Here is a 57,671-nt window from a genome sequence, read left to right as displayed (position 1 = left end):
TATCTCTTCCCCGTCTTCTAAAATTATTACCATTGGCTCTTTTGCCTGCATCTGTTTTAAATAGTAAAAGTTTTCAGCGTGTGTTTGTTCCGGTGGAGACTGCTTTCTTCTCGCAGTCGTCACAAGAGGATGATTAAGTAATGGTTGTTCAGCCTGTATTTGAGTTGCTATCCTTGACGGAGTTTCTGTTTTCTTTTCGCTCATCTTGGATTTTATTTCTTGTAAACTCGGTCTTATTAACTTTCTGTTAGCCATAATCTCTCCTGAAAAATCATTTTAGATTGTTATCTATTACTATAAAGTAAAAATCATATTAAATCAACATTTTTTAAAAAAACTTATTGTTCGTCGTTGTTAGATTCCTGTTCAAGCAGTTTTTTTGACTCCTGTTCAAACTCTTTTAATTGTTCTTTTGTGTACAAAGTGCTTTGTTTTTCTTCAAGTTCATAAAGGTAATCGTCGTCTTCAAAGTTAATACAGCACATTAATCTTCCGCACACTCCGGAAATTTTCCCGGGATTTAAAATTAAATGCTGATTTTTGGCCTGTTTAATGGATACAGGATAGAAATTATGCAAAAATGTTGTGCAGCACAATTCTCTCCCGCAAATACCCAATCCCCCCACCATTTTTGCTTCGTCTCTTACTCCTATTTGCCTCATCTCAATTCTCAGCCTGAACCTGTGGGCAAGGTCTCTTACTAATTTTCTGAAATCCACCCTGCCGTCTGCTGTGAAATAGAAAATTGCCTTTGATTTATCTAAAGTAAAATCAACCTTTATCAATTTCATGTCCATTTCACGAGCCTTAATTCTCTCTTTACAGAATTCATAAGCCTCATCTTCAAGTGCTTTTAATTCTTCCTTTGTTTTTATATCCTCTTCGGTGGCTTTTCTTACGACAGGTTTTAATTCTTCTTCAATCTGAGATTGGTCAGCCTCTCTGTTGGGAATTATTATCTCCCCTAATTCAAGCCCCCTGTCGGTTTCTATTACCACTTTATCCCCTTTGTTGAACTTTATTCCATTTGGGCTATATATAAAAAATTTCCCTGTTTTTTTTACTTTTATACCAACTATTTCAGGCATGATTTCTCCTATTAAAACGAATATGGTGCTCAAGGGGGGATTCGAACCCCCACGGGTTTGACCCCACACGGACCTGAACCGTGCGCGTCTGCCAATTCCGCCACTTGAGCGTTGATAAGTAACGCTTTATATGATAAAGTTAGTTCGGAGTAAAGTCAAGATGCAGTTAATTAAAAGGGAAATCCTTAATTTTCTAAAAAAACAGAAAAATCCCATAGGAATAAAAAGAATTAGAAAACACCTGAACCTTCCACGGGGGGAGATGTCTTACCTGAGAGATGTTTTGAAATCACTTATCAGGGAAGGGGTAATTGTTAAAACTGAGAACAACTGTTATCGTTTAAGCAATGAGTATCAAACAACTTCTCAAAAGCAGGTTTGTCATGAGTACGAAAAATTGTACGAAGGTAAGATTTACGCAGGTAGAAAAGGAAACCTTATATTCAAAATAAGGGGAAGTAAAAAAGTATTAAGGGTTATACCTCCTAAAAACCTTTCCACAATATTAATGGATAGTGATAAGGTGATGCTTTTAAAACTGAAAAATAGAGACGCAGGTATTGTCGCAACAGTGACTGATAGGGCATTTTATAGAAGGTTGGGAAGAGTTAAAAACGGCAGGGTAAAAATCAGGTTTAAAAGGATTTATGTTAAAGGAAGGGTTAAATCACCTGTCATTGAATATATAACTGGCAAAAAAGCAGAAGTAATAAGAGAGTTTTCAGACAATGCAAAAGGGGCATACGATTTAAATATGTATCTTCACTCAATAAAACAATTTTTCCCACCAGAAGTAATGGAAGAGGCAAGGCATCTCACTCTTGAAGACAGCTTTTTTTCAAAGAGGCTTGATTTGAGAAATGACCTTGTTTTTACAATTGACGGAGAGGATGCGAAGGATTTTGACGACGCTGTTTCTTTAAAAGAGACAAAAAAAGGCTATGTTTTAGGGGTGCATATTGCAGATGTTTCTCATTTTGTTGAAAAGGGGAGTTGCCTTGATTCTGAAGCAATGATAAGGGGTGTTACCACCTATATGCCTGGAAAAGTTGTCCCAATGCTTCCTGAGAAGCTTTCAAATGACTTGTGTAGTTTAAAGCCTTATGAGGATAGATTTACTCTTTCCTGCATAATTACACTTGATAAAAAGGGAAATGTAATTTCATACTATCTCACAAAATCTGTTATAAAAAGTAAAGCAAGGCTGACCTATGAAAAATTAAACGAGTATTTTCACGGCAAATCAGAGTTTCCTTACCCTGAGGTTAAGGGGTTAAAAGAAACTATAGACAAAATGCATATTTTGTCAAAAAAACTCAGGCAGAAAAGGTTGAGAAAGGGGGCTCTTTTCCTTAATGTTGAAAAGCCTTATGTTAAGGTTTCAAAAAAGGGTGAGCTGGTTGACTTAAAGCCTCAGGTGCAGCAGGATGCAGAAAAGCTTATTGAAGAGTTTATGCTTCTTGCAAATGAATGTGTGGCAAATTTTTTAATAAAAAGAAACCTTCCAGGAATTTTCAGAATACACCCTGCCCCTGATGACGAAAAGCTTGCAGACTTATTTGTTTTGTTTGAAAGTGCAGGCTACAAAACTTACGACAAAACTTTGCCTGAACTTATAAATTCTATTAATGACAGGAATCTTCACTATATTACATTGCGTTATCTTACAAGGGCTGAATACTCTGCAAGACCTGGGCTTCATTTCGGGTTGAATAAGCTTGAATATCTGCATTTCACTTCCCCTATTAGAAGGTATCCAGACCTTGTTGTCCACAGAATTGTTAAAGCTGCTATTGAAAAAACAGGGCTTCCCTATAAAAAGAGTGAATTAGAATGGATAGCAAAACTTGTTTCCACTCTGGAGAGAGATGCATTCTTTGCGGAACTTGACACAGCAGAGTACTTTATTTTGAAAGATATTGAGAAGAAGGGAGTGAGGGAGTGTGATGCAATAGTCTCAGGTTTTTCTGAACATACCTTGTTTGCAGAACTTGATGGATTCTATGTTGATGGAATGATTCCCCTGTCAGATTTAAAGGGATACTATACCCTTGACCCGACCGGGCACTTTCTCATAAATGAAAACGGGAAAAAGATTACAATAGGAATGAAATTAAAGGTTAAGATTGTTGAAATTGACCCAATTTTGAGAAAATTAAAACTAAATGTATTAAAACCCGTCTTATAAATAGAGACTTTATTTTAGGAGGATATATGAAGAAGGTTTTAGGAATTATTGTTATTAACCTTTTTGCAGTGCTTTTCCTCTTTGCAAAAGGCCCTCAGATTCAATTTGAGAAAAAACTAATTGATGTGGGAAAAGTGCCTATTCATACAAAGGTTACAGGCGAGTTTAAATTCAAGAATGTAGGAGATGAAAAGCTTATAATTTACATGGTAAAACCAGGGTGAGGCTGCACAACATCCACTTTGGATAAAGTGGAATATGAACCTGGAGAATCAGGAGTTATTAAAGCTTTTTATAATACTGGAACCCACACAGGAATGTGGGCAAAAAGGATTAGAGTAAAATCAAATTCTATTAAAGATAATGATATTAATCTTGTGCTAAGGGGCAATACATACGCAGAGCTTGAATTAAGAAATAATACCCTGTTCTTCTATGACTTAGTTCCAGGGAAAACAAAAACTTTTTCAGTGCAAGTAATTAACAATATGAATAAACCCCTTAAAGTAAAAGGGTGGGAGATAACCTATCCCTTTAACGGGAATCTTTTTTTTGATTTAAAGGTAAAAGCGGTAAAAGGGAGTGGTAACAAGGATTTTTTAAAATTCTCTTTAACCCCTAAAAAAGCGGTTTATCAGTTTAAGAATTCTTCTCTCACTGTTAAAGTTAAAACAAATTCAAAGCAGGTGCCTACACTTTCATTTTATATGAGGGTAAAAATAAAAAAGGTTATTAATATTACTCCTACTGCACTTTTTATGTATACAAATGTAAACGGAAAGACTGCTCCTGCAACCATTGAGATTACCACCGAGCTTGAAAATGGATTGAAAATAAAATCTGTAAAGTGCAAGGATTGCCCTCTTGATTTTAAGGTAATTGACATTTCAAAGAAGGACAAACAAATACTTGTAAAGCCTAATTATAAAAGAGGCAAAAAGGGGAAAATTTTTTCAGGGATAATAAGAATACTTGTGGATGTTAACGGAGTAAAAGAGTATTCAATTCCTGTGAGAGGTAGATTGTACTAATAAAAGAAAAATAAAAGCACAAAAAAAGCGGGGAAAAATCCCCGCTTTTTTATTGTTTCATTGATTCTTATGCGAATAAGTCTTTAATGTCTGTGTATTCCCATTTAAAATCTTTATCTTCTCTTCCAAAGTGTCCATATGCTGCGGTTTTCTTATAAATAGGCCTTCTCAAGTCAAACCTTTCAATAATCCCCTTTGGTGACAAATCAATGTTTTTAAGTATTATTTCTGCAAGTTCGCTGTCAGGCCTTTTACCTGTTCCATATGTATTAACCATAAGGGAAACAGGTTGATCAACTCCTATTGCATAAGCAATCTGAACTTCACACTTTTCTGCAACACCTGATGCAACTATATTTTTTGCAAGGTATCTTGCCATGTAAGAGCCAGACCTATCAACTTTAGATGGGTCTTTGCCTGAGAATGCACCACCGCCGTGAGCCCCAAACCCACCATAAGTGTCAACAATTATCTTTCTTCCTGTTAACCCGCAGTCACCCTGTGGACCACCTATAACAAACCTTCCAGTAGGATTAATAAGGTATTTAGTATCTGAGTCAATCATGTTTTCAGGAAGTACAGGAAAGATTACATTTTCAAGTATATCCTGCCTTAATTCATTGTTTTTTACAGTGTCAGCATGCTGAGTAGATATGACTACGGTGTCTATCCTTTTAGGCTTGCCGTTTTCATATTCAACAGTAACCTGGGATTTTCCATCAGGCCTTAAATACTTTAAAATCTTCTTCTTCCTTACTTCCGCCAACCTCATGGTTAATTTGTGGGCAAGGGTTATAGGTAAAGGCATTAAGGTTTCAGTTTCATTTATTGCAAACCCAAACATCATTCCCTGGTCTCCTGCGCCACCGGTGTCAACGCCCATTGCTATATCGGGAGACTGGGAATCAATTGTTGAAATTACTCCGCATGTATCACAATCAAAACCATATTTTGCTCTTGTATAACCTATTTCTCTAACAGTTTCTCTTGCTATTTTAGGGAAATCAACATAAGTATTTGTGGTGATTTCTCCAGCAATCATAATCAAGCCTGTTGTTACAAGTGTTTCACAGGCAACCCTTCCATTTGGGTCATTTTTCATAATTTCATCTAAAATGGCATCTGATATCTGATCGGCTATTTTATCAGGATGGCCCTCTGTTACTGATTCAGATGTAAAAAGATATTTGGTCATTTGCTCCTCCAGAAAAAAAGTAAAAAAGTCAAGAAAATTATAGCATACTTTCCATTTTTACTGAAAATATTTAAATTTCAATTTTAGATTGTGCTAAAATAAATTGAATAAGTCGGGAAGGATTATATGAGTTTGTAATTACTTTCAATTCCCGACTCCATGCTTGTGTGTGCGGTTTTAGAGTTTTAAAATTAACATAGATATTTCTGGTGCGATTGGTAATGCTTGAATCTGGTAGAAATTGCTTTTGAAATATTTTCTTTGAAAGGAGAGGGGTTATGGCAAGACCTAAGATTGCATTAATCGGTGCAGGCCACATTGGTGGTACAATGGCACACATTATTGCGCGTAAGGAGTTGGGAGATGTTGTTTTAGTTGATATCGTTGAGGGAATGCCTCAAGGAAAGGCTCTCGATATCTATGAAGCAACTCCTATTTTTGGTAAAGATTGTAAATCTATAGGAACAAATGACTATAAGGATATTGAAGGGGCAAACATTGTAATTGTTACTGCAGGTGTTCCAAGAAAGCCTGGTATGAGCAGAGACGATCTTCTTGGTATCAACAAAAAGATTATGGAATCAGTTGCTCCAAACATTAAAAAGTATGCTCCAGATGCTTTTGTAATTGTTCTTTCTAACCCGCTTGACATTATGGTTCACCTTATGAAAAAGATTACCGGGTTTCCTAAAAACAGGGTTGTTGGAATGGCAGGTATCCTTGATACAGCAAGGATGAGAAGCTTTATTGCAATGGAGACAGGATTGTCTGTTGAAGATATACATGCAATCGTTTTAGGTGGTCACGGAGATTCAATGGTACCTCTTCCAAGGTACTCAAACATAAACGGTATTCCTTTAACTCACTTCTTATCAAAAGAAAAAATTGACGCTATTATTGAGAGAACAAGAAAGGGTGGTGGAGAAATCGTTGGCCTTCTTAAAACTGGTTCTGCTTTCTATGCTCCTGCTGAGGCTGCTATCCAGATGGCTGAAGCAATTTTGAAGGATAAAAAGAGAGTATTGCCCTGCGCTGCTTACCTTGAAGGCGAATACGGTGTAAACGGATTCTTTATCGGTGTTCCAGTTGTGTTAGGTGGAAATGGTGTTGAAAAGGTAATTGAGCTTGATTTAACCGATGATGAAAGGGAAATGTTCAACAAGTCTGTTGAGCATGTTAAAAAACTTATTGCAGAACTTGAAAACATTAAATAAAGTCGGGGGAGTGATATGACAGAAGTTGCTGTAGATAGAAGCTTTTTCAACAGAAGGCTTCACTCTTTTCTGGGGATTTTCCCTATAGGTTTGTTCATTCTTGAACACTTTTTTACAAACTCCTTTGCAGTGCACGGAGCGGCTGTTTACAACGGAAAGATAGAGTTTTTTAAAGAGTTGCCGTACCTTCTGGCAATTGAAACAATTTTTATCTTTCTACCCTTGCTTTTTCACGGTATTTACGGTCTTTACATTGTTTATACAGGAGAGCCTAACAACCTCCAGTACGGTTATGCAAGAAACTGGATGTACCTTATCCAGAGGGTAACAGGTGTTATTCTGCTTTTCTTTATTGGCTGGCATGTATATGTTACAAGAATTTCTGCATTGCTTTATGGTACAGAGGTTTCCTATCAATACATGGCGAAAATGTTTCAAAGCCCTGTTGTTTTCTGGTGGATGGTAATAGGAGTGATTTCAGCTGCATTCCACTTTGCAAACGGAATATGGTCATTCTGCATTGTTTGGGGAATTACAACAGGCCCAAAAGCACAGAAGAGAATGGGCTGGATTACTTTAGGGCTATTTGTTGTTCTTGCTTTTGTGGGCATTAGAGCATTGCTCGCTTTTCATATTTAGTGAAGGAGGTTAGTGGTGAGTGATAAAAGAGTAGTCGTTGTCGGCGGCGGGCTTGCCGGATTAATGACAACTATAAGACTTTGCGAAGAGGGAATCCCCGTTGACCTTATCTCAATTGTCCCTGTAAAAAGGTCACACTCTGTTTGTGCACAGGGCGGAATTAACGCAGCACTTGATTTACACGGAAAGGGTGATTCTCCTTATGAACATTACGATGACACTGTTTACGGAGCAGACTTTTTAGTTAACCAGCTCCCTGTTAAGAGAATGTGTGAAAAAGCGCCTGAAATTATATACATGTTTGACAGAATGGGTGTTATGTTCAACAGAACAATGGAAGGCAACCTTGATGTTAGGGCATTTGGTGGCGCAAAATTTAAGAGAACTGTTTTTGCCGGTGCAACCACAGGACAGCAGTTACTTTATGCGCTTGATGAACAGGTTAGAAGGTTTACTGCGGAAGGAATGGTTAAACAGTGGATTGGCTATGACTTCCAGAGGTTGATTGTTGACGACAACGGTGTTGTACACGGCTGCATTGCTATGAATATGAATACAATGAAGCCTGAGGTTTTCCCTGCCGCAGCAGTTGTTGTCGCTACTGGTGGTCCGGGATACATTTTTGGTAAATCTACAAACTCATTTATTAACACTGGTTCCGTTGCCTGCACATGCTATGAGCAGGGTGCAAAGTATGCAAACGGTGAATTCATCCAGATTCACCCTACTGCAATTCCAGGTTCTGACAAAAACAGGCTTATGAGTGAATCTGCAAGGGGTGAAGGTGGAAGAGTTTTTACAATTAAGGACGGAAAGAGATGGTACTTCCTTGAAGAGATGTACCCAGCTTATGGAAACCTTGTTCCAAGAGACATTGCAACAAGGGCAATCTTTGATGTTTGCGTAAACCAGAAGTTGGGTATTGACGGCAAAAACATGGTTTACCTTGACCTTTCTTTCATGGATTCAGATTACCTTGACAGGAAATTAGGCGGTATTCTTGAAATCTATGAAAAATTCGTTGGTGATGACCCGAGAAAGGTTCCAATGAAGGTATTCCCGTCAGTTCACTACTCAATGGGTGGCCTGTGGGTTGATGACGATACAGATATGACAAGCCTTCCAGGCTTATTCGCAGCAGGAGAGGTTAACTATCAGTACCACGGTGCAAACAGGCTTGGTGCAAACTCCCTTCTCTCATGCGTTTACGATGGTTTTGTTGTGGGAGCAGCAATGCCAAAGTACCTTAAAGGGTATGAGAAACCTGGAGACTTTGAAAAACTTGCTGATAAAGAGTTGCATGAAGTTGAAAAGCTCTACGAAAAGATTTATGCAATGGATGGAAGTGAAAACGCCAAGAAGCTTCACGATGAATTAGGCGTAATGATGACAGAGAGAATGACTGTTGTAAGGTATAACGACAAATTGGAAGAACTCCTTGGGATGCTTGATGAGTTGAAAGATAGATGGAACCACATAGGCATTGCTGACAAATCAAGAGTGCTCAATCAGGAAGCAATCTTTGTTAAAGACTTGCAGAAGATGATTACACTTGCAAAGGTTATGACAAAGGGTGCATTGCTTAGAAATGAAAGCCGTGGTGCTCATTACAAACCTGAATTCCCAAATAGAGATGATGAAAACTTCCTGAAACACACAATAGCAACCTATACCCCGGATGGACCGGAAATTTCATACGAGCCTGTTAAGATTGCGGACATTCCTCCAAGACCGAGAAACTACGCGGTTGACAAAGAGGAAACTAAAAAGATGGCTCAAAAAAAGGACAAGGGGGGTAACTAATGGCTGACACAGTAAGACTTAGAATAAAGAGACAGCTCTCCCCGGATTCAAGCCCTTTCTGGGAAGAGTTTGAAGTTCCTATGACTCATGGCATGAATGTTATTGCATGCCTTGTTGAAATTCAAAAGAACCCTGTTACAAAAGATGGTAAAAAGACCACTCCTGTTGCATGGGAATGCTCCTGCCTTGAAGAGGTTTGCGGCGCATGCACCATGATTATCAACGGAAGGGTAAGGCAGGCTTGCTCTGCACTTGTTAAAGATTTAGAGCAGCCAATTGTTCTTGAACCAATGACAAAGTTCCCTGTTGTAAGAGACCTTGTTGTTGACAGGCAGAAGATGTTTGACAACCTTATGAAGGTTAAGGCATGGGTTCCAATTGACGGTACTCACAATATGGGGCCTGGTCCAAAGATTCCAGAGCCTGAAAGGGCAATTCACTATGAACTTTCAAAGTGCATGACATGTGGATGCTGTCTTGAAGTTTGCCCACAGTTTAATGAAAAGTCAGATTTTATGGGTGCACAGATTATCTCTCAGGTAAGGCTGTTTAACTTCCACCCATCTGGTGCTTCTTTGAAGGAAGACAGACTCCATGTTTTAATGGGTAAAGGTGGAATTCACGAATGCGGTAATGCACAAAACTGCGTTGAGGTTTGCCCGAAAGAGATTCCTTTAACCCACTCAATTGGCGAGGTTGGAAGACAGGTTACATTGCAGGCATTAAAAGATTGGTTTATGAAATAAATCAGGAGAATGCAAAACTCTGGGGGCTTAAAGCCCCCTTTTTTATTTTGATAAAATTGACGCAAGGGCTATTACATTGCTTTTTATATTTGAGTTTTCGCCGTTTCTTATGCCTATACATGAAGGGCATCCGTGAGAGCACTTGCAGGATTTTACAAGAGACTTAACCCCGTCAAAGATACTCTCCCTTAATTTATAAATCTGGGGAGAAAGTCCAATACCCCCAGGGTATGCGTCATAGAGAAAAAGCGAGTACTGGAAGTTTTCCTTTGTGTCGTCAGTTTGAGTGGAAGTTCCTAAATCCCTTGTGTCGCACATAAGGAATATTGAAGAAATATTCTTCATTGAATACAAAAACCCGTTTAATGTTTCTGTAAAGTCAGATTTTGAAATCCCCATCTGCTCCCTTATTGAATCGTCAATTGTAAGCCAGAATGAGGTTGTATGCATTTCAACATCAGGGATATTTATCTTTCCGTATCCAATATTTTCATTTGTGTAAAATTTTATCTTTTTAAATCCCGTAATTGTTGTTAAGACATGAATCTCCCCTAAATTGTTGTGGAAGAAGGTGGCTTTTTCCTGATTGTCAACCTGAAGAATGTTTACAACCGTATGGTCAATTGCATCTGTGTAGTATTCTGCCATAACCTCTCTTACATAGGCTTTTCTATTTTCATAATCAAGCTTTTCAACCTGGTATAGCCTTCCCTGAACAAGGTATATTGCCTGCGGGTAAATTGTTGTGTGTGCTGCAATGTAATCCACTTCTGCAATTACCTTATTCCTCTTTTCTGTTATGTCTATTACAACAAAGTTGTCGTTTGTAACACTTCTTAAAGAAAATGTTGCAGCAGGGTAACTGTCTGAAATCCAGTGCCATTTTTTTCCGAATTTGTTTACCAACTCAACCTCTTCCATCTTTGTTAGCAAATCCTCTATCTCTGTTTCCCCGAATCTTTCCCCTTCTTTAAAGGGGAGTTCGTAAATTGCACAACACAGATGGTTGAAAAGAATATCAGGGTTGTCCGGGTTTATCCTTGCGTGTTCCGGTGATGATTTGAAAAGGTAATCAGGGTTTGACATTATAAACTGGTCAACTGCAAAGTTTGAACCAATTAAAACTGCAAGTGAATCGTCTTTTTTTCTTCCTGCCCTTCCTGCCTGTTGCAAGGTGGAAGATATTGTTCCGGGGTATCCAGCAATAATGCATCCCTGCAACTCCCCTATGTCTATCCCCAATTCAAGTGCGTTTGTTGAAACAATAAGGCTTATGTCTTTGTTCTTCATTTTCCTTTCTATCTCTCTCCTTAAATTAGGAAGATAGCCCCCCCTGTAAGCGGATATCTTGTGTTTTTTTGTTGGCTTTGTTCTGTCTTTTAAATACTTTGTTATAACCTCAACTGCAAGCCTTGTTCTTGCAAAGGTTATTGTTGGGATGTCTCTTTCAAGAAACTCCTTCCCCATTAAAACTGTTATGTCAACATAACTCTTTCTAATCCCCAACTCTCTGTTTACAATTGGTGGATTTATAAAAAAGAAGTGTTTTCTTGATGAGGGAGCACCGTTTTCGTCAATTAACTCAAACTTTTCTTCAACAAGGTTTTCTGCTAATTCAAGTGGGTTTGCTATTGTTGCTGAGCAGCAAATAAATTGTGGCTTTGCCTGGTAAAATTCGCATATTCTTTTCAGCCTTCTTAAAACATTTGCAAAGTGAGAGCCAAAAACCCCTGTGTAAATGTGTACTTCGTCTATCACTATAAATTTCAGGTTTTCTATCACCCTTCTCCACATTGGATGATGGGGAAGTATTGCCTGATGAAGCATATCAGGGTTTGTAATAATTATTTGAGCGTTTTTTCTAATCCCTTCCCTCACATCTGAGGGGGTGTCTCCGTCGTAAACCTCGCAGCGTAATGGTATATTTGACTTTTCTGCAAGTTCTATTACAGACTTTGACTGGTCTCTTGAAAGTGCTTTTGTTGGAAAAAAGTAAAAGCATTTTGTTGATGGATTTTTCTCTATTTCATTAAGGATAGGCAGGTTATAGCAGAGAGATTTCCCTGATGCTGTTGGAGTTGTTATTACAATGTTTTTCCCCTTTTCAATTAGGGAGAAAGCCTTTTTTTGGTGAGAATAAAGTTTTTCAATCCCTGATTTCTTTAGCCCCTCTTTTAGTTTTTCTGACAGAGTTTCAGGAATTTCCCTGTAATCCCCCTCTTTTTTTTCAAATATATGATAGTGGGTAAGGTATTTGTGGCTTTTTAGTAACTCTATTAAACTTTCAGTGTTTTTCATACAAATGAATTATACTCTAAAATGGATTTTAAAAACAGTGGTGATAAAATAGATTGGAAAGGGAGTAAAAATGGGAATTGAAATTGAAAGAAAGTTTAAGGTGAAAGACACTTCATTTTTAAAAGGATTAAAGGGAATTTCTATAAAGCAGGGCTATCTTTACATTGGAGATAAATCAGTTTCAAGGGTAAGGATAATTGAAAACAAAAAGGCTTATTTAACCGTAAAAGGAAGAACGGGAGACATTTCAAGGCTTGAATTTGAGTATGAAATCCCTTTAAAAGACGGAATTGAGTTGCTTGAAAATGTTTGCTTAAAGCCTTTGATTGAAAAGGTAAGGTATAAATTGCCAGTAGGTAATCATGTCTGGGAGATAGATGTTTTTGAAGGGGAGAATAAGGGATTGATAATTGCAGAGATTGAACTTGAAAGTGAAGATGAGGAATTTGAAAAGCCTGATTGGGCTGGAGAGGATGTAAGTAATGATGAAAGGTATTACAATTATTCTCTTGTTAAATTTCCGTATTCGGTGTGGGATAAAAAAGGTTAAGGGAGTTTAAGTAATGAAGTATCTGGTGATATTTATAGGCGGTGGATTTGGTGCGATGATGAGAGATATTGTTTCAAGGTTTGTTTATTCATTATTTTTTCCAACATTTCCTTATGGAACAATGGCAGTTAACCTTTTAGGAAGCTTATTGTTTGGTTTTTTGTGGCAATTAACTGAGAGAATGATAGTTTCAAGGGAGATAAAGGCTTTGGTTTTTACAGGATTTTTAGGTGCTTTTACAACATTTTCCACATTCTCTTTTGAGACTGTCAACTTAATTAGAGAGGGTGAGATAAAGTTTGCTGTTTTAAATATTGTTGCAAGTGTATTTTTGGGTCTTGTGTGTATTTTTTTAGGCATATTTCTTGCTAAACAAATTGTGAGAGGTTAGCTATGTTACCGGAAAAGGGATTATTGTTAAGGATTTTTGTAGGGGAAGATGACAGGTGCAAAAACGGACGCCCACTTTACGAAGAGATTGTGATGAAGGCAAGGGAATTAAACCTTGCAGGAACAACAGTTTTAAAGGGGGCAATGGGATTCGGAAAAACAAGCAGAATTCACACTTCAAAATTTCTTGTGTTGTCGGAAGATTTGCCTGTGGTAATTGAAATTGTGGATACTGAAGAAAAAATCAATCAATTGCTTCCCTTTCTGGAGGAAGTGCTCCAGGGGGGTATGATAACCCTGGAGAATGTAACAATTTTAAAGTATCAGGGGGGTAAGAAAGAATAGGGAGGCTTTTATGCGTAAGCCTTTTATTGCTTTAATTTTTTTGCTTTCATTTTGTTTGGTTTTTGGGCAAACTGCATCAGGGTTATATAACAAGGTACAGGCTGATTCCACAAAACACATTGAGAAAGGTAAAAAATATCTTAAAAACAACAATCTCAAAAAGGCAGAAAAGGAATTTAAAGATGCAATTAAAGCCTGGAAGCACGCTTATGCAGCCTATGCTTACCTCGGTATAGTTTATTATCAAAAGAGGGATTTTAATAAATCAAAAGAGTATTTTGAAAAAAGCATTTTTGAGTTTCAAAAGTTTAAAGAGAATTATCTAAAGATGAAAAGAGATTATATTAAAAATTTTGAATTGAGGGCAAAAGAATTGGGGATTGTTTTAGATAAGCATAATCTTAACTACGGTGCAGGAGATGCGCTTGAATACTATCAATACTCAGAGCAGATGAGGGCGTTAAGGGGGCGTTCCATATCCTATTCAGTTAATCCAACAGTTTTTGAAGCATATAAAAACGATTATGTGAACAAGTACAAAAATTTGCAAAAAGAGTATGAGAAAGATAAAAATATGCAGTACGATGCATTTTTCAGGTTTAAGTACGGAAATACATTAATGGCTTTAAAGGATTTTAGAGGTGCTATTGAGCAGTACTCTGCTGCAATAAATCAGGATCCTAATTTAAAAGATGCTTATACAAATCTGTCAGTTGCCTATTTTATGCTTGGAGATTGTAATAATGCTAAAAAGTATTATGAATTGGCAAAGAAAAAGAAAGCATTTGTAAGAGGTAATTATGTTAATGCTCTCAAAAAAAGGTGTGGTATTAAATAAGAAGGAAAGGTATCCATAATTTTTAGGAGGAGATATGAAAAGATTTTTTGTAATGTTATGTCTGGTATTAACTTTTGGATTTGCTTACGGGCAAACAGCAACAAGCCTTTACAATAAGGTAATGGGCCCATCAACAAAGCATATTGAAAAAGGGAAAAAGTATCTTAAAAAAAATAAGATTTCTAAAGCGGAAAAGGAATTCAAAGATGCTATTAAGTCATGGAAGCACGCCTATGCAGCTTATGCTTACCTTGGTATAATCTACTATCAAAAGAGAGATTTCAATAAATCCAAAGAATATTTTGAGAAAAGTATAAAAGAATTTGCTGCATTTAAAGAAAACTTTTTGAAAATGAAGCTTGACTACATGAAAGAATTTCAGAGAAAGGCAAAAGAGTTGCAGATTGAACTTGATAAACACGATATGCAGTACCAAGGTATAAATGCAACTGCATATGAAACAAAAAAGGTTGAGTACGAAAATAAGTATAAAAATATGAAAAAAGAGTATGAAAAAGATAAAAACATGCAGTACGATGCCTTTTTCAGGTTTAAGTATGGAAATACATTAATGGCTTTAAAAGATTTTAAAGGTGCTATTGAGCAGTATTCTGCTGCAATTAATCAGGACCCAAACTTAAAAGATGCTTATACAAACCTTTCTGTTGCATATTTTGTAACAGGTGATTGTGCAAATGCGGTAAAGTATTACAAGATTGCAAAAGAGAAGAAGGCTAAAATCAACAAAAACTTTGAGAGAGACCTAAAAAAGAGATGCAGGGTTAACTAATACTTGTATTTAGAACTTAAAAATGTTAAAAAGGGGGTATGGCCCCCTTTTTTTTGATGGGAGAGAAAAATGGCAAGAACAAAGATTGAGGTAAAAGGCTTTGAGGCAAGGTTTTACGACTATTTAATGAATTTAATAACCTTAGGTTACTATCCTTATTTTATAAACTCAGCAATTAAATCTTTGCCTGTAAAAGATAATTTTTTAATTCTTGATGCAGGTGCTGGTACAGGGAGAAATGCATCCCTAATTTCTAAACAGGCTGAAGATATAAAAATTGTTTGCATGGATATAGGGAAGGAGTTTCTAAAACAACTTGCTAAAAAGTCTGAAAAAAATAAAAGCCTTTTGCCTGTTAAGGCAAGTTTAAAATCTTTCCTTCCTTTTAGAGCTAACTCATTTGATATGACTTTTATGTGTTTTGTTCTTCATGGTTTTGAGCATGAAGAAAGGCTTTTTGTTCTCAAAGAGTTTTACCGTATTTTAAAGCCTGGTGGGTATTTTTGTCTTATCGATTATAACGATGAAATTAACTTAAAAAAGGCTTCTATTATTACAAAAATAGGTTTTTACCTTGAATGTGATTTGGCCTCAGAGTTTATTACTCACAACTGGGAAAAAGAGTTAAGTAAAATTGGTTTTAAAAATTTTAATTACAAATTTTATTTTGGTAAAAAAGTAAGATTAACAATATGTCAGAAGGAGGATTAATATGGAATTTATTCAGACTGACAGAGCTCCAAAGGCTATTGGGCCCTATTCTCAGGCTGTCAAAGCAAATGGTTTTGTTTTTTGTTCAGGCCAGATTTCAATTAACCCTGAAAGTGGGGAAATAGTAGGAGAAAATGTAAAAGAACAAACAGAGCAGGTATTGAAAAACCTCTTTAATGTTTTAGAGGCAGCTGGGACAAGTTACAAAAATGTTGTTAAAACAACTGTTTTTCTTGCCGATATGTCAACATTTGGTGAGATGAACGAGGTTTATGAAAAAATGTTTAATGGTCATAAGCCGGCAAGGGCAGCAGTTGCAGTTAAAACGCTTCCTAAAAATGTTCTTGTGGAAATTGAAGCAATAGCAACTGAATAAATCTATTCCTTTTTTAATTTAAAGTTGTTAGAATATAAAAAAAGTTTTTAGAGGAAAAAGTGTATAAAAAGAAAAAGTTAACACTATTCCAATTTTTATTAATTACCTTTTTGATAACCGTATTAATTTTTACCACTTTGTTTTTGGTTATATGGTACAAAAATGAAAAAATAGAGATAAATAATCAAATTGTAGAATTTAAAAAAATCTATATAAATGCAAAAAAAACTTCCCTAAAATCTATTGTTGAGCAGTTCTATAATAACATTCGGTCAACTTATGATAATCAAATTAATAATTTAGAAGAACACATTAAGAAAGTTTTATTCAACGCTTCGAGGCAAAAGAGGTTAAATAATTTGATTGACTTTCTTGATGCAAACAATAACCAACCTTCTCTTATTAATGTGTGTATCGTTGATAAAAAGAGAGGAAGAGTTGTTTATTCAAGCGATAAAAAGTGCTCTTTAAATGATTTGAAAGAAAAAAATTTTAATAAATTTGGTATGTTAAAGAGTATTCCTATATTAAATAAAACTTATCAATTCTATGCTTTTGTATATAAAAATGATATGAAAAAATATTTAAAAGATACCCTACTTACTTCTTTAAGAAAGATTAAATTTGAAGATTCTGGTTATCTCTTTATAGTTGATAATGATGGTAAGGTTTTGCTTTCTGCCAATAAAATTATGGATAAATACCTTGAAGAAGTATCCCCAAAAAATGGGGCTATTGTTAGAAAAAAGTTTTTTGATATTGCTAAAAAAGAGGGTAAAGGTTTTGTAGAGTATAATTGGTTTAAACCAGATTTAAAAACTGAATCAAGAAAAGTTTCATATATAGTTTATGATAAAAAATTAAAATGGATTGTTGGCGCTGGGGTCTATTTTGACGATATAAATAAAGATTTTATACCTCTTTATTTCAGGTACAAAAGAAAACTCTATAAAGAATTCTGGGAAGTTTTCTTTATCTGGTTGCTTTCAGTGCTTTTCCAGATATGGTTGGTGTTTCTTTTGCTTGGAGAAAAGTTTAATAATGATTTGAGGATAATCAATTCTATTTTCGAAAAGTTTTATAATTCTGGAATTAGTGAAATTGAGAATTTCCAGTGTAATTCTTTATCATTTAAGGAAACCTGTGAATTTGCTGGAAAAGTCAAAAACAACCTTCTTGCATTAAAAAAATCTGAAGAAAAGTTGCTATCTACAAATGAGGAATTAAAAGCGACAACTGAGATGTTAGAGAAGATAACAAAAAATGTTAACAATGGAATAATAGTTAGTGATGAATATTTTAATTTTGAATTTATAAATCCTGCTGCTGAAAAAATTCTTGGTATAGAAAAAGAAAATTTATCTATTAATTTTCTGGAAGTTTTATCAAAAGAAGATAAAAAAATGTTTCTCAATTTGATAACTTCTAAGGCGGGTAATTTTAAAAAGGAAATTACTGTAAAAAATAATTTAAAGAGAATTGAGGTTTATATCAGCCCGTTAAAATTTAAGAATAAAAATGGATATCTCTTAACCCTGATTGACATCACCGAAAGATATAAGTTGCTTAAAGAGTTAAGTGTATTAAATGAAAGATATAGAAAAGCTGAAGAGATGGCACTTGTTGGTAACTGGGTGTATTACCCGGATAAAAGACAATTTTGGGCAACAGAAATGGCTCATAGAATATATGGGATTGAGAAAAGACAAAATCGATTTGTAAATATTGAGGAAATAGAGAAAAAAATATATAAGCAGGATGTTTATGAAGCAAGGAAAACAGTTTTAATACCTATCAAAAATAGAGAAGCCTATGAGGCATATTTTAGAGTGGTTACGGGAGATGTTGATACTTTAAGATATGTTGTTTCCAAAGGGAATCCTGTTGTTGGAGAGAATGGGAAAGTTGAAAGAGTGGAAGGAGTAATAAAGGATATTACAGATTTAAAGAAGGTTGAGATTGAACTGAATAAGCAAATTGATATTTTAGAAAAAACTCAAAAATTTGCTCAAATTGGCTATTGGGAATATGATTTTGCTAAAAAGGAATTTAATCTTGTTTCAAGTTTTTTTACAAAAGTTTTAAGTAGAGATAAAGTTGATTTAAATGACTTTTTACGGGATGTTTATATTGAAGATAGGGAATTTGTTAAAAGTGTGATTGAAAAGGAATTTTTGAAAGATGAAAAATTGATTTATACTTTCAGGTTTGTTCACCCTCAATTAAAATTATTAAGATATATTTTTGTAGAAAGCTATCTATCCAGGGATGAACTTGGCAATATAAAAAGGGTTGGCTTTATTCAGGATATTACAAGGCTTAAAGAGCTTGAAAAAAAGGTTGAGATTGAAAGGGAAAGGCTTATAGAAACTCTTGATAGGCTTTCTGAAGGGGTGGCGATTACAGATGAAAATTTTAATGTTGTTTTTGCAAATAAATCTTTAATAAACATATTTGCGGAAGAAGATCTGGATAAAAAAAATATTTTAGATTTCTTAAAAAAGTCTTCTATAAAAGATTTGCCTGAAAATATATCTACTGAAAAAATAACTGATATTTTTAACGGTGAGAGAAAATTTTATTATAAACCTTACAATTCTGAAATTATTCTAACCATAGAGGCAGAAAAGTTGTTTGACGAGGAAAAATTAAGCGGTTATTTGTTTGTTGTTAACGACATTACCCATAGTGAAAAGTATATGGACGAGGTTGTTAAAAACCAGAATATGAGATTATTAAATAAAATTGCTGCATCTTTAGCTCATGATTTTAACAATCTATTAGGAAGTATTTTAGGGAAAATATCTATACTTGAGAAACAGTTTGAGGGACAGGATATTGAAAAAGAGTTGAAAAAGATAATGAGGAATATGAAAATAGCAAAGGCACTGGCTACTCAATTTTTAACCTTTTCAAAGACTGGTAAACCTCTTTTTTCTAATTTGAGCAAGGGTTTTTTGAAGCAAACCATTGACGATCTTGCCAATTTTGTTTTTTCAGGTTCTTCTATTAAGGTTAATAAAAATATTGAAGATAATTTGTGGGCAATTAAGGGTGATCCTACCCAAATTGCTCAGGTTATTTTGAATTTGTTCAGTAACGCAAGGGATGTTCTAAATGAAAAGGGTGTTGTCAATGTTGAAGTCAAAAATGTAATTGCAGAGGGAAAACCTGACAATTGTAATAAAGGGGAATATGTTTTAATAAAGGTTGAGGACAATGGCCCTGGAATTCCAAAGGAAAAGCTGGACAAAATTTTTCAATTTTTTGTAGGCTATAAAGACCAGGGGTTTGGCCTTGGGCTTGCGATAGTTAGAAATATAGTCAAGGCTCATGGTGGATGTATAGAGGTTAAATCTGAAGTTGGGAAAGGCACCGCATTTTATGTTTATTTCCCGGCAAACAGAGATTTTGTCGTGAATGGACAGGAAGAAACAAAACCAGCTCAAGAAGAAGTAAGGGAAGGTGAAGATTTAGACCTTGGGAAAATTAAAATCGCAGTGCTTGAAGACGAAGAGCCTATGCAGGAAACGATTTATGACTTAATGGATTTCTTAGGTCTTAATGGCCAAATATTTGCTAAAGGAGAGGATTTAGTTGAAGGATTAAAAAAAGAGTTGAAGAAAGGAAAACCATACAATGTTGCTATACTTGATTTAACTGTTAAAGGTGGTAAAGGAGGTAAGGAGATTATAAATGAGATAAAATCTATTTATCCAGAAATCAAGGCAATTGTATCAAGCGGGTTTTCAAAGGGAGTGGTTTTTGCAGAGTATGAAAAATACGGTTTTGACGAAGTTCTTAGCAAACCTTATACTGTTGAAGAGTTCAAAAAGGCAATTATTAAGTGCATGAAAAAATAAAAAGGGGCGATTAAACGCCCCTTAACTTATAGAAAACCCTTAAAATTAAAGGTTGCCTTTCCACAAACCGTGGAGATTGCAGTGTTCCCTTGCTGAAACCTCTTTTGCCTCTCCAATCATAAAGAATGCTTCTGGTTTATCCCCTGGTTTTAGATATGCCCTGTGGGTTACTCCGTCTGCAATTAATTCAATCCATTCAATATAGTGCTTTTCTTCCATTGGGTGGAGGGTTGAACCAACATAAACTTTATATCCCCCGTCAATCTTTTCAATTACAGGTACATGCTTTTCAGTTGCACTATCTGCGGTTTTTTCTTCTAAAAGTTTCATATCCTGGCCGCAGCAAACAAGTGTTCCTCCGCCAACTTTTAATACTTCAACAATATTTCCACATACTTCACATTTGTAAACATTTCCTCTATTCATTTGAACCTCCTATTAAAGTTCTTCAGCGTGTTCAGCAAGATACTCTGCCACGCCTTCCGGGGTTGGTTTCATTCCCGGTTTCCCCGGTTTCCAGTTAGCAGGGCATGCTTCTCCATGCTCATCAACAAACTGAATTGCGTCAAGGGTTCTTAACACTTCATCAATATTTCTTCCAAAATCAAGGAAGTTAACAGTTGAATGTTTTACAATACCATCTTTACCTATTATAAAAAGACCTCTTAAAGCAACGCTATCATTAAAGAGGACATCGTAATCCCTTGATATCTGTTTTGACACATCTGCAATCAATGGATACTGAATATTTCCAATTCCACCTTTTTCTACAGGGGTGTTTTTCCAAGCAAGGTGGGTAAACTGTGAATCAATAGATACTCCTATTACTTCTGCATTTCTCTTTTTAAATTCATCTAATTTGTGGTCAAAAGCAATAATTTCTGTTGGACATACAAATGTAAAATCAAGAGGATAGAAGAATAACACAATGTATTTTCCTTCGTAATCCTTTAATGAAATCTCTTTGAATGAATTATCTGGCATAACTGCCGTAGCCTTAAAATCAGGTGCCTGTTTTCCTACTAAACCCATTATAAAACCTCCGTTAAATATTATTTATTCGTTTGGTGCGTAGTAACACCTTTTAGGGGAAATTACCTTTCCCTCGTTTTTCAACTCTTTAATAGCCTTTGAAACCTCTTTACTGTCAACATTAAGCATCTTTGCAACATCTCCCGGCCTAACCGGTTTGCCAGCATCTTTCATTGCCTTTAAAACAGCGTCTTTTAATTCTGCCATTTTGTCCTCCTGTTAATAATTTATTTTACTTAAAAATTTTTTTTATTACGAATTATATTTTACTAAAAAATAAAGTTTATGCAAGGGAAAATTTTACATTTTTTTAAAAATTTCATTCACCTAAAAATATAAGAATAATTAAATGAAAAGACAACTAAAAATTTGACTGTTATCCTTTTTTTAAAATAAAATTAAAATATAAAGATAAATTCGTGGGGAGGAGATATGGGTGTTCACTCTGGGGCAGTTTTTATTACCTTTGTAATTTACCTTATTGCATTGCTTGTAATCGGTTACATTGGGGATAAAAAATTTTCAAAGTCTTACGAGGATTTTGTTACTGCCGGAAAATCCCTTGGTGCAATTGTTACCGCATTGTCAGCAGCTGCATCATCAGAAAGTGCCTGGGTAATGCTTGGTTTATCTGGGTTAGGCTATAAAATGGGGTTTGCTGCGTACTGGGCGGCAATAGGTTGTGTTTTAGGTTTTGCAGCCAACTGGCTTTTCATAATTGCACCGGTTAGAAGACTGTCTGGAAAGCTTAACTCATTAACCCTTGCAGATATGATTGAAGATGCACTGGAGGATAGAAAGAAATTATTAAGGATAATAGGAAGTTTGATAATTGTTTTTTTTATGGGAGCCTATGTTGTTTCTCAATTTGTTGGTGCAGGGAAAACATTTCAGGGAATGGAGATTATTCCCCCAAATATTGTGAATTCTCTCCAGCATTCTGTTGGAAATCTTTTTACCGTTTCGGAGTACACTTTAGGGGTTTTAATAGGTGCTTTGATAATAGGTGCTTATATTTTAATGGGCGGCTATGCGGCCGTTTGCTGGACAGATGCACTTCAAGGGTTTTTAATGGTTTTTATTCTTGTAATTCTTCCTATATACGCAGTTTTTCAGGCTGGCGGAGTTACCCATATAATAGAGGCATTGAAATCAGCCAATATTGATACATTCTGGACATTAAAGGGTGCAACATTGTGGGGAAGTATAGGTTTTATTTTAGGCCAGCTTGGAATTGGGTTAGGCTATCAAGGTATGCCCCATGTTGTTGTCAGGTATATAACGGTTAAAGACGAAGACGAGGGTAAGAGGGCAGGTTTGATAGGCACACTGTGGAGTTTCTTTGTCCTCTTTGGTTCTGTTACCCTTGGAATTGCATCAAGGGCAATTTTCCCTCAATTAACGGACCCAGAGCAGGCTTTGCCTAAATTTACCGCATACTATCTTCACCCGGTGCTTGCAGGAATTGTTCTTTCAGCAATAACTGCGGCAATAATGTCAACAGCAGATTCCCAATTAATGTATGCAGCAACCTCTCTGGTAAATGATTTGTGGCTTAAACTTACAAAAAAAGAAGTTGATAGAAAAAAACTTGTCTTAATTACAAGGAGTGTAATAGTTATTATGACTTTAATTGCCCTTGTTATTGCATTAAACGATGTAAAGGTAATTTATTCATTTGTGTTATATGCATGGGGTGCACTTGGAGCGGCTTTTTCTCCTCTTGTAATTCTTCTTCTTTACGATAAAAGGTTTAACAAATGGGGTGCTCTTGCAAATCTTATTGTAGGGCCAATTGTTATAATTGTCTGGAAAAACATTCCAGCTTTAAGCAACACTTTGTATGAATTGATACCAGGTTTCTTACTTTCCCTAATTGCAGGTATAATTGTTTCAAGGTTAACAGGGAAAGAAGAAAGGGAGTTAGCTGTCTAAATGACTGAAAGTTTAAGAGAACAGTATGAAAAAATTGAAGAAAAGGTACTTTCTCCCTTTGCAATGCTTTCAAAAAACAGTAAAGGTAGAGATAAAGAAGAAGAACCATGTTCAATAAGAACATGCTTTCAGAGGGATAGAGACAGGATTATTCACTCTAAATCTTTTAGAAGGCTTAAACACAAAACTCAGGTGTTTTTAGCCCCTGTGGGAGACCATTACAGGACGAGGTTAACGCACACATTGGAGGTTTCCCAGATAGCAAGGACAATAGCGAGGGCTTTAAGGTTAAACGAGGATTTAACAGAGGCAATTGCTTTAGGGCACGATTTAGGGCATACCCCCTTTGGCCATGCGGGAGAGAGTGTTCTTGACAGGCTTGTTGAAGGGGGGTTCAAACATTATCATCAAAGCGTAAGGGTTGTTAAATACCTTGAGAAAAAAGGGGAAGGTTTAAACCTTACCTTTGAGGTTGTTGACGGAATAGGCAAGCATTCAAAGGGGAGGAGTGGAGATTTAGAGGGGAAAAGCCTTGATATTGCAACCTATGAGGCAAAAATAGTGAGAATTTCAGACATGGTGGCCTATTTAAACCACGACTTTGACGATGCAGTGAGGGCAGAGGTTGTAAAAGAAAATGATTTGCCTGAAATTGTTAGAAAGAGAATAGGCAAAACAACGAGAGAGAGGATAAATACCCTTGTAAACGACATTGTTTTCTTTACTCTTGAAAAAAAATACAAAGAAGTAGGAATGTCTCCTGAAATTAAAGAGGCTTTTTTAATTTTCAAGGATTATATGTACGACAATATTTATTCCAATCAAAAGGTGAAAAAAGAGTTTATTAAGTCGGAAAGGGTGCTTGAATTTCTCTTTGAGTTCTATATGAAGCATCCAGAACAAATTCCAAAGTTTTATTTTAAGAGGAATGATCCCAATGACAGAATAGTTGCAGATTTTATCTCTGGAATGACAGATACCTTTGCAATAAACACCTTTGAAAAACTTTTTATCCCCCAGAGGTGGATTTTTTAACCAATTATTGTCTTTTATAAACGTTTTAATTTAATGAATAGTTGTTCATTATTCATTATTTTTATAGTAAGATTATGTTGATTGTGTAAAAGACTTGTGCGCTTTTAGATTAAGTGATTTTACTTTATTACAAAATAAACAGGGAGGGATAAGTGAATAAGATTATCTGGACTAAAACAGACGAAGCACCCTATCTTGCAACATTTGCATTGTTGCCGGTTGTAAGGGGCTTTTTGAAAAAGGGCGGAATTGAGGTTGATTTAAAAGACATTTCATTGGCAGGAAGAATCCTTGCAACATTTCCAGATTACCTTGAAGAGGGGCAGAGGGTTCCTGATGATTTGAAAGAATTAGGAGAATTGGTAGAAAAAAAAGGAACTAAGATAATTAAATTGCCAAACATTAGTGCTTCAGTTGTTCAGTTAAAAGCAGCAATTGAAGAGTTGCAGAAAAAGGGTTACAAGGTCCCAGATTACCCTGAAGAGCCACAAACTGAAGAGGAAAAGAAAATTCACGAAAGGTATCAGGTTTGCCTTGGCAGTGCTGTTAACCCTGTATTGAGGCAGGGTAACTCAGATAGAAGGGCTCCAAAGGCTTTAAAAGAGTATGTTAAAAAGAATCCAAAGGCTGCAGGGCTTCCATTAAGGGATTGGGAAAAGGATTCTAAAGCCCATGTTGCACATATGGAAAAAGGGGATTTCTTTGAGCATGAGCAATCATTTACAGCTGAAAGGGATATGACAGTTAGGATTGAATTTGTTGACAAAAATGGTAATGTCAAGGTTTTGAAGGATAATCTGAAAGTTGATGAAGGTGAAATTTTAAGCAGTACTTATATAAGTGTTAAAGAGTTGAAAAAGTACTTTGAAAAAGAGATAAAAGACGCAAAAGATAAAGATTTACTTTTATCCTTGCACCTTAAAGCAACCATGATGAAGGTTTCTGACCCACCAATTTTTGGCCACGCAGTGACAACATTCTTTAAAGATGTTTTTGAAAAGTATGAAAAAGAGTTTAAAGAGATAGGTGTTAATCCAAACAACGGTCTTGTTGACCTTTACAAAAAGATTGAAAAACTGCCTGCTGAAAAACAGGAAGAGATAAAGAAGGCAATTGAAGAGTCATACAAAAACAATCCAGACCTTGCAATGGTTGATTCAGACAAGGGAATTACAAACCTTCACGCACCAAACCTTGTAATTGTTGACGCGTCAATGCCTGTTGTTATCAGGGAAGGCGGCAAGATGTGGGATAAAAATGGTGAATTAAAGCAGACAAAGGCTTTAATCCCTGATAGATGCTATGCAACAATGTACAAAGAGATTGTTGAAGACTGCAAGAAAAACGGAAAATTTGACAGAACAACAATAGGTACTGTTCAGAATATTGGTTTAATGGCGAAAAAGGCTGAAGAGTACGGTTCACACGACAAAACCTTTGTCCTTGAAGATGATGGTATTGTTAGAATTGTTGACGAAAACGGAAAAGTTTATACAGAGCATAAGGTTGAAAAACACGATATCTGGAGAGCTTACAGTGCAAAGGACATTGCAATAAAAGACTGGGTTGGCCTTGCTGTACACAGGGCAAAGGTAACAGGTTTTACCACAATTTTCTGGCTTGATAATGAAAGGGCTCACGACAGAGAAGTTATCAAAAAGGTTGAAAAGTACCTCAAAGACTATGACACAGAAGGCCTTGACATTAAAATTTTAAAACCTGAAGAGGCAATGAAGGAAACATTGAAGAGATTCAGGGCAGGCAAAGACACAATTTCAGTAACAGGGAATGTTTTAAGGGATTACCTGACAGATCTTTTCCCGATAATTGAAATTGGAACAAGTGCAAAGGTTCTTTCAATTGTTCCACTCCTTGCAGGTGGCGGATTATTTGAAACAGGTGCAGGCGGCTCTGCTCCAAAGCACATTCAGCAGTTTATTGAGCAGGGACACTTAAGATGGGATTCGACTGCGGAGTTTAACGCAGTTGGTGCAACTTTAGAGTTTATGGAGCAGAAAGAAGGACATAAAAAGGCTGGCGTAATGGGCAGGGCTGTTGAGAAGGCTGTCTCAACATTGCTTGAGAACGAGCAGTGGCCAGGGAGAAAAGTTGGCCAGTTAGACAACAGAGGTTCACAGGCTTACTTTACTTTATACTGGGCTGAAGCACTGGCAGAGCAGAACGAAGATAATGAATTAAAAGAGGCTTTCAAACCTATTGCTGAAAAATTAAGAGAAAATATTGACACAATAATTAAAGAAATTTCCGAGTCTGAAGGAAAGCCTGCAGATATTGACGGATATTACTTCCCTGATGAAGAAAAGGTAACAAAGGCTATGCTTCCAAGCAAAACCTTTGTTTCAATCCTTGAAGAGTACTTAGGGGAAAAGGTATTTAACTAATTTAGAATTAGAAAAAAATCAAGGGGGCTTAATGCCCCCTTTTTAATTAAATGCCTCTATTGCCTTTTTTATCATCCAGTACGCAATAAAAATTCCTATCACAAAAACAATGAGGAAAAAGATAAAAGGTGAGTATTGGCTTACAACCTTTAAGTCAGAGGGAGTAAAGTAAGATTTTAAATAACCCTGTCTTACTATATCCCTTACAAAAGACATAAACAATACAGTGAGAATACCAAAAATTGCAGAGTATTTAAGATTCTTTTTCCATGCAAAAACAAGCGCAAGGATAATAAGTATAAGGGCGATAACAAATACTGCGCTTGCAATTCCGCTTCCTCCCATAAACCCCCTTCTTATATTTGAAGGGATTGTAAGAAACTGCCATAACCCAAAGATTATGTTAATGAGAGTAAAGTAAAAGAAAACCTTTAATCCTAAATCCTTGCCGTATTCGGCAACTTCACCTTCTTTATCCTTTTTAAACTGGGAAATTAAAGCCACATACAAACCACCAATTGCAATTGCCCCGAATATATCGTGGAAGTATTTAGCAAGGAACACCTTATCTGACGAGGCAAGAATTGTTCCTCCCATATTCTTAAACCACTCTGAAAACTTTTCAGGAAGGAGCATTAAAAGCATATTGTTGGTAAAAAAGTAAGCAATAACAATAAAAAGGAGAAAGGAAAACAAAATTATCCATTTGCCGGTATTCCCCAGTTTGTCAAAACTAAAGTCATAGTAATATGCAAGGTAATAGGCAATTATAAGAATTACAATAATTGAAATCCAGAATACAGCCATTAAAACTGAAGATGTGTAAAGGAATTGGCCGTATAAAACCTGCGCAAATAACAAAGGGGCAACTCCAAAGTTAACCGCAAAAGCAATTACAAGGGGAAGGAATACAGCAATTCTGTGGGCAAGCTTTTTTTCTTTTCCCCCGCCTTTAAAATGAAGGTAAGTGGCAATTCCAGCTGAGCCTAATACAGCATTCATAAAGAGAAAATGGATAGGGGTTGTTAAAAGCAGAAGCATTTGAAAGTATATCCATGAAACCTGAATTGTATCCGGGTTTGGAATAAGGTTATTAATCATTTTTCACCCCCTGCAATTTTGAAAAGGTATTCGGTTAATGTGTCTTTTTCCTGAGGTGTGCCCTCAAAAGGTGGCATTTCTTCATTTAGTTTATCAAGCATATCAAGGGCTTTTCTTATCTTTGCTTTGTCCCAGCCAGCAATTAAATCTTCAAAATCTGATGGTTCATGGCATGATGAGCAATTGTCTTCAAATATTGTTTTTCCATCAAGTGCTTTTTTTACAGGTTCTTTAACCTCTTTGCCTAATAAATCACCTGCTATAAAAGCTGCAAGAGCCTTTGCTTCCTCTTCATTTCCTGCAAAAGGTGGCATAAAGTATCTTACCTTGTGTATCTTTTCAATGTATTTTGTAAGGGCGGTGTAACTCATAGAAGCTGCTTTTTCTTTTATGTCATTATTGAATCCACCTATTGTATGGCACGCATAACACTGGTGGATAAAAAGTTCTTTTCCCACCTGTCTTTTGTTTTCATTTGTTATCTCTCTTGCACTAACCCATTTTGCGTGTTTTAGAAAACCATCTTTTTTCAAGGTTTCAAGTTGACTCTCTAAAATCATATTTGAATACATAACCTTATTTATAACATAAGGCCTTCTTGCCGCTTCCCTTGTCCATTCAAAAGAGCCAATTACAAAGAATCCTGTAAGGAAAATAATGAATGCTATATATGCTTTATTAAATGAAGGTTTAAAGAAAACAATCAAGCCTAAAACAAACCCTATAATCCCGCTTGTAATGATAACCTTTGTTGTTCTAACAATCTCAGGTGATTTCCCTAATACAAGCGCTTTTGCTTCAGAAGGAAGGACAGACACATACCACAAAGCAAATGGTATCATCAAAATAATGGAAATTGTTACCCACAATGCTGAGTATTTTACAAATTTTTCCTTTGCCTCATTATTTTTATAAAATGATAGAACAAACAAACCAAACACCCCTGCCATAAGGAAAGACATAAAAGTCCTGAAGCCTACTGATGGAATAAAGGAAGGGTTGAAAAAGCCATTCCAGAAATTGTGTGTTTTAAGCCATGTGCCTGGTGTTAACATAAAGTCAATAATTCCTGTAATTAAGAATAAACTCATCCATGCAGATATAAAGTAAATCCAGCCAATTTTCAGGTGAGTTTTTCTATCCATCTTTCCAAAAGTGTAATAGTAAACAAAGGCTGCGATAATCTCAAGTACAAAGAAAACCCATTCAGCAGCCCATCCAAATACAAAGTTGTGGATAAGCAGGGAAATTCCCCCGGGGTTAACAAGTGCTGTAATAAACCATATACCAACACCTGTAATTGAACCGAAAACCATTGTTAAAAGGATAAAAAACTTTGCAAACCTCTTTGTAATTTCAAGTAATTCATTGCTTTCCTCATTGTATGCTTTTTTTTCTAAAGCAATAAGGTAAGCACCTCCCCCAACCGCAAAGTGGGACACAAAAACATGCACAATAGCGATAAATGCTATTAAGGTGCCCCCGCCTATTGAAGGCAAAAACCATACAGGATAATTCATACACACCCTCCTTAAACTTTGTCCCTTTTTTGATTAAATTATACCTTTTTTAAGGGAGGTTAAAACAAAATTTTAAGAATAACAAAAAAAAATTAAAGAATTTGAGTTTTCAGAACATCATTTTTAGTTTTAGAAATATAGCAGGCAAAATTAGTCCCCAAAACAATGTTCCATAAATAATACACAAAATGTGCCCCCATGACCATTTATAATACTGCTGTGTTGGGTTTCTTTTTTCTGTTATCTCGTTTATATATTTTTGAACCGGGACAAAAGCCAGATATGAAGGGACAAAAGGCATCAAAACTCCTGCCCAGAAATTTTTTGCTCTGTTTATAAGACCTGATCCAATAGACAAAGTTACAAAGTAATTTCCTTGTTTTTTAGGTGAAAAAGTAGGCTGTTTTATAGCAATTGCTTCTTCGTCATTGTAAATCATCCTGAATAAACTGTGGCAAAACAGTACTCCGAAAACACCTCTCCAGAAAGGGCGGATATTTAAGCCTTTCCTTTTTTTTAAGTATTGCCAGTTTTTATAAATCCAGTATGCCTCATAGAGGTGAAAAGAGAATATAGAAAGAAAAATTAATCTTCCTACTGGGATATAGAGATACATTGGGGAAGAATATGGAAATTCTGTTTTTTGTTCGGGTAATTCGATCTTTTCCTCAAACATCAATCCTCCTTTATACCTATCTTATTTGATACTTAGATGCTTATTGCAATTTACTTGTGATTTTCATATTTTAGCATTTTCCTTTTTTTGTTCAATATCCTTATTATTAATTAAAACAGGAAGTCAGGAATTTTCATCTGGTTTTAGGGTGGGTATTTTACCGGATAACTTGCTATAATCAAAGGGAAATAAATTTTAGGGGGAGATATGAAGAAATTAACTATATTTTTTATTGTTGTGTTGCTTTCCTTATCAGTTTTTTCTGCAACGGTTGATAAAGCGCTTGAATTTATGCTGCCAGCAGGATACACGGTAAATCCTGATATTTATATTTCAAAGGATTCAACTTTTACAACAGAAAATGGGGTTGTTAAGCCTGTTGAGGTTTCTCAAATTGTTTTACCGGAAGCAACAAACCCCTATACAAAGATTGTAAGTTTTTATTTGACGGTTAATTCCTTTAAAAAGGGTAAGATAGAGGTTAAGGGAAGTGATAACTTGAAAATTTATGTGGATGGTAAAGAGAAAAAAAATAAAAGTGAATTAGCCCTTACAACCGGGAAGCACAGGTTTGTTATATCATTTTTTGCAAAAGGAGATGAGAAAAAGTCAATATCAATTGAATTAAAAGATATTGACGGAATAGTTTCCCTTGATTACAAAAAATATGTTGACCACAACGATTACACAGATTTCTGGTATCCATATTACTTTACGACAGATAAAAGCGGGAAATTTGTTGCTGTTGTAATTTCAAAGAGGGATAAAAAAGGCAAGAGAAAGGTTGAAACGGCACTCTTTTTAAACAATGATTTTTCACATTACCTGTCTTTTGAAAACTGCAAAAGTCCCGTGTTTTCTCATTCTGGAGATTTTCTTTTACTTTTAAAAAAGAAGACTATTTTAAAGGTTGATTTAAACACCCTTGAAACCAAAGAGATTTTCAAATCAGAAAAATCAATATCAAAACTCTCCCTTTCCCCTGATGATAAAATTATCTATTTTCTAATCTCTGATACTTTTAAAAGCAAAAAGAGAAACTTTGAAATATTAGAGCATCTATACGAAAAAACCCCATTTTACAAAACTGAAAATGCAATTTTTTCTGTAAGTATTGATGGGAAAACATTGAGAAAGGTTGTTGACCCTAATTACATTGATTCTTTTGCAGTTGATGGTAAAAAGATTGTTTACTTTGTTTCAAAACATATTGATAAGTATCCATGGGCTAAAACTGTTGTTTTTGAAAAGGATTTAACCTATTTGAAAGAGAGAAAGATAGGGGAGTATAACATAGGCTCTGAAAACCCTGTTGGTTCAACAATTATTGATGGAGACTATGTTTACTTTACAGCACAGAAGGAAGAGTACAACGAAAAAATCCCTGCGAATTACTATGATAACTGTCTTTATTCTCTAAACCTTAAAACAGGTGAGATTAAACCATTAACAAAAAATGAAAAATTTACAACAGGGATTGACATTATATACGCTTATCAAACCTCTAATACATTGCAGAAGACAGGAGATTCAATTGCAATGATTACAACTGAAGAGGGAAGAGGGGAAATTTACCTTTACAATTTAAAAAATGGAAATTTAAAAAAGATTGAAAGGCCTGAAAACCTTTTAACCACAGGTTTTAAAATTACCTCAAACGGAATTTATTACCTTGCAAGCGACTTTAATCACTATCCTGCATTGTACAGAGGGGAGAAAAGACTGTTTGTTTTTGAGCCTGAATCTCTTCAAAAAAGGATTGTACTTTCCCCTTACAAATACTTTAAATTTAAGTCAAAAACAGGCTATGATATAAACAATTACCTTATTTTTCCTGCAAATTACGACGCAAATAAAAAGTATCCTTTAATTGTTTTTTACTATGGCGGGGTTGTGCCATGCGGAAACCCATTTCATCCTGTATTTCAATACCTTTCAAATAACGGTTACTTTGTTTTCCTTACAACACCGAGGGGTGCAGTTGGAAAGGGAGAGAAGTTTGCTGCGGAGCATTGCAATGAGTGGGGAGAAAAGAGTGCAGCTGATTTAATTGAGGCTACAAAGTGGATTTGCAATCAGATTAAAAGCATAGATAAAAACAAGCTTGGTGCTTACAGCGGAAGTTACGGCGGGTTTTTAGCAAACACCCTTGCATACAAGACAACTGTTTTCAAGGCGCTTGTTTCAGAGTATGGCATTTCAAACATTGCTTCATACTGGGGTGGCGGATACTGGGGATACCTTTACGGAATGACAGCCCTTCACGGCACCTACCCATGGAATGCAAAGGATGTTTATGTTGACAAATCCCCGCTTTACAATGCAGATAAAGTAAAAACGCCGCTATTGCTTATGCACGGCACCGCTGATGTAAATGTGCCAACAATTGAATCAGACCAATTCTTTACAGCCCTTAAGGTTTTAGGGAAAGATACGGTTTACATAAGATTCTTCAATGAAGACCACGGAATGAAGGGCAAGTTTGCAAACTGGATTGGCCAGGAAAACTTCCTTGTTGCCTGGTTTGATAAGTACCTTAAAGGAGAGAGCGGATACTGGGATTATTTGGTTGAAAAAAACAGGGATAAAATAAAGCATACCCCGTTTAAAAAATTTTTTAATTACACTGAGGAGAAAAAATGAGAAAGGTAAAAACAGCGGTAATAGGCACAGGCCATTTAGGGAAGTTTCACGCAAGGGTTTTAAGCGAACTTCCTCAATCAGATTTTAAATATGTTGTTGATATTGATGAAAAAACAGGGAGAGAGATTGCTTCAAAATACGGTGTGGAATTTGTTAAAGATTTCAGGGAGATAAAGGAAAAAGTTGAGGCTGTTGTTATTGCAACCCCAACTGTTTTGCACTTTGAAATTGCAAAGTTTTTCCTTGAAAATGGAATTCATGTACTTGTTGAAAAGCCTATTACAGACAAAGTTGAAGACGGAGAGAAGTTGATTTCTCTTGCTAAAGAAAAGGGTTTGAAGTTGCAGGTTGGGCATATTGAAAGGTTTAACCCTGCATTTGTTTCTCTGGCAAAGGAGTGCAAAAGCCCCTCTTTTATAAAAACTTCAAGGCTGTCCCCATTTACTGGGAGAAGTGTTGACATTGATGTTGTGCTTGACTTAATGATTCACGATATAGACCTTGTATTAAAGCTTGCAGATTCAAAGGTAAAGAGAATTACGGTAAAGGGGAGCAAGGTTGTAACTAAAAAAACAGACATAGCCTTTGCTTTAATTGAATTTGAAAATGGTTGCCTTGCTGAATTAAGTGTTTCAAGGGTGTCAGAAGACAGAGACAGAAGCATAAGGGTTTTTGATAAAGATTGCTATTATTCTGCAAATTTAAACAATAGAACACTTAAAAAGGTTTTTTATAAGGGAAAGGAATTAGTTTCAAAACAGCTTGAGGTTGTAAATAAAGACCAATTGGAAGCTGAAGACGGGGCTTTTCTTGACTCTGTGTTGGAAAATAGTAATGTACCTGTTTCGGGAGAGGATGGGGTAAAAGCACTTAAACTTACAAAAACAATTTCTGAGATGATTGAAAACGGGGAATGTTTCAGGGAATTTTAGGGGATATTGATTTGAGGGGGCTTACCCCCTCTTATTCCCTTGCTGTCGTAAAAAATAGTCAGATTGTTTTTTTTGAAGGTTATCCTGATTTTTTTGTTTACGATTGTGCCTCTATAACAAAACCGCTTGTTACATTCCCTATTGTTGAGAAGTGTTTTGATTTAGAAGAGGATGCAAGGGATTATTTCTCTGAACTTCCATATTCAATAAAGATAAAGGAATTAGTAAACCACACCTCTGGTTTAATCCCATGGTTACCCCTTTACCTTTTTAAAAACTCTTACAGAGAAACAATTATTGAAAAAGGGTTTAAGGGGAAGAAAGGAGAAAAGGTTTACTCCTGTTTGAATTATATTTTGTTGAAAGAATTAGTTGAATTAAACTTGAAAAAACCATTTAAGGAAATTGCAGAAGATTTTTTCAAGGATTTTAAGAATTGCTTTCTTCCCCCTTTAAAATGTGTAAATGTTGCTCCGACTGAGAGGGGGAATGTATTTGAATACAACCTTGCTAAAGATTTTGTTAAAAATCCAGATAAAAGAAAATTCAGGCTAAACAGGATAATTAAAGGGGAAACCCATGACTTAAATTCCCATTATTCAAATGGAATTGCTGGTAATTCAGGCCTTTTCGCAAATGTTTTTGGAGTTAAATTGCTAATTGAAAATCTTTTGGAAATACAAAACTTTTACCTGCCGCTTTTTGAAAGAGATGATTACTTTTATCACCTTGGTTTTACAGGCACTGGAATAGCAATTGACAAAAAACAAAATGTTTTTGTTATTTTTCTGTCAAACTATATATGCCCTGAGAGGAAGGATATTAATTTTTCTTCCATAAGGTACAGGATTTTTAAAAAATGTTTTGAGAGATTTGTATGAGGCAGAGGCGAGAGATAACCCTGTTTGAAAGCCTGATGATAGCAATTTTGTTAACGCTTATTCTCTACTTTGCATCAGATAGGATTTTCTTTGCAAATTTTATAAAAAATATTAATAAGATTATTCAAACTGCATCAAAGAACAGCAAGGAGATAAAGTTTACCTTTGTAGATTTGCCTGAGGAAACCCCTGTTAAAGAAAATCCCAATGCAAAACTATACTCAGACATTTCAAGAAAAGCATCAGGGGGAAGGGGAAAGAAATCAAACACCCCGTATTCAAAAGGAAATACCCCTGAAGTTATTATTAAAAAAGGTATGGTTGTAAAATCAAGAAGGATGAAATCACTTCCACAGCCTCAACAATTGCTTAAAAAAACAATAAAAGAGAAGGGAAAAAACTTAAAACAGAAAAAAAACACTGAAGGGCAGAGCACTGCTGAAGCCCTTCAAGGCCAGAATGAAAAGCAAAAAATGGCAAAGGTTATGAAGAAAAAACCTTATTTAAATACGGAGAATCTTTTTTCTGCAACAAAGCCAGAAGTTTACAGCAATGAAAATGGTGGTTTAACAATTCCAGGTAACTTCTCAATAGACACCCAGGGCTTTGATTTAGGGCCTTATGCAAAACTAATTCAGCAAAAGGTAAAATCAAACTGGATTATTCCCCCTGTTGTAAGGGATTTATTTTTAAAGGGAGTGGTTAAGGTTGAGTTTGACATAAAGAAAAACGGGGAGATTGAAAACCTTCAATTTGTAAAAAAAACAGGGATAGACCCTCTTGATATGGCAGCATTTCTTGCAATTAAGTACTCCAACCCCTTTCCACCTCTTCCGTCCTTTATAAAAAAAGACAGAATACATGTTAAATGGACATTTTACTACTATGTGAAAATGAAATAATTATTCCTTATTCTCTAAATCATCTATTGCATTGTTTATTCTTTTAATTATGTCTCTATCTGTTTTTTTGCTGAAAATGATATACCTTTTTATGCAGTTTCTTTCATTAAATGGAATAAGTTTTATTGAATTTTCAAATTCACTGTCTTTTAAAAAAGCTTCAGCCTCTTCCCTTGACACTATAGTCATATCAACCCTGTTGTTTTTTACCATTTTTAAAAGCATTTTTGCATTAGCGTTAGGTATCCTGAATTTTTTGATTTTTGAGTTTGCAAGTAATTTATCTATTTCATCACCGTATGAAAAACCCTTCACCAGTGCTATTGTAAAAAAAGGGGATTTAAAGAGATTCTTATATTCTGGATTTAAGTTTTTTCTCATTACAATAATAAAATAGTTGTTCTCAATAAAAAAAGGTTTGCTATAAATATAGGATTTTTCCCTTTCTTTATTTTTTAACCACCCTATGGAGCATGCATTTACTTCAATTTTCAGTTGATGCAGTATCCTTGCAGGAGGCATTTCAATAAATTTATAGTTAATCTTTGCTTTATCCAGTATCTTTTTGATTTTTTCTACAAGGATTCCAAAAAATTTGTTCCCCTTTACAATGTATAAAGGTGGTCTATTAAATGTGTAAACCTTGAGTACTTTTATATCCTTACTTTTTGCCTGAAAAAGCGAAAGGAAAACCAAGAAAAAGATAGCTAACAAAGATGTTTTTAATAACTTATTCATATTTCAAATATAGTATATTTTACGAGCAAAGTAAAAAAATTTGTAATTGTAGAAATTTAAGGCAGTGTAACATTAATTGTGTCAGGGAGAAAAAAAACTCCTTTCGGGAAGGAGAGGTTAAAATAACCTCAGAAGAAAAATTCCCGAAAGGAGGTACCACCAATGAGTGATTTAATTTTCACTCAATTTAAAGAATTTTTCAAGAAAATGTTGCAGGAAATGTTGTTGGAAGAGAGGGAAAGATACTTAAAAGAAGCAAGAGGCCAAACAAGGGCAAACGGTTATTATAAGCGAACGCCTAAAAGCTTTTTAGGAGAGATTGAATTGCAAATTCCAAGAACAAGAGACAGTCAGTTTAAGGTTAAATGGCTTCCCCAGAGAAAAAGGGTAATGTTTTTTCTTGAAGATATTGTGGAGGCAATGTTTATAGCAGGAGTATCCACAAGAAAGACAGCAGGGGTAATTAAAAATCTCATAGGAACTAACATATCAGCTCAATATGTAAGCAGAATAAGTGAAATATCTGAAGAAGTAATTGAAAAATGGAAAAACAGAAGATTAACAAAAACATACCCCGTGCTATATATAGACGCAACATACATTTCATTAAAAAGAGACAGTGTGGCAAAAGAGGCAGTATATGCAGTATTGGGCTTATCTGAAGACGGTAAAAGAGAAATTTTAGGATACTTTCTTCCTGGAGGAAACGAAAAAGCATCCCTCTGGCAGGAAATATTCAGGGATTTAAAAGAAAGAGGCTTAAAAGGAGTAAAACTGATTATAAGTGATGATTTAACAGGTTTATCTGAAGCGATAAAAGAAGAATTTCCTGAGACTATGCACTAACTTTGTTGGTTTCACCTGAAAAGAAACATAAAAAACAGAGTAAGAAAACATCATTTTGAGAAAATAAAAGAAGAATTAGACGAGATAATGAAATGCGAAAGCAGGGAAGAAGGGAAAACCAAACTTCTTGCATTTATTGAAAAATGGAAAAAGATATACAGGTTTTTAAAAAACATTAAGGCAAAAGTTGATAACTATACATTCTTTCTCCTTGCCCCTGATGAGATAAGAAGTTACTTCAGAACAACAAACTGGATGGAAAGGTGTTTTAAAGAGTTAAAAGATTACATACGAATACGAGGATTTTTTCAAAATGAACAAAGTGCAGAGAAGTTTCTTTACATTTTCTTCACAGACAAGAATGAGAAGTATCAATCAAGGAGTTTAAGGTATTCTTCTTCTTTTAATCGCTTTTTTTCTTCTCTTTCCCGGGAGGCTTCCCATGCCTGACACAATTAACTTGACATTACCAAATTTAAATCGCTATTTGGTAGTTCTTGAAATTTTTCTTTTTTTAACTTTATACTTAAACTATGAAATTTATTTGCGATTGTATGCTTGGCACTCTTGCTAAATGGTTAAGAATTTTAGGGTATGACACTCTTTTTTTCCCATATGCAAGGGATGATTTTTTAATAAAACTTGCAGAAAAGGGGGAAAGGATTTTATTGACAAAAGACAGAGAGCTTGCAGAAAGTTTTGAGAAGTCTTACTTTGTGAAATCAGAGAAACTTGAAAGACAACTCTGCGAGGTTATAAAAAGTTTTTCTCTTAAAAAAAGGGAAAAATCAAGGTGTTCAGTTTGCAATGGTGAGCTTGAAAAGTTAAATAAAGATGAAATAAGAAACCTTGTTCCATACTATGTTTTTCAAACTCAAGAGACATTTTTCAGGTGTAAAAATTGCGGGAAAATTTACTGGAAGGGAACCCACGTTGAAAAAATAGAAAGATTTATTGAAAAAGTGTATCAGGATATGGATTGTGAATAATCTTTAATCCCTCAATTGAATCTTCAAATGTATCTCGCCAGTAATGGTCTCTGCTTGTATCAATTAAAACAATGTTTTCTCTATTTTTTTTCAGGTAGTTAAGCAAAGATTCCATAATTCTTTCAGGCTTAACTTTGTTTTCTGCCACAAGAATCTTTGATAATTCAAGCACTGTAACACAATTATCATTTTCCTTGCATATCCATTCAAGTATTTTTAAGTCGTGTTTTTCCTGTTCATTTCTATCAGGTATTAAATTGGTAAGAATAATTTTTATCATATCTCCTCCAAACTCTCGTTTAATTTTAACAGAATATGCTATAATTTACACATGGCATTTGGATTAAACCATTTTTTTAAAAAGGTAAATTTATCAAATTTAACCTTGAAAAAACTTAATTTCTTTTTTGAGGAAGATGATATATTTCCTATATTTACAGTTGAGCATAGAAGCAGGATTGATAACTGGTTTTTAAAGTATGTCCTTGAAGAAAAAGCCCATAAAATATTGTGTTATAGCGAAAATGCATTCTCCTTTTTTAAAGATTTTGAAAGCCAGCTTGAATACTGTGTTCAAAAGGGAAGGCCTGTTGCACTCTTTTTGAAAAAAAACAATAAGATTGCTTTAAGGGAAGATTTTATCAAGAGAATTGTTGCTCTTTGTAACAAATACAATAAAAAGCCTGTTTTTATTCCAACCTTTATACTCTGGAAAAAAGTTGCAAGAAGGGAACACAGCAACTGGAATTTCCTTTTTGGTGAGCCGGATAATCCAAGAGCCCTTGTCAAAATCTGGCAGGTTATAACAGGTTGTAAGAAGGCAGTTATTGATTTTGGAGAGCCATTTTTGTTAGATGAAAGTCTTAGTATAGAGGAATTGGGCAAGGTTATAGACGAAGAATTAAACAAACTTGAAAAGATAGTTATAGGCCCTCCTTTAAAGGAAAGAGACAAAATAATTCACCTTGTCTTAAACGACCCTGAAGTGCAGGCTAAAATTGAGGAGCTTTCGGGGAATGATTTATCTAAAAAGAGAAAACTTATTAAAAAGGCATTGAAAATTCTTGATGAAATGGCAGCTAACTACAAAGAAAGTGTAATTTTTAAGTTTGAGAGGACTCTTGACTGGGCGTGGCCTAAAATTATAGAAGGCTTCTGGGTAAACGAAAATAGACTTGAAGAGTACAGGCAACTTGCAGGGCAATTACCAGCCCTTGTTCTTCCATGCCACAAAAGCCACGCAGATTACCTGATAGTTTCATACCTGTTTTTTAAATACAATTTGCGAATGCCATACATTGCTGCTGGGATAAACCTTTCCTTTTTCCCTATGGGTTATATTTTCAGAAACAGCGGAGCATACTTTATAAGAAGGACAATTAAAGGGGACAAACTTTATCCTGTAATATTGCAGGCATACATTAGAAGGCTTTTGCTTGACGGTTTGCCACAGGAGTTTTTCCTTGAAGGAACAAGAAGTAGAACAGGAAAATTGCTTCACCCAAAAATGGGGTTGTTGTCTTTTAACACAAAAGAGGTGAAAGAGGGCAGAGTTAAAGACATTGTAATCCTTCCAACATCAATTATTTACGGAAAGTTATTTGAGTCTGGGGCATATTTGCGCGAAATGGAGGGAAGAAAAAAGGAGAAGGAAAGTGCTGCAGCTGTTTTAAAAACAACAAAGTTTTTAGGCAAAAATTTCGGCAAAATATATATGAACTTTGCTAAGCCATTTACTGTTAAAGAGTTTGCAGATGAAATTGGAATAGATTTAGAGCAGCTGGATGAAAAAGAGTTCAGGCGCTTTAATTCACTTCTTGCTTACAGGGTTTTAAGGGATATTGAGAAGGAAACGATTGTAACCCCCATTGCCCTTACTTCTCTAATTTTGCTTTCAAACATTAAAAAAGGACTGCTTGAAACTGGTTTACAGAGAAGGATTGCCTATGCGCTAACTTATGTTAAAAGTATAAATGCACCCCTTGCAGATGTATTTGATATGGAAGATGACGAGCTTTTAATAAAAAAGGTTGTTGATTACTTTATAGAAAAGGGAGTTGTTGAAGTAAGGGAATTAGGTGGTAAAAAGGTATATGTTGTTGATGAGGATAAGAGAAATTATCTCGAATACTATAAAAATAATGTAATTCACCTATTTTTATATGTTGCTTTTATTTCAAATGCAATTCTTTTAAGAAAAAAGAAGAAACTCACAATTCAGGAAATATTTGACGATGCTAACTTTCTTTTTGAGTTATTTAGAAAAGAGTTTATATATCAACAGGATGAATTAACAGTAGAAAAAGTTAAGGAAGAGCTTAAACACCTTGAAGATTACAGGCTTGTTTCTGTTGATGGGGAAAATATTACAATCCGTTCCCACGCAATTCCAATACTTAAACATGTTGCTTCAATGATACTTTCATACCTTGAGGCTTATTACACTGTGCTTGACGGTTACTATGCCATTGCAAGGGACAATGTTGATATACCTTCAAACATTGTTTCTGAATTTATTGACAGGGGAAAATACCTCTATGCAATGGGAGAGATAACGAGAAGGGAATCTATCAACAAGTTTTATTATCAAAATGCCCACCAGCAATTTGTCCAGTCAAACTATGTTGACTGGCACAAACTCTTTGAACAGTTTAAGAAATCAGAAACAACTGAAGAAAAAGAGAAATACTATCTATTAAAAGAAAGAATTAAATCTTATATATCTTCAATTGCTTTTTAAAAAAACAAGAAAGAAGTAATTAAAAGAGTAACTAAAAAGTAGAGAATAGATATTTTATGAAATTCAAAAAACAGTCCTTTCTTTTTTGCAAGCCTTAATGCAATAATGTTTGCAAAAGATGCTAAAAAAAGCCCGCTTCCCCCCACATTAACACCATAGGCAATTGCTCTGTAATTTCCTGAAAACTTTGAAATAAGAATTGTTGCCGGAACATTGCTTGTGATCTGGGATAGAAAAGCTGAGAAAAAATAGATGTTAAATCCTTTTAAAAAGTCAAAGTGAGTAATAAATACTTTTACAATTTTTAACTGTGACAAAAGGTTCATATCAATAAAAACCAGGATGAAAAGCACAATAAAAATGTAATCTATTTTTTTTATTATTTTGCGAAAAAATAGCAAATAGAAAACAACTATGAACGGTAAGAAAAAATAAGTATTGTCTGTTTCAATCGCCACAATAAATAATGGAAATAGAACAAGAGACCACTTAAAAAGGGCAGAATCTACAGGTTTTTTTAAGTTTTTATCATTCTGAATTATAGAATTTTTCCTGAACATTACCAGTGCAAAAACAATAAGAATAGAGATTAAAACTATAAAAAGAGGAAATAGTTTGAATATAAATTGAAAAAAAGAAATATCCCACTGTTTCCACAGAAAAATATTTTGAGGATTTCCAATTGGGGTTAAAGCGGAGCCTGCGTTTGCGGCCAGTGCTTCCAGAACAATTAATTTGGTTAAATTATTTTCAATAGTTTTAAAAAAGATTATTGTGAAAGGTATTACTATAAACAAAGCAATATCGTTGGTTAAAAACATAGATAAAAAACCAGTTAACAAAATAAATGTAAGCGCTACCATTTTTTCAGTATTAACTTTCCCTGAAAAGTAAAGAACAAGTTTTTCAAGGTATCCGCTTTCTTCAATCCCTTTGGTGATAAACAAGAATCCGCTTAATATGGCAATAGTTTCCCAATCAACCAGTTGAGGAAGTGTTTTAATTGATTGTGGAGATAAAATTAGCAAAACTATTCCAGCAATGAGGAAAATTATAAACAAAATTTCTTTTGCTACAAAATCCTTAAAAAGTCTCATTACATTTTTTTATTTTAACATTTTCCTGATTGCTTTAATTGCCCTTTCAACATCATTATCATCAATATCGTTATGGGTTACAAACCTTACCCTTGTTTCAGAGAATGGAAGTGCAAGCACACCTTCTTTTTTTAATTCATCTAAAAATTGAGTTGAATTCATATTTTTAAGTTCAACCATAACAAAGTTTGTCTGAACAGAATTTAAGTCAACTGTTAACCCTTTTAAATCAGCAATTCCTTCAGCAAGTTTCCTTGCCCTTATGTGGTCTTCCTCAAGCCTTTTTGTCATCTTCTCAATTGAAATTATCCCTGCTGCAGCTAAAATTCCCACCTGTCTCATTCCACCGCCAAAGCTTTTCCTCAAAATTCTTGCATTTTTTATAAATTCCCTGCTTCCAACAAGCATTGAACCAACAGGTGCACAAAGCCCCTTTGATAGGCAAAACATAACTGAATCAAAGTGCTTTGTAATTTCTTTAACACCAACCTTTAAAGCGGTTGCTGCGTTGAAAACCCTTGCCCCGTCAAGGTGAAGGTGCAAATTACTCTTCTTTGCTACCTTTTTCACCTCTTCAATGTATTCAACAGGTAAAACAGCCCCGCCCCAATAATTGTGTGTATTTTCAAGGCATATCATAGATGTTGAAGGCATGTGTTCCCTTAAAACAGTTTTTATGTTTCCTTTTATATCCTCAATCTTCATTCTTCCGTTTTTGCTTTCAACAGGCCTTGGCATAACAGAGGCATACCTTGCCATGTTTGCCGCCTCAAAGTTGTAAATGTGGCTTTTTTCTTCCAATATAATCTCTGTTCCCTCTTTAGAGCCTAATTTAACTGCAATGGTATTTCCCATTGTCCCTGACGGTACAAACAACCCGGCCTCTTTCCCTGTAATATCTGCCGCCAGCTCTTCAAGCCTTTTCACAGTGGGGTCATCCCCTAAAACATCGTCTCCAACCTCTGCTTCATACATTGCTTTTCTCATCTCTTCAGTTGGCCTTGTCACCGTGTCGCTTCTAAAATCTGAAAACCCCTTATAACCCATAAAAACTCCTTTTAGGTTAATTTTAGACTATAATTTTAACGCAATTTTAGTGTTGAAAGCAAAAATGGTTATTCAAACAAATAGATTATATTTTTTACTATTAATTAAAGTGTTTTTTAAATTTAAACCGTTGCTTCGCTTAGCCAGAAATCGTGTAAATTACAGAATGATGTTGCGTAAATCTTTCCCTTGTATCCCTTTGGTAATGTGTATTCTGACACAGGCTTGTCTGTGGGTTTGAAAGTTTTAGCTCCTAAAACTGTGCCGTCTTTTAAAACAAGAGTGTGTCTCACAATAAAATGGCCTTCGCTCATCGGGTGCTTTGTTTCGACAGTGACTTTGTCTTTTTTTACCGTAATTACTGGGGCGTGAGAACCAACTTTTTTAGCCCATCTACCAGGGTTGTCTTTTGTGTAAATAATATTGGTAAACTCTTTGCCCATACATTTTGTTTTATTACCGCATGCAAAAACATTTGTGCCTTTTAATAAAACTGTTCCACCTAATCCCAATAATGAAGCCTTTAAAAAATCCCTTCTTTTCATTATTACCTCCTGTTTAACTTAATTAAAACTTTAAATTAAAAATTAAAAAAATCAAGTTAAAGTTGGTTTTTTATTTTAGAAGGAATTATAGATATTGTTAATTGTTTGATTTAAAAAGACTTATTTAAACAAAATTGTTTTTAAAACCCAATGGGAAATGAGAATGCTTTTGCATTTGCTCTTATTGATTTGTTTATACTTACACTTGCTCCGGCAAAACTAAAGTTTACAAGCGTTGGGTTTCCCTCTGGAATAGTTTTTATTAGCCCGAAAGGCACTTCAGGGCTTACAAAGCACTTTGAACCGTTGTCAAGGCTGGTAATAACACTTGCTTTTACTGCATGCGAACCTACTTTAACAGTGGTTTCTTCAATTGAGATTTTATGATTTGTATTGTTGTCTATGTATATTTTTGCCGGGGTTAAAATAACACTTAAATCATTTACTTCGTAATACTGCTCAATTAACTGTATTTGTGAATAATCAAGTTTAATATTCATTCCCCCTGCCTGAACAAAAATAACCCTCGGGTCAAGTGTAAGTAATTTATAATTTTCTCCATTGTAAGCAAAGTGCTTTGGCACAACTTTATACCATATTTGAACAATTAAATTATTCCTTATATGAAGCTCAATTCCTCTGAGTTTCATACCATCTATTGTGTCTTCCCCAACATAAATTGCCTTTGACCCGTCCTTATAGCTTGCCCATGCCCCAGGTTTTAGATTTATAAAAGAGTTTTTGACTATTGAATTCTGAAGTTTTAACAGTTTCTTTTCAATCTCAAAATTGCTTCCACCGGCAAAAGAAAATGAGACAACAAGAAAAAGGCTGATTAAAATTGCTAATATTTTTTTCATTTCAACCTCTCCTATCTGCATTTTTTCAAAAATCTATTTTCATTTATTTTATATTAAAAAAACTGAAATTTTGTCTAAAAATTATTATTTTTTGTGATTTAAAACACAGGGTATAAAAAAAGCCCCTCGAAAGAGGGGCTGAAGGTTTAATAATTTAAAACTTTTATTATTCAGCTTCCATAAATGGGTATCTGTAATTTTTAGGTGGATTGAAGTTTTCCTTAATTGTTCTCTGGGATACCCACCTTAACAGGTTAAGGAGCGAACCAGCTTTATCGTTAGTGCCTGATGCCCTTCCGCCGCCGAAAGGCTGCTGTCCAACAACTGCACCGGTTGGTTTGTCGTTAATGTAGAAGTTTCCAGCAGTGTGGGTAAGTTTCTTTTCTGCAATTTCTATTGCCTTTCTGTCGTTTGCAAAAACAGCGCCTGTTAATGCATAAGGTGAGGTGTTGTCGCAAAGCTCAAGCGCCTCTTCATACTCGTTGTCTTTGTAAACATAGATTGTAAGAACAGGACCGAAAATTTCCTCTTCCATTGTCTTAAAGTGCGGGTTTGTTGTAAGAATTACAGTTGGTTCAATAAAGTAACCAACAGAGTCGTCACATTTTCCGCCAATCAAGATTTCAGCGTCACTTGAATCTTTTGCATAGTCAATGTATCCCTTAATTGTTTCAAATGCAGCCCTATCAATTACAGCATTCATAAAGTTTGTAAAGTCTTCAACATCACCCATCTTTATTGTTTTGATTTCGTCAAGGAGCATATCTTTGAATTTTGGCCATATTGATTCAGGCACATACATTCTTGATGCTGCTGAGCATTTCTGTCCCTGGTATTCAAATGCGCCTCTTACAGTTGCTGCAACAAGTGCGTCTAAATCTGCTGAAGCGTGGGCAAAGATAAAGTCTTTTCCGCCTGTTTCCCCAACAATTCTTGGATAGGATTTATATTTGCTAATGTTTGTGCCGACTGTTCTCCACATGTGCTGGAATGTTGCAGTTGAGCCTGTAAAGTGGATTCCTGCCAGGTGCTCGCTTGCAAGAACAGGGTTTCCAACCTTTCCGCCTGAGCCTGGAATAAAGTTAATCACTCCGTCTGGCAATCCTGCTTCTTTGAACAATTGCATCAACTTGTATGCAGAGAAAACTGCACTTGATGCAGGTTTCCAGAGGGAAACATTACCCATTAAAACAGGTGCTGTTGGAAGGTTTCCTGCAATTGAAGTAAAGTTAAAAGGCGTTACTGCAAATATAAATCCTTCAAGTGGCCTGTACTCAAGCCTGTTCCATGTTCCCTGCGGGGAATACATTGGTTGCTCTGTGTACATCTGGTATGCGTAGTATGAGTTAAACCTGTAAAAGTCTGTTAACTCGCATGCTGAATCAATCTCAGCCTGAAAAACATTTTTAGACTGGTTTAGCATTGTTGCGCCGTTTAAAATGTCTCTGTATGGCCCTGAGAGGAGTTCTGCCATTCTCAAAAACACTGCAACCCTGTGCTCCCAAGGTGTGGTTGACCATTCTTTCCATGCCTTCAATGCAGCATCAATAGCCATCTGAACTTCTTTTTCCCCTGCCTTGTGGTATGTTGCAAGCACATGGGAGTGATTGTGAGGCATTACACATTTGCCTAAATCACCAGTCCTTACCTCTTTCCCACCGATTATAAGGGGAATTTCAATCTGCTCATTTTTCAACTCTTTTAACTTTGCCTTTAAACTCTTCTTTTCTTCGCTTCCTTCTCTATAAGCCTTAATTGGCTCGTTTTTAGGCTTAGGTACCTGAAAAATCCCGTTTGCCATTTTAACCTCCTGGTTGGTTAGTCTGTTTTTATTTATTCCTCATCGTCTCCGAACTTAATTCCCTGAGCAAGAATAAATCCCTTGCCGTAATTGATTGCTGAAGTAAGTCTTCTCATATAGAGTTTCCATGCATCAGAACCAGATTCTCTTCCGCCGCCTGTCTCTTTTTCACCGCCAAATGCACCGCCTATTTCAGCACCGCTTGTTCCAAGGTTTATATTTGCCATACCGCAGTCTGAACCGGCAGGTGAGATAAATTTTTCAGCATAGTGGAAGTTCTGGGTGAATATTGATGAAGACAATCCCTGCGGAACATTGTTGTGAATCTCAATCGCTTCGTCAAAATCTTTAAATGTGATTATGTAAAGCAGTGGAGCAAATGTCTCTTCCTGAACAATTTTGAAGTCGTTTTTAACTTCGGCAATGGTTGGTTTTACAAAGTGTCCCTTCATACCCTCAATTCTTCCGCCTTCATAGAGTATCTTTCCGCCTGCTTTTTTAACCTCTTCAATTGCTCTTTCATAGGCAATAATTGCCTGCTCGTCAACCAAAGGCCCCATTGTTGTTTTTTCGTCGAGAGGATCACCAATTTTGATTTTGTTGTACTTAGCAATAAGCTTTTCAACAACCTTATCTTTTACGCTTTCATGAACAATTACCCTTCTTGTTGAGGTGCACCTCTGGCCGCTTGTGCCTATTGCGCCAAAGAAGATAGAGTTTACAGCCATGTCAATGTCTGCGTCTTCCATAACAACAACAGCATTGTTTCCGCCTAACTCTAAGATTGTCCTTCCAAGCCTTCTTCCAACAACCTCTGCAACATGCTTACCCATTGCAACTGAGCCTGTGAAGGAGATTAAAGGAACTCTCTTATCCTGAAGCATTCTTTCACCAACTGTTGAGCCTTTACCGATAATAAGGTTGAATACACCTTCGCAATCATGCCTTTTTGCAACCTTGTTTACAATGTTTTGAACTGCAATAGCACAGAGAGGTGTTTTTGAGGAAGGCTTCCATATCATTACATCGCCACAAACAGCAGCAATTGCCGCATTCCATGACCAGACAGCAACTGGGAAGTTAAAGGCAGTAACAATGCCAATCACTCCGAGAGGGTGCCACTGCTCCATAATTCTGTGCTCAGGCCTTTCAGAAGGCATTGTTTTTCCGTAAAGCTGTCTTGAAAGCCCAACAGCAAAGTCGCAGATATCAATCATTTCCTGAACTTCGCCAAGCCCTTCCTGAAGGATTTTCCCCATTTCAAGGGAAACAAGCCTTCCCAATGCCTCTTTGTGTTTTCTTAACTCATCTGCTAAATCTCTGATAACAAGCCCTCTAACAGGTGCAGGTGTCATTCTCCACTTCTTCCACGCTTCCTGAGCCCTTTTAACAACCAATTCATAATCTTCTTCATTTGTCTGTAAAACTGTGCCTATTGGTTCCCCTGTTGTTGGATTATATGAAACAAGCTTATCCCTGTCTTCTCCGCCAATCCATTCGCCCGCATAAGTGCCCTTTAAGACACCTTCTAAACCTAATTCTTTTAAGAAATCCATACTGTCCTCCTCCTGATTAGTGAATCTCTCCACACTGCTATTTTAAACAACAAAAAATAACTCTTCAATGAAAATAAAGCATAGATAGAGTATATTTTGAGCAAAAGAGGGATTTTTTTCAAAAAAGTTTTATTTAGGTTAAAATTTAAGCATGGAATTTTTGAAAAAGTTTGATTTTGAGAAATTGAAAAACTATGGTTATAAAGAAAATGACCTGTGGGTACTTGTAAAGGTTAACGAGCAAAAGCTTTATTTGTTACAGGGGAAAAAGGTTTTAAAAGAGTATGCTGTTTCAACGGCAAAAAATGGGGTGGGGAATGTTGAGGGAAGCTTCTGCACTCCTTTGGGGCTTCACAGAATTTGTGAAAAAATAGGTAAAGGTTTGCCATTAGGTGCTGTTTTAAAGGGAAGGAAGTTTACAGGTGAGATTGCAGATATTGAAAAAAGGCCGGTTTCAACAGGAAAGGATTTAATTACAACAAGGATTCTCTGGCTTGAAGGATTGGAAGAAGGCAAAAACAGGGGTTACAATGAAAAAGGAAGGTTTGTTGACACAAAAAAGCGGTATATTTATATTCACGGCACAAACGAAGAGGGATTAATCGGCAAACCTGTCTCCCACGGCTGTATAAGAATGAAAAATAAAGATATTTTAGACTTATGGGAAAAAATAGAAAAAGGAATTATTGTTTTAATAATATAAATTTTCATTTTTTACATAGTGTTTATTGGTTTTAGTAGCCATTTGCCGTTTTTCAGTTTTATCTGGCCGAGTATTGTTAGGTTTTTGCTTCCTGTTGAAAAGTGGGGAAGGAGTATTCTTAATTCCCCGTCTGAGAATGAGCCGTCGCTTCTTGATAGCCCTGTGTTGTTTTTGGCAAATGGGAGTTTTGAGTATTTTTCCACCTCTTTTTTGTCTTTTATGTTTGCCCATCCCCATGCAAAGCCTTCTAAAATTACAAACTTGTCTTTGAATTTTTCAGGGTTGTTGTCTATTTCCTTTATTGTGGTTTTAATTGGCTTTTCATAAATTATTTTTTTTGCTTTTTTTACAGTATTTCCCGCCCTGTCTTTTGCTTCAAATACAAACTTGTTAACTCCCTCTTTTAGGGGCAGGGTTATTGTTTTTTCTTTATATAATTTCCCGTTTACCTTAAATTCCCCGTTTGTTCCAGATACAAAGGATTTGTCTTGAAAGTAAACTGTTGCTTTTACCTTATCCTTAAATGTTTTGCTGTCAATTAATCCCTTTATTTTTACATAGAGTGACGGCTTTGAGTTGTCGTTTAAGTAAATTCTGTAAAAATTTTCTCCCACTGAAAAACTTGCGTACTCTCCGTCGTAACTTACATAGAAATTTGATGGGAAACTTCTATTAATGTGAGGCAGTATTGTAATTAATTTCTTTGAGTATAGGTCGTAAAGGTATAGTGTTTGCTTTTTGTCTTCTCTTTCCCCTATAAAAATTCTATTTCCTGTTTTTGATACTCCCAAAACAACAGGGAGTTTAAGGTTGAGTTTTAAAACCTCTTTTCTTTTCCCTGTTTTTATGTTGTACAGTGTAATTATATTTTCTTTTGTGTATGCAACTGTATTGCCGTTTAAGAATGCCCCATTGTCTCTGTCAAATTTGTCAATCTTGTATTCTTTGCCATTTTTAAAGAGGTATAAATCATCTCCAACTGTTGTGGCGTCATCGTCAACAAGTTTTGTGTAAAGAATATGGTTTTCATTTGCCCCGAAAACTGTATCAACTCTTTCAATTGTTTTTTCAACCTTTTTTGTTTTTAAATTAATTATCAAAGCTCTTCCAAAAAACAGGCCGTAATCAGGGGCATAGTATAAGATTAGTTTATCCTTAAAAGCCCAGCCTTTTCTAAATTCTGCAAATTCGTTTATAAAGTTAAACCAGTCTTTTTTAAAAGATGGGTTTTCTTTCCAGGACTGTTTAACCTTATCAGTTGCTGAATACCCGGGATAGTATTTTTGAGTTAGTTTAAGTATAAATTTGCTTTTTTTGTTTTTAATGTCATACCTGTAAATGTAATAGCAGATGTTTTTGCTGTCTTTCAAAAGGAAGTAAATGTAGTTTTTATAGGGAATTAGAATGTCTCTTTCCCCTTTGCCTTCAGGGATAAGTTTGTCGGTGTCTTCAGTCTGAAATGATGTTGTAAAGTTTGCCTCGTTTATAAAACAATTGTGAAAGGTGCTGGTTAATAATGCTTTTGAGGAAAAGGGGTAAAAATTGTTAAGCCCGCTTAAGTTAGAGGAAAACATAATAAAGTTGTCTGTTTTTACGGTTTTTGTGTTTGCCTGTGGCTTTATGTACCAGATTTTGTCTTTATAAAGGGTCTGGGAAAATAATGGAAGTGAAATAAGCAGGATTAAGGGAATTATTCTTTTCATAATCCACCTCTTTTTTTGTTTTTATACTCGTATTTTAATACTTTTTTTAGGCTGATACTGTCTATTTTTCTTCAAGCATTTTCTGGATTATCTCTTTTACATAATCTCTTAATTCTTCCGGGGTCATTGAGTTTATTTTTTCTTTGCTTATTGGTTTGCCGATTTTTAATGTAACAGTGCCGGGGTTTATTATCCATGAGCCTTTATGCTTAATTTCAAAGAGATTACAGAGTGCAAGTGGGACAAGGTCAACGCCGCTTCTCTTTGCCATTTTAAATGGTAATTTTTTAAATTCCCTTAAGTTTCCGTCAAGTGTCCTGTGCCCTTCAGGGAGAATAACCAATGATTTTCCGTTTTTTAATCTTTCAATTCCCCTGTTTATAGCCTTTATTGCAAGCCTTGGGTCTTCCCTGTTAATCGGGATATTTCCCGCCCTTGTTATTACCCAGCCGAAGAGAGGCCATTTAAATTGCTCCTCTGCCTCAATTCCCCTTATTGAGCGGGGAAGATATGCTCCTAAAATTGGTATATCAAATATGTTTACATGGTTTGCCATGTAGAGGTATGTTTTGTTTTCGTCAATGTTTTCAAGCCCTTCAACCTTAACCTTTATCCCACATGCCCTTAATATTGCTTTTAAGAGTACTTTAACAACAGGGTCGTAGGTCTCTTCTTTAAAGAAATATGTGCAAATCAGGATTATATTCATTGAGAAGAAAAATACTGTTCCCCCGCTAATCCAGAGTATTAGAGAGCGGATTTTTTTCATCTCCAGAAAACCTCACAAGCTTTGTTCAGGCATTCAATTTTTACTGGAGATGTACCAATCATTTCCCCGTCTGGGGTGAGGATTTTATTTTTTTCTGTTATTATTTCAAGCTTTTTTGCTTTGAAGGTTTCAACCTCAGGGAGTTTTATGTGTTCTCCTGTGAATATTTTAGGGAAGGCGGCAATCATTCTTCTCCTTGTTGTTTTGTTTAATAGGGTTATGTCTAAATATCCGTCGTCTATTTTGGCATCAGGCGCCATTAAAAAGTTTGAGGTGTACCTGCTGTTTGACACCTCAACAAATATGTTTTCCCTCTCTATCTCTTTTCCGTCAATTATCAATTTTACTCTGTATGTGTGAAGAGGAATTAGTTTTATAAAAACCGCTACTGAGTATGAAATGTTTCCAAATATTTTAAGTTTATGGGCAAGGCCGTTAACATCTGATACAAATCCCAATCCAACAATGTTGAGATAATAGTATGTTTCTTTCCCTGTGGTAAATTTTCCAACATCAACCTGTTTTTTCTTGCCATTTGATATTATCTCAATTGCGCTTTCAAAATCCCCTGTTTTCAGGTTCATATCCCTTACAAAGGCATTACCTGTGCCTATTGGAATTATTCCAATTGGAGGCTTTTTCTCAACACTTTTGTTTCTAAACAATCCATTCAGGGTTTCAAAAAGGGTGCCGTCTCCTCCTGCTGAAAGCACTGCGTCATAATTTTTTAAATCCTCTTTTTCAACAAGCTCAATTCCGTGTCCTCTGCACTCAGTTAATTTTATGTGGGGGTCAATTCCTTTTTTTAAGAGAAGGTGCTGGATTTTTTTTAGGTTTTTAATTGCCCTACCGTTTGCCGCTTTTGGATTAAAGATTAATAGTGCTTTCAATATCCCCTCCGCAAAAGTTAGGGAAATTATACCAGAAAAATAGTAAGTCAGAAATATTTGATTTTTTAGTTTTTAGGTAAAAAATTAATCTATTGTCTATTTCTCTATATTAAAACTTGTTGACTATTTGGCACTATTGGTTGAAAATTATAGTTGACAAAAAATTAAGGGAGAATTGTAAATGAGGAAATTTATAATAGTTGCGCTTTTAATAAGCCTTAATGCTTTTTCCATATCATACGAAAAAATAGGAGAATGGGGGTTTGGAAGATACAACCAGATTGCAATGAAGGGGGATATTGTTTACGGTATCTCTAAAGAATCTGGTGTCTCTATTATTGATTATTCAGATGTTAACCATCCTGTAAAATTGGGAGAATTCTCAAGGATAGAAGAGTTCAACTATATGCTTATTGACGGGGATATTGCCTATATTTCAGTAAACGGCGGGATTTATATAACAGATATTTCAAACAAAATCCCTGAAACAATTTCAATTGTCAGGCTGGATGCAGACTGCAACAGAATGTACAAAGTTGATAACAAGCTTTATGTTGCAGGTGGCTATGCAGGTTTGATTGTTCTGGATGTGTCAAATCCAGAAAATGTTTCAGTATTAGGTTCTTACCTTGATTCAGAAGAAATGACTGATGTGGTTGATGTTGCCGTGAATTCAAATGGGGATATTTATGTTATAGACAGAGAAAAGGGGCTTTTTATTTTAAAAACATCTGATTTTCAAACCTATGAGCAGATAGGAAGAATGTCTGCTCAGATGTTTAGAATAAAGTTTATAAGCGATACAGAGATTGCACTCTCTTACGGCCAGAATGGAGTTAAGTTTTACAATGTTGAAAACCCTGATTCATTAAAGTATATTGGCGGGTATACCCAGGTTAATTTTGTATCGGATTTTATTGTTGATGGAGATGTAATGTACTGTTCTGATAATTACAATGGATTGCTTGTTCTTGATATTTCAAGCACAGGGACTCCAGAATTAATTAAAGATGTTGTAACCCCCACCCTTTGCTATGCTCTTGTAAAAAAGGATAATTATATATTTACCGCAAACAATACCGGCGGGATTATGTGTTTTGATGTTTCTTCTCCGGCAGAGGCAAGCGAGGTTTCTTTTTTTAATGATACCTCTTATCCACTTGATATGGCTGTCTACAACAATAAATTATTACTTGCAGATTTTTACAATGGTATAAAATCCCTTTTTGCGGAGGATATTACCAATTTACAATTTATTGATTTGAAAAGGGGAGAGGATTACCCCTCTGCTTTAACAGTAAAAGACAACTATGTTTATTACGCAGATTCTTCACTTGGTTTAGGGATATTGAGAATAAATGAAGATGGAACATTGTCTGAGGTAAATTACCTTGAATTGTCAGGAAACTTTTTAAGTGTTGATACTTATGGAAACTACCTTCTCTGTGCAGGGGAGTATGGTGGGCTGTACCTATTTGATATTTCTGACAGAGAAAATCCTCAATTGCTTGATACAAAGTATGAATTTCAATCTGTTGTAAAAGTTAGGGTTGCTGATAATGGAATTATTGTTGTTTCATCAGGGTTAAACGGGGTAAAGCTTTGCACTATTAACAATGGTGAGATAAATGAGTTAAAGTCTTTTGATGTTGACGGCTATGCCATTGATTCTCTATTGGTAAACTCAAGGCTTTATGTTGCAGATTTTTACAATGGGTTGAGGGTTTTTACTCTTGATGAAAACTTCAATGTTTCTGATGAATCTCTTTATATTGAAGGGGAGACTCCTGAATCTCTCTTTAATTATGGGAATTACCTCTATGTTGCCTGCGGAAGCAAAGGGATGTATGTTTTTGACATTAATACACAAAACCCTGAACAGGTTGCTTTTATTGAGATGCATTCAAATGCGAAAAGGGTTATAGCAAGCGATAATATTATGTATGTTGCTGAGGGAATAAGCGGGAAAATAGATGTTTATAGAATTGTCGAGGACAGCACCAAGGTGTTTAATGCACCATTTTCAGGTGAGGGAGAAATTGAAATTTCCAACAATTGTGGAAAGGATACATTTGTAGATGTTGTTGTTTATAGAAATTTAAAACCTGTGCAGTTTGAAAGGGTAAGTGTTAATGCAGGCAAAAAAATGCTGGTAAGTTTGAAAAAAGGTGATGTGGTTAAGTGCTTTTCAAACGGAAACAGTGTTGATGTGAAATTGATTTTAAATTCTGATAGTGAAAATTCCGCACTTTCACTTTCTGATTTAAGGGCAAACAGAATGGAAGGGGTTATATATCCCTACTCCTTCTATCAGCAGATTTCAATTGAAAATACTTCGACTGAAAGCGGGTATTTCACAATTTCGTTTTTTAATGCAAACGGTGAGATTGTCTCCAGTTCGAAAGTATTTGTTGAAGCTGGTGATTCAAGGGAATTTAAGTTTATGCTAAGGGGTTATTACAGGTTTGAGGTTAGCGGTTTGTATTCTTTTACGGCAACAATTTATCAGAAAGAAATTTTTGGCAGTCAACTAAACTATCTTGAGCCTGTAAGGGCAGAAATGTATTGATTTTAAGGTTTAAAAATATTATATTTATTTGTTGTGAGCGGGTATAGCTCAGCTGGCAGAGCGCAAGCTTCCCAAGCTTGAGGTCGCGGGTTCGACCCCCGTTGCCCGCTCCATTTTTTTATTTTTAATCCTGCTCAATAATGTTGTTTAAATCAGGGTAATCGGCAAATTCAGAGATTATAATTTTTGGGGCTTTTACCTTTGAGTTTAATACTCCCTTTTCCATATCAAAGAAATCTGAGCACTCAATTTTGCCGTCAATATTTCCATTTATAACAGCGCATTTTGCCTTCACTTCCCCTATAATTCTTCCACCTTCAAGGTGGATGCAGTTTTCAACCTCAATTTTGCCTTCTGCTACCCCTAAAACTTTCAAATCTCCTTCAACCTTTAAATTGCCTTTATATTGATTGTTTTTTTCAATAATTGACTGCTTGCTCAATTACAGGCCCCTCTCTTTTCTGTAAGCCTTTAACCCTTCTTTTAAGATAACCATTGCCCTATCAAGGTCGTTTTTGTTAAGGATGTACGCAATTCTAATTTCATCCATTCCTAAACCTTGCGTTGCATAAAAGCCGTTTCCGGGGGCAACGAGCACAGTTTCATTGTCTAATTCAAAATCTTTAAGCATATATGTGGCAAAATTGATACAGTCTTTTATTGGTAGTTTTACAAGCATGTAAAAGGCACCGTTAGGGATTTTGCAAAATGCACCGTCTATCTCTTCTATGTGTTTCATTACTGTGTCTCTTCTCAGTTTGTATTCTTCTCTAATCTTTGAGTAGTAGTCCTTTCCTAATTTATGCACTTCAATTGCTGCAAGCTGTTCTATTGTTGGGGGGCATAATCTTGCCTGTGCCATTTTTGTAATTGAGCTTATTATGTCTTTATTTTTTGATACAACGCATCCTAACCTTGCTCCACAGAGAGAAAACCTTTTTGAGAGTGAATCTGTTATAATTCCGTACTCTTCAAACCCCTCTTTCTCTAAAATTGAATTGTGTTTCCCTTCGTAAACAAACTCTCTGTAAACTTCATCAGATACAAGGAAAAGGCTGTGTTTTCTGCATAAGTCTTTTAAATTTTCTATTTCCTCTTCACTGTATGCGTATCCTGTGGGGTTACCTGGATTGCATATTATTATTGCCTTTGTTTTTGAATTTACTTTCTTTTCAATTTCTTCAATTGGTGGCAAAGCATACCCGTTTTCAGGCTTTGAGGTTACAGGCACAAGTTTTACATTGGCCATATTTGCAAAACCGTTGTAATTTGCGTAAAAAGGCTCTGGTATTATTACCTCGTCTTCAGGGTCGCATATTGCGGTGAGTACAAAAATTATTCCTTCACTTCCTCCTGTTGTTACAACAATATCTTCCCAATCAACATTTATCCCGTATGAACGATAGTAATTTGCAAGTGTTTTTCTGTATTCAGGAAGCCCGGCGGAAGGGCCATATTTAATCACCTTTTCTTGAAGGTTTTTTATTACCTTTAAATACTCTTCAGGGGTTTCTATATCTGGTTGCCCTATATTTAACTGGTAAATTCTTTTTCGCACTTCTTTTGCCTGTAAAAATAGAGGTTCAAGCCTTCTCATTGGAGATGCAGGCTGATTTGTTCCTCTGATAGATATTTTAGGTGCCATAACCACTCCTTTAATTTTTCTTACAAACCTATTTTAGATTAAAAAAATAAAGTTAAAAGTTAAGTTTTTAAATTAGGGATTTGCAAAGTTCAAGAAGCCTTCTAATTTCTATCTTCAAAATATCCCCTATTTCTTCGTATCTCTCCTTTTCCTGGCAGAAGACCATTCTGTCAAACACAGAGAGTGCATTTTCTAATACCTGCTTTTTCTCAGGGTGATTGATTGTGTCAATATAGGCTAAAATTGAATTAACCCCTTCCAGAATACTTTCAAGAAGTATATTTGCCCTTGTTAAATCGTAAAGTTTAAAAGCTGTTGCGGCAGGTGTTAAAAGTCCTTCTATCTCATCAACACTCTCAAGAAAGAGTTTCTTTGTCTTTTTTTTGAATACTTCCACTTCTTCCAGATAGATTACTATCTCAAAGTACCTTGATGGCTTTATCTCTTTTAGTTTTTCTTCATCAAAATGGGTTAGAATCCAGCTGTCAAGCCGTACTTTTTCAACAAGGTATTTGCCTTTTTCTCTTTCTACAAAATAGTTTAAAAGGGAATAAAGGGAAGAATGCTGGTTTTTAATTTCAGGGTCAACCTGAATTTTCATTAGGCACCTGCTATTGTAAAAGATGAACTATATTATACGCCACCGAGAAGTATATTATTGTTCCTAAAATATCGTTTGAAGCTGCGACAAAGGGGCCTGTTGCAACAGCCGGGTCAACTCCCATTTTTTTCAGGAATATGGGGAGAAAGCTTCCGTAAACAGATGAGATTATAATTGCTATAAACATTGCTATTCCAACTGAAATGCTTACAATTAGTTTTGGTAAATGTACAGGTTTGGCAAGAATAAAGGAAAAAGTAAAAGCAATAAGAGCATATAGTATGCCTATTATTACTCCTACTCTGAACTGTGTGCTAAAAACCTCTTTCCAGATACTACCTTCCATTTCGTTTACTGCAAGCTCTCTTGCCATAATTGTGGAGCTTTGTATTCCAATGTTTCCTGCCGCAGCGTTTATCATAGGCATAAAAACTACAAATATTGCAAAGTATGAAAATTTCACAGAGATTAAATCAAGAAGGGAAGCAACCACAAAAGTTCCTGCAAATGCAGGAAGCAACCACGGAAGCCTGATTTTTGCAATTTTGAAAGGATGGCCTTTGTATAGAATTTCCTCTTCTGAGGTACCTGCCAATCTGTAAATATCTTCTGCCGCTTCCTCTTTGATAATATCTATAACATCGTCAACAGTGATAATACCGACTAATTTCCCGTCATGATCAACAACCGGGATTGCAAGCAAATCGTATTGAGAAACAAGCCTTGCAACTTCTTCCTGGTCGGTGTCAACTCTTACCGATATAATATCCTTTTGCATTACCTCTTTTAACTTTGCGTCAGGATTAGACAATAGCAATTGTCTTAAAGACATAACCCCGGTAAGCCTCTGGTTATCGTCAACAAGGTAGAGGTAAAAAACCATTTCGGCTTTCTCTTCAAGTTGATGAAGTTTTTCAATTGCTTCTTTTACCGTAAGGTTGTGGTTAAGTGAAAAGAAGTCTGTGGTCATTATTCTTCCTGCTGTTTCATCCTGATAGAGAAGTTGCTCTTCAACCTTTTCGCTGTCGTGGATTAATTGGAGGATTTTTTCCTTTTTCTCTTCGTCGTCTATATAATCAAGGATGGCAACAGCATCGTCTGTGCTTAATAGTTTCAATATTGCTGCTGTTGTTTCATCGTCAAATAAATCAAGTATGCTTTTTATTAAGTGTTCTTCAAGTTCAATTAAAACCTCTGCTGCTTTTTCGATATTGTGTTCAATCATAAACTTAAACAGTTTTTCCCTGTTGAAAGGTTTTAATATTTCTATTGCTGCCGCAATATCGGAAGGGTGTGCCTTGTTTATTAAATTCTTTAAATTAGGCACCATATTACGGCGCAAAAATTTTCTTATTGATTCCGCAAGCAAAAGTATTTTTGAATTCAAAGAAATCTCCTCTTTTTAAAATTCCAGTTTATTATAGCGCATCCTTGATTTAAGGACAAAC

At 35.4% G+C, this 57,671-nt stretch carries 51 protein-coding genes, 2 tRNA genes and 1 pseudogene (2 of these 54 cut by a window edge); 27 read left to right on the top strand and 27 right to left on the bottom strand.

The window, feature by feature from the left end; all coding sequences use genetic code 11:
* The 3 genes from TTHT_RS08870 to TTHT_RS08860 all read right to left on the bottom strand — a co-directional run.
* A protein-coding gene (locus tag TTHT_RS08870; protein WP_201327614.1) for an Hfq-like protein crosses the window boundary here: on the bottom strand, positions 1-255 show its 5' portion. The gene continues 201 nt to the left of window position 1, outside the view; the window shows 255 of its 456 coding nt (coding positions 1-255); the start codon lies at positions 253-255; its stop codon lies off the left edge, out of view.
* A gap of 83 nt (positions 256-338) precedes the next feature.
* The gene (locus TTHT_RS08865) at positions 339-1,088 is read right to left on the bottom strand and encodes a PSP1 domain-containing protein (RefSeq protein WP_201327613.1); all 750 of its coding nucleotides are present in this window, start codon (positions 1,086-1,088) and stop codon (positions 339-341) included.
* Between the two features lie 23 nt (positions 1,089-1,111).
* Positions 1,112-1,198: transfer RNA gene (locus TTHT_RS08860), tRNA-Leu, on the bottom strand.
* Positions 1,199-1,248: 50 nt separating this feature from the next.
* On the opposite strand from TTHT_RS08860, the gene TTHT_RS08855 reads away from it, so the two are divergent.
* On the top strand, positions 1,249-3,276 hold the full coding sequence (locus TTHT_RS08855; protein ID WP_201327612.1) for a ribonuclease R family protein: 2,028 nt from the start codon (positions 1,249-1,251) through the stop codon (positions 3,274-3,276).
* A 26-nt stretch (positions 3,277-3,302) separates the two neighbouring features.
* A complete protein-coding gene (locus tag TTHT_RS08845; protein ID WP_330873132.1) occupies positions 3,303-4,307 on the top strand; it encodes a DUF1573 domain-containing protein in 1,005 nt (334 codons plus the stop codon).
* A 67-nt stretch (positions 4,308-4,374) separates the two neighbouring features.
* Here the strand turns inward: TTHT_RS08845 and metK are convergent, their stop codons facing one another.
* Positions 4,375-5,502, bottom strand: a complete 1,128-nt coding sequence (metK, locus tag TTHT_RS08840; protein ID WP_201327609.1) for a methionine adenosyltransferase — start codon at positions 5,500-5,502, stop codon at positions 4,375-4,377.
* A gap of 278 nt (positions 5,503-5,780) precedes the next feature.
* Between metK and mdh the strand changes: the two genes are divergently transcribed.
* Genes mdh through sdhB form a run of 4 tightly spaced genes read left to right on the top strand, consistent with a single transcriptional unit; the run spans position 5,781 to position 9,904 of the window.
* The gene (gene mdh / locus TTHT_RS08835; RefSeq protein ID WP_201327608.1) at positions 5,781-6,716 is read left to right on the top strand and encodes a malate dehydrogenase; all 936 of its coding nucleotides are present in this window, start codon (positions 5,781-5,783) and stop codon (positions 6,714-6,716) included.
* A gap of 15 nt (positions 6,717-6,731) precedes the next feature.
* A complete protein-coding gene (locus TTHT_RS08830; protein WP_201327607.1) occupies positions 6,732-7,355 on the top strand; it encodes a succinate dehydrogenase cytochrome b558 subunit in 624 nt (207 codons plus the stop codon).
* A 15-nt stretch (positions 7,356-7,370) separates the two neighbouring features.
* On the top strand, positions 7,371-9,158 hold the full coding sequence (sdhA, locus tag TTHT_RS08825; protein ID WP_201327606.1) for a succinate dehydrogenase flavoprotein subunit: 1,788 nt from the start codon (positions 7,371-7,373) through the stop codon (positions 9,156-9,158).
* Complete coding sequence (gene sdhB, locus TTHT_RS08820; protein ID WP_201327605.1) at positions 9,158-9,904, top strand: succinate dehydrogenase iron-sulfur subunit; 747 nt, start codon at positions 9,158-9,160, stop codon at positions 9,902-9,904. The genes sdhA and sdhB overlap by 1 nt, the downstream gene beginning before the upstream one ends.
* A 42-nt stretch (positions 9,905-9,946) precedes the next feature.
* Here the strand turns inward: sdhB and TTHT_RS08815 are convergent, their stop codons facing one another.
* Positions 9,947-12,202, bottom strand: coding sequence for a DEAD/DEAH box helicase (locus TTHT_RS08815; RefSeq protein ID WP_201327604.1), 2,256 nt, complete (start codon positions 12,200-12,202; stop codon positions 9,947-9,949).
* Between the two features lie 70 nt (positions 12,203-12,272).
* Here TTHT_RS08815 and TTHT_RS08810 point away from each other — a divergent pair, with 70 nt between their 5' ends.
* The 8 genes from TTHT_RS08810 (at position 12,273) to TTHT_RS08775 (ending at position 20,065) form a co-directional block, all read left to right on the top strand.
* Positions 12,273-12,752: a CYTH domain-containing protein gene (locus TTHT_RS08810; protein WP_201327603.1), complete on the top strand. Its 480-nt coding sequence runs from the start codon at positions 12,273-12,275 to the stop codon at positions 12,750-12,752.
* A gap of 13 nt (positions 12,753-12,765) precedes the next feature.
* Positions 12,766-13,143, top strand: a complete 378-nt coding sequence (gene crcB / locus TTHT_RS08805; protein WP_201327602.1) for a fluoride efflux transporter CrcB — start codon at positions 12,766-12,768, stop codon at positions 13,141-13,143.
* A 2-nt stretch (positions 13,144-13,145) separates the two neighbouring features.
* Positions 13,146-13,487 (top strand): DUF190 domain-containing protein, encoded by a 342-nt coding sequence (locus tag TTHT_RS08800; protein ID WP_201327601.1) that lies wholly within the window; start codon positions 13,146-13,148, stop codon positions 13,485-13,487.
* Between the two features lie 10 nt (positions 13,488-13,497).
* Entirely contained in the window at positions 13,498-14,325 is an 828-nt protein-coding gene (locus TTHT_RS08795; RefSeq protein WP_201327600.1) for a tetratricopeptide repeat protein, read from the top strand.
* Between the two features lie 34 nt (positions 14,326-14,359).
* Positions 14,360-15,115: a tetratricopeptide repeat protein gene (locus TTHT_RS08790; protein WP_201327599.1), complete on the top strand. Its 756-nt coding sequence runs from the start codon at positions 14,360-14,362 to the stop codon at positions 15,113-15,115.
* A gap of 69 nt (positions 15,116-15,184) precedes the next feature.
* Positions 15,185-15,826, top strand: a complete 642-nt coding sequence (locus TTHT_RS08785) for a class I SAM-dependent methyltransferase (protein WP_201327598.1) — start codon at positions 15,185-15,187, stop codon at positions 15,824-15,826.
* 1 nt (position 15,827) lies between these two features.
* Positions 15,828-16,202 carry a RidA family protein gene (locus tag TTHT_RS08780; RefSeq protein ID WP_236578190.1) on the top strand — a complete coding sequence of 125 codons (375 nt, stop codon included), beginning with the start codon at positions 15,828-15,830 and terminating at the stop codon, positions 16,200-16,202.
* A 59-nt stretch (positions 16,203-16,261) separates the two neighbouring features.
* Positions 16,262-20,065, top strand: coding sequence for an ATP-binding protein (locus TTHT_RS08775; RefSeq protein ID WP_201327597.1), 3,804 nt, complete (start codon positions 16,262-16,264; stop codon positions 20,063-20,065).
* A 45-nt stretch (positions 20,066-20,110) separates the two neighbouring features.
* Here the strand turns inward: TTHT_RS08775 and TTHT_RS08770 are convergent, their stop codons facing one another.
* The 3 genes from TTHT_RS08770 to TTHT_RS08760 are packed head-to-tail and all read right to left on the bottom strand — an operon-like array spanning position 20,111 to position 21,304.
* Complete coding sequence (locus TTHT_RS08770; protein ID WP_201327596.1) at positions 20,111-20,491, bottom strand: desulfoferrodoxin; 381 nt, start codon at positions 20,489-20,491, stop codon at positions 20,111-20,113.
* A gap of 12 nt (positions 20,492-20,503) precedes the next feature.
* Positions 20,504-21,100, bottom strand: coding sequence for a peroxiredoxin (locus TTHT_RS08765; protein ID WP_408033916.1), 597 nt, complete (start codon positions 21,098-21,100; stop codon positions 20,504-20,506).
* 21 nt (positions 21,101-21,121) lie between these two features.
* Positions 21,122-21,304 carry a helix-turn-helix domain-containing protein gene (locus TTHT_RS08760; protein WP_201327594.1) on the bottom strand — a complete coding sequence of 61 codons (183 nt, stop codon included), beginning with the start codon at positions 21,302-21,304 and terminating at the stop codon, positions 21,122-21,124.
* Positions 21,305-21,529: 225 nt separating this feature from the next.
* Between TTHT_RS08760 and TTHT_RS08755 the strand changes: the two genes are divergently transcribed.
* The 3 genes from TTHT_RS08755 (at position 21,530) to TTHT_RS08745 (ending at position 26,469) form a co-directional block, all read left to right on the top strand.
* Positions 21,530-23,032, top strand: coding sequence for a sodium/proline symporter (locus TTHT_RS08755; protein ID WP_201327593.1), 1,503 nt, complete (start codon positions 21,530-21,532; stop codon positions 23,030-23,032).
* A complete protein-coding gene (locus TTHT_RS08750; protein ID WP_201327592.1) occupies positions 23,033-24,067 on the top strand; it encodes a deoxyguanosinetriphosphate triphosphohydrolase in 1,035 nt (344 codons plus the stop codon).
* Between the two features lie 152 nt (positions 24,068-24,219).
* Complete coding sequence (locus TTHT_RS08745) at positions 24,220-26,469, top strand: NADP-dependent isocitrate dehydrogenase (protein ID WP_201327591.1); 2,250 nt, start codon at positions 24,220-24,222, stop codon at positions 26,467-26,469.
* Positions 26,470-26,511: 42 nt separating this feature from the next.
* Here TTHT_RS08745 and TTHT_RS08740 read toward each other — a convergent pair whose 3' ends face one another.
* The 3 genes from TTHT_RS08740 to TTHT_RS08730 all read right to left on the bottom strand — a co-directional run bounded on the left by TTHT_RS08740 (position 26,512) and on the right by TTHT_RS08730 (position 29,766).
* Positions 26,512-27,570: a hypothetical protein gene (locus TTHT_RS08740; protein WP_201327590.1), complete on the bottom strand. Its 1,059-nt coding sequence runs from the start codon at positions 27,568-27,570 to the stop codon at positions 26,512-26,514.
* Entirely contained in the window at positions 27,567-29,090 is a 1,524-nt protein-coding gene (locus TTHT_RS08735) for a c-type cytochrome (RefSeq protein WP_201327589.1), read from the bottom strand. Before TTHT_RS08735 ends, TTHT_RS08740 begins: the two co-directional genes overlap by 4 nt.
* 109 nt (positions 29,091-29,199) lie before the next feature.
* On the bottom strand, positions 29,200-29,766 hold the full coding sequence (locus TTHT_RS08730; protein ID WP_201327588.1) for a hypothetical protein: 567 nt from the start codon (positions 29,764-29,766) through the stop codon (positions 29,200-29,202).
* A 207-nt stretch (positions 29,767-29,973) separates the two neighbouring features.
* Here TTHT_RS08730 and TTHT_RS08725 point away from each other — a divergent pair, with 207 nt between their 5' ends.
* From TTHT_RS08725 to TTHT_RS08710, 4 genes are read left to right on the top strand one after another with little or no spacing between them, the layout of a single operon-like run.
* Entirely contained in the window at positions 29,974-32,409 is a 2,436-nt protein-coding gene (locus TTHT_RS08725) for a S9 family peptidase (protein ID WP_201327587.1), read from the top strand.
* A complete protein-coding gene (locus tag TTHT_RS08720) occupies positions 32,406-33,341 on the top strand; it encodes a Gfo/Idh/MocA family protein (protein WP_201327586.1) in 936 nt (311 codons plus the stop codon). Before TTHT_RS08725 ends, TTHT_RS08720 begins: the two co-directional genes overlap by 4 nt.
* Entirely contained in the window at positions 33,323-34,222 is a 900-nt protein-coding gene (locus TTHT_RS08715; RefSeq protein WP_201327585.1) for a serine hydrolase, read from the top strand. The genes TTHT_RS08720 and TTHT_RS08715 overlap by 19 nt, the downstream gene beginning before the upstream one ends.
* Positions 34,219-35,124 (top strand): TonB family protein, encoded by a 906-nt coding sequence (locus TTHT_RS08710; RefSeq protein ID WP_201327584.1) that lies wholly within the window; start codon positions 34,219-34,221, stop codon positions 35,122-35,124. Before TTHT_RS08715 ends, TTHT_RS08710 begins: the two co-directional genes overlap by 4 nt.
* Here the strand turns inward: TTHT_RS08710 and TTHT_RS08705 are convergent, their stop codons facing one another.
* Positions 35,125-35,862 carry a substrate-binding periplasmic protein gene (locus TTHT_RS08705; RefSeq protein ID WP_201327583.1) on the bottom strand — a complete coding sequence of 246 codons (738 nt, stop codon included), beginning with the start codon at positions 35,860-35,862 and terminating at the stop codon, positions 35,125-35,127.
* A gap of 162 nt (positions 35,863-36,024) precedes the next feature.
* Between TTHT_RS08705 and TTHT_RS08700 the strand changes: the two are divergent.
* A pseudogene (locus tag TTHT_RS08700) lies at positions 36,025-37,158 on the top strand (IS256 family transposase).
* Positions 37,159-37,241: 83 nt separating this feature from the next.
* Positions 37,242-37,697: a Mut7-C RNAse domain-containing protein gene (locus TTHT_RS08695; protein ID WP_269089384.1), complete on the top strand. Its 456-nt coding sequence runs from the start codon at positions 37,242-37,244 to the stop codon at positions 37,695-37,697.
* On the opposite strand, the gene TTHT_RS08690 is transcribed toward TTHT_RS08695, so the two are convergent.
* A complete protein-coding gene (locus TTHT_RS08690) occupies positions 37,660-37,977 on the bottom strand; it encodes a hypothetical protein (RefSeq protein ID WP_201327581.1) in 318 nt (105 codons plus the stop codon). The two genes, TTHT_RS08695 and TTHT_RS08690, sit on opposite strands and share 38 nt — an antisense overlap.
* A gap of 51 nt (positions 37,978-38,028) precedes the next feature.
* Between TTHT_RS08690 and TTHT_RS08685 the strand changes: the two genes are divergently transcribed.
* A complete protein-coding gene (locus TTHT_RS08685) occupies positions 38,029-40,437 on the top strand; it encodes a 1-acyl-sn-glycerol-3-phosphate acyltransferase (RefSeq protein WP_201327580.1) in 2,409 nt (802 codons plus the stop codon).
* Here the strand turns inward: TTHT_RS08685 and TTHT_RS08680 are convergent.
* The 6 genes from TTHT_RS08680 to amaB all read right to left on the bottom strand — a co-directional run bounded on the left by TTHT_RS08680 (position 40,434) and on the right by amaB (position 47,343).
* Positions 40,434-41,534 carry an SLC13 family permease gene (locus TTHT_RS08680; RefSeq protein ID WP_201327579.1) on the bottom strand — a complete coding sequence of 367 codons (1,101 nt, stop codon included), beginning with the start codon at positions 41,532-41,534 and terminating at the stop codon, positions 40,434-40,436. The two genes, TTHT_RS08685 and TTHT_RS08680, sit on opposite strands and share 4 nt — an antisense overlap.
* A 9-nt stretch (positions 41,535-41,543) precedes the next feature.
* Entirely contained in the window at positions 41,544-42,581 is a 1,038-nt protein-coding gene (locus TTHT_RS08675) for a threonine aldolase family protein (protein ID WP_201327578.1), read from the bottom strand.
* 122 nt (positions 42,582-42,703) lie between these two features.
* Positions 42,704-43,126: a desulfoferrodoxin family protein gene (locus TTHT_RS08670; RefSeq protein WP_201327577.1), complete on the bottom strand. Its 423-nt coding sequence runs from the start codon at positions 43,124-43,126 to the stop codon at positions 42,704-42,706.
* Positions 43,127-43,266: 140 nt separating this feature from the next.
* A complete protein-coding gene (locus TTHT_RS08665; protein ID WP_201327576.1) occupies positions 43,267-43,986 on the bottom strand; it encodes a hypothetical protein in 720 nt (239 codons plus the stop codon).
* Between the two features lie 166 nt (positions 43,987-44,152).
* Entirely contained in the window at positions 44,153-45,787 is a 1,635-nt protein-coding gene (gene pruA / locus TTHT_RS08660; RefSeq protein ID WP_201327575.1) for an L-glutamate gamma-semialdehyde dehydrogenase, read from the bottom strand.
* A gap of 32 nt (positions 45,788-45,819) precedes the next feature.
* Positions 45,820-47,343 carry an L-piperidine-6-carboxylate dehydrogenase gene (gene amaB / locus TTHT_RS08655; RefSeq protein WP_201327574.1) on the bottom strand — a complete coding sequence of 508 codons (1,524 nt, stop codon included), beginning with the start codon at positions 47,341-47,343 and terminating at the stop codon, positions 45,820-45,822.
* Between the two features lie 151 nt (positions 47,344-47,494).
* On the opposite strand from amaB, the gene TTHT_RS08650 reads away from it, so the two are divergent.
* Complete coding sequence (locus TTHT_RS08650) at positions 47,495-48,046, top strand: L,D-transpeptidase (protein ID WP_408033902.1); 552 nt, start codon at positions 47,495-47,497, stop codon at positions 48,044-48,046.
* 11 nt (positions 48,047-48,057) lie between these two features.
* On the opposite strand, the gene TTHT_RS08645 is transcribed toward TTHT_RS08650, so the two are convergent.
* The 3 genes from TTHT_RS08645 to TTHT_RS08635 form a co-directional block, all read right to left on the bottom strand.
* Positions 48,058-49,749, bottom strand: a complete 1,692-nt coding sequence (locus TTHT_RS08645; protein ID WP_201327572.1) for a hypothetical protein — start codon at positions 49,747-49,749, stop codon at positions 48,058-48,060.
* A 61-nt stretch (positions 49,750-49,810) separates the two neighbouring features.
* A complete protein-coding gene (locus TTHT_RS08640) occupies positions 49,811-50,518 on the bottom strand; it encodes a lysophospholipid acyltransferase family protein (protein WP_201327571.1) in 708 nt (235 codons plus the stop codon).
* Positions 50,515-51,408, bottom strand: coding sequence for a diacylglycerol/lipid kinase family protein (locus TTHT_RS08635; RefSeq protein ID WP_201327570.1), 894 nt, complete (start codon positions 51,406-51,408; stop codon positions 50,515-50,517). The genes TTHT_RS08640 and TTHT_RS08635 overlap by 4 nt, the downstream gene beginning before the upstream one ends.
* A gap of 181 nt (positions 51,409-51,589) precedes the next feature.
* On the opposite strand from TTHT_RS08635, the gene TTHT_RS08630 reads away from it, so the two are divergent.
* A complete protein-coding gene (locus TTHT_RS08630) occupies positions 51,590-53,977 on the top strand; it encodes an LVIVD repeat-containing protein (RefSeq protein ID WP_201327569.1) in 2,388 nt (795 codons plus the stop codon).
* Positions 53,978-54,014: 37 nt separating this feature from the next.
* A tRNA-Gly gene (locus TTHT_RS08625) sits at positions 54,015-54,090 on the top strand.
* An 11-nt stretch (positions 54,091-54,101) separates the two neighbouring features.
* Here the strand turns inward: TTHT_RS08625 and TTHT_RS08620 are convergent.
* The 5 genes from TTHT_RS08620 to TTHT_RS08600 all read right to left on the bottom strand — a co-directional run.
* Positions 54,102-54,419 (bottom strand): bactofilin family protein, encoded by a 318-nt coding sequence (locus TTHT_RS08620; protein WP_201327568.1) that lies wholly within the window; start codon positions 54,417-54,419, stop codon positions 54,102-54,104.
* Positions 54,420-55,622: a pyridoxal phosphate-dependent aminotransferase gene (locus tag TTHT_RS08615; RefSeq protein ID WP_201327567.1), complete on the bottom strand. Its 1,203-nt coding sequence runs from the start codon at positions 55,620-55,622 to the stop codon at positions 54,420-54,422. It lies immediately after the preceding gene.
* Between the two features lie 67 nt (positions 55,623-55,689).
* Complete coding sequence (locus TTHT_RS08610) at positions 55,690-56,223, bottom strand: hypothetical protein (RefSeq protein ID WP_201327566.1); 534 nt, start codon at positions 56,221-56,223, stop codon at positions 55,690-55,692.
* Between the two features lie 10 nt (positions 56,224-56,233).
* On the bottom strand, positions 56,234-57,610 hold the full coding sequence (gene mgtE, locus TTHT_RS08605) for a magnesium transporter (RefSeq protein ID WP_201327565.1): 1,377 nt from the start codon (positions 57,608-57,610) through the stop codon (positions 56,234-56,236).
* Between the two features lie 15 nt (positions 57,611-57,625).
* Positions 57,626-57,671: the final stretch of a rhomboid family intramembrane serine protease gene (locus TTHT_RS08600; protein WP_201327564.1), read on the bottom strand. The gene runs 656 nt beyond the window's last position; the window shows 46 of its 702 coding nt (coding positions 657-702); the start codon falls outside the window, past its right edge; the stop codon is at positions 57,626-57,628.

This window comes from Thermotomaculum hydrothermale (genome assembly GCF_016592575.1).
Classification (GTDB): Bacteria; Acidobacteriota; Holophagae; order Thermotomaculales; family Thermotomaculaceae; genus Thermotomaculum; species Thermotomaculum hydrothermale.
Note: the sequence above shows the minus strand (reverse complement) of the source record. Positions and strands in the feature narration are given on the sequence as shown.

Excerpts from the sequence above, each read along its gene's own strand:
- sdhB (WP_201327605.1), top strand. The coding sequence starts at position 9,158 with ATGGCTGACACAGTAAGACTTAGAATAAAGAGACAGCTCTCCCCGGAT.
- TTHT_RS08730 (WP_201327588.1), bottom strand. The coding sequence starts at position 29,766 with ATGTTTGAGGAAAAGATCGAATTACCCGAACAAAAAACAGAATTTCCA.
- TTHT_RS08610 (WP_201327566.1), bottom strand. The coding sequence starts at position 56,223 with ATGAAAATTCAGGTTGACCCTGAAATTAAAAACCAGCATTCTTCCCTT.
- TTHT_RS08670 (WP_201327577.1), bottom strand. The coding sequence starts at position 43,126 with ATGAAAAGAAGGGATTTTTTAAAGGCTTCATTATTGGGATTAGGTGGA.
- TTHT_RS08815 (WP_201327604.1), bottom strand. The coding sequence starts at position 12,202 with ATGAAAAACACTGAAAGTTTAATAGAGTTACTAAAAAGCCACAAATAC.
- TTHT_RS08630 (WP_201327569.1), top strand. The coding sequence starts at position 51,590 with ATGAGGAAATTTATAATAGTTGCGCTTTTAATAAGCCTTAATGCTTTT.
- TTHT_RS08800 (WP_201327601.1), top strand. The coding sequence starts at position 13,146 with ATGTTACCGGAAAAGGGATTATTGTTAAGGATTTTTGTAGGGGAAGAT.
- TTHT_RS08650 (WP_408033902.1), top strand. The coding sequence starts at position 47,495 with ATGGAATTTTTGAAAAAGTTTGATTTTGAGAAATTGAAAAACTATGGT.
- TTHT_RS08785 (WP_201327598.1), top strand. The coding sequence starts at position 15,185 with ATGGCAAGAACAAAGATTGAGGTAAAAGGCTTTGAGGCAAGGTTTTAC.
- TTHT_RS08865 (WP_201327613.1), bottom strand. The coding sequence starts at position 1,088 with ATGCCTGAAATAGTTGGTATAAAAGTAAAAAAAACAGGGAAATTTTTT.
- TTHT_RS08690 (WP_201327581.1), bottom strand. The coding sequence starts at position 37,977 with ATGATAAAAATTATTCTTACCAATTTAATACCTGATAGAAATGAACAG.
- TTHT_RS08855 (WP_201327612.1), top strand. The coding sequence starts at position 1,249 with ATGCAGTTAATTAAAAGGGAAATCCTTAATTTTCTAAAAAAACAGAAA.
- TTHT_RS08640 (WP_201327571.1), bottom strand. The coding sequence starts at position 50,518 with ATGAAAAAAATCCGCTCTCTAATACTCTGGATTAGCGGGGGAACAGTA.
- TTHT_RS08685 (WP_201327580.1), top strand. The coding sequence starts at position 38,029 with ATGGCATTTGGATTAAACCATTTTTTTAAAAAGGTAAATTTATCAAAT.
- TTHT_RS08780 (WP_236578190.1), top strand. The coding sequence starts at position 15,828 with ATGGAATTTATTCAGACTGACAGAGCTCCAAAGGCTATTGGGCCCTAT.
- metK (WP_201327609.1), bottom strand. The coding sequence starts at position 5,502 with ATGACCAAATATCTTTTTACATCTGAATCAGTAACAGAGGGCCATCCT.
- TTHT_RS08675 (WP_201327578.1), bottom strand. The coding sequence starts at position 42,581 with ATGGGTTATAAGGGGTTTTCAGATTTTAGAAGCGACACGGTGACAAGG.
- TTHT_RS08790 (WP_201327599.1), top strand. The coding sequence starts at position 14,360 with ATGAAAAGATTTTTTGTAATGTTATGTCTGGTATTAACTTTTGGATTT.
- TTHT_RS08770 (WP_201327596.1), bottom strand. The coding sequence starts at position 20,491 with ATGAATAGAGGAAATGTTTACAAATGTGAAGTATGTGGAAATATTGTT.
- TTHT_RS08680 (WP_201327579.1), bottom strand. The coding sequence starts at position 41,534 with ATGAGACTTTTTAAGGATTTTGTAGCAAAAGAAATTTTGTTTATAATT.
- TTHT_RS08705 (WP_201327583.1), bottom strand. The coding sequence starts at position 35,862 with ATGAATAAGTTATTAAAAACATCTTTGTTAGCTATCTTTTTCTTGGTT.
- mdh (WP_201327608.1), top strand. The coding sequence starts at position 5,781 with ATGGCAAGACCTAAGATTGCATTAATCGGTGCAGGCCACATTGGTGGT.
- TTHT_RS08615 (WP_201327567.1), bottom strand. The coding sequence starts at position 55,622 with ATGGCACCTAAAATATCTATCAGAGGAACAAATCAGCCTGCATCTCCA.
- TTHT_RS08735 (WP_201327589.1), bottom strand. The coding sequence starts at position 29,090 with ATGAATTATCCTGTATGGTTTTTGCCTTCAATAGGCGGGGGCACCTTA.
- TTHT_RS08720 (WP_201327586.1), top strand. The coding sequence starts at position 32,406 with ATGAGAAAGGTAAAAACAGCGGTAATAGGCACAGGCCATTTAGGGAAG.
- TTHT_RS08740 (WP_201327590.1), bottom strand. The coding sequence starts at position 27,570 with ATGATTAATAACCTTATTCCAAACCCGGATACAATTCAGGTTTCATGG.
- pruA (WP_201327575.1), bottom strand. The coding sequence starts at position 45,787 with ATGGCAAACGGGATTTTTCAGGTACCTAAGCCTAAAAACGAGCCAATT.
- TTHT_RS08760 (WP_201327594.1), bottom strand. The coding sequence starts at position 21,304 with ATGGCAGAATTAAAAGACGCTGTTTTAAAGGCAATGAAAGATGCTGGC.
- TTHT_RS08710 (WP_201327584.1), top strand. The coding sequence starts at position 34,219 with ATGAGGCAGAGGCGAGAGATAACCCTGTTTGAAAGCCTGATGATAGCA.
- TTHT_RS08725 (WP_201327587.1), top strand. The coding sequence starts at position 29,974 with ATGAAGAAATTAACTATATTTTTTATTGTTGTGTTGCTTTCCTTATCA.
- TTHT_RS08810 (WP_201327603.1), top strand. The coding sequence starts at position 12,273 with ATGGGAATTGAAATTGAAAGAAAGTTTAAGGTGAAAGACACTTCATTT.
- crcB (WP_201327602.1), top strand. The coding sequence starts at position 12,766 with ATGAAGTATCTGGTGATATTTATAGGCGGTGGATTTGGTGCGATGATG.
- TTHT_RS08645 (WP_201327572.1), bottom strand. The coding sequence starts at position 49,749 with ATGAAAAGAATAATTCCCTTAATCCTGCTTATTTCACTTCCATTATTT.
- TTHT_RS08715 (WP_201327585.1), top strand. The coding sequence starts at position 33,323 with ATGTTTCAGGGAATTTTAGGGGATATTGATTTGAGGGGGCTTACCCCC.
- amaB (WP_201327574.1), bottom strand. The coding sequence starts at position 47,343 with ATGGATTTCTTAAAAGAATTAGGTTTAGAAGGTGTCTTAAAGGGCACT.
- TTHT_RS08830 (WP_201327607.1), top strand. The coding sequence starts at position 6,732 with ATGACAGAAGTTGCTGTAGATAGAAGCTTTTTCAACAGAAGGCTTCAC.
- TTHT_RS08750 (WP_201327592.1), top strand. The coding sequence starts at position 23,033 with ATGACTGAAAGTTTAAGAGAACAGTATGAAAAAATTGAAGAAAAGGTA.
- TTHT_RS08795 (WP_201327600.1), top strand. The coding sequence starts at position 13,498 with ATGCGTAAGCCTTTTATTGCTTTAATTTTTTTGCTTTCATTTTGTTTG.
- TTHT_RS08695 (WP_269089384.1), top strand. The coding sequence starts at position 37,242 with ATGAAATTTATTTGCGATTGTATGCTTGGCACTCTTGCTAAATGGTTA.
- TTHT_RS08755 (WP_201327593.1), top strand. The coding sequence starts at position 21,530 with ATGGGTGTTCACTCTGGGGCAGTTTTTATTACCTTTGTAATTTACCTT.
- TTHT_RS08665 (WP_201327576.1), bottom strand. The coding sequence starts at position 43,986 with ATGAAAAAAATATTAGCAATTTTAATCAGCCTTTTTCTTGTTGTCTCA.